General features: G+C 31.0%; 39 protein-coding genes. 17 read left to right on the forward strand and 22 right to left on the reverse strand.

Annotation, left to right across the window (positions count from 1 at the left end; all coding sequences use genetic code 11):
- Positions 1-432: 432 nt before the first annotated feature.
- Positions 433-903 carry a DUF695 domain-containing protein gene (locus HXZ74_RS05550; protein WP_114999784.1) on the forward strand — a complete coding sequence of 157 codons (471 nt, stop codon included), beginning with the start codon at positions 433-435 and terminating at the stop codon, positions 901-903.
- 154 nt (positions 904-1057) lie between these two features.
- On the opposite strand, the gene HXZ74_RS05555 is transcribed toward HXZ74_RS05550, so the two are convergent.
- The 4 genes from HXZ74_RS05555 to HXZ74_RS05570 are packed head-to-tail and all read right to left on the reverse strand — an operon-like array spanning position 1058 to position 7243.
- On the reverse strand, positions 1058-4234 hold the full coding sequence (locus HXZ74_RS05555) for an efflux RND transporter permease subunit (RefSeq protein ID WP_038336582.1): 3177 nt from the start codon (positions 4232-4234) through the stop codon (positions 1058-1060).
- A gap of 13 nt (positions 4235-4247) precedes the next feature.
- The gene (locus HXZ74_RS05560; protein WP_038336583.1) at positions 4248-5318 is read right to left on the reverse strand and encodes an efflux RND transporter periplasmic adaptor subunit; all 1071 of its coding nucleotides are present in this window, start codon (positions 5316-5318) and stop codon (positions 4248-4250) included.
- Positions 5319-5331: 13 nt separating this feature from the next.
- The gene (locus tag HXZ74_RS05565) at positions 5332-6645 is read right to left on the reverse strand and encodes a TolC family protein (protein WP_038336584.1); all 1314 of its coding nucleotides are present in this window, start codon (positions 6643-6645) and stop codon (positions 5332-5334) included.
- A gap of 7 nt (positions 6646-6652) precedes the next feature.
- Entirely contained in the window at positions 6653-7243 is a 591-nt protein-coding gene (locus HXZ74_RS05570) for a TetR/AcrR family transcriptional regulator (RefSeq protein ID WP_286474234.1), read from the reverse strand.
- Between the two features lie 143 nt (positions 7244-7386).
- Here HXZ74_RS05570 and HXZ74_RS05575 point away from each other — a divergent pair, with 143 nt between their 5' ends.
- From HXZ74_RS05575 to dinB, 6 genes are all read left to right on the forward strand, one after another.
- The gene (locus tag HXZ74_RS05575; RefSeq protein ID WP_038336586.1) at positions 7387-8364 is read left to right on the forward strand and encodes a YpdA family putative bacillithiol disulfide reductase; all 978 of its coding nucleotides are present in this window, start codon (positions 7387-7389) and stop codon (positions 8362-8364) included.
- A gap of 39 nt (positions 8365-8403) precedes the next feature.
- Entirely contained in the window at positions 8404-9108 is a 705-nt protein-coding gene (locus HXZ74_RS05580; protein WP_114999779.1) for a class I SAM-dependent methyltransferase, read from the forward strand.
- Between the two features lie 152 nt (positions 9109-9260).
- Positions 9261-9698, forward strand: coding sequence for a hypothetical protein (locus HXZ74_RS05585; protein ID WP_180904758.1), 438 nt, complete (start codon positions 9261-9263; stop codon positions 9696-9698).
- A gap of 21 nt (positions 9699-9719) precedes the next feature.
- Positions 9720-14753, forward strand: coding sequence for a DUF4132 domain-containing protein (locus HXZ74_RS05590; protein ID WP_286474237.1), 5034 nt, complete (start codon positions 9720-9722; stop codon positions 14751-14753).
- A gap of 136 nt (positions 14754-14889) precedes the next feature.
- Positions 14890-17157, forward strand: coding sequence for a cation:proton antiporter domain-containing protein (locus HXZ74_RS05595; RefSeq protein ID WP_180904760.1), 2268 nt, complete (start codon positions 14890-14892; stop codon positions 17155-17157).
- Positions 17158-17176: 19 nt separating this feature from the next.
- The gene (gene dinB, locus HXZ74_RS05600; RefSeq protein WP_180904761.1) at positions 17177-18256 is read left to right on the forward strand and encodes a DNA polymerase IV; all 1080 of its coding nucleotides are present in this window, start codon (positions 17177-17179) and stop codon (positions 18254-18256) included.
- Positions 18257-18624: 368 nt separating this feature from the next.
- On the opposite strand, the gene HXZ74_RS05605 is transcribed toward dinB, so the two are convergent.
- The 6 genes from HXZ74_RS05605 to HXZ74_RS05630 all read right to left on the reverse strand — a co-directional run bounded on the left by HXZ74_RS05605 (position 18625) and on the right by HXZ74_RS05630 (position 26338).
- Entirely contained in the window at positions 18625-21213 is a 2589-nt protein-coding gene (locus tag HXZ74_RS05605; protein ID WP_038336590.1) for a T9SS-dependent M36 family metallopeptidase, read from the reverse strand.
- A gap of 117 nt (positions 21214-21330) precedes the next feature.
- The gene (locus HXZ74_RS05610; protein WP_286474241.1) at positions 21331-22218 is read right to left on the reverse strand and encodes a Ppx/GppA phosphatase family protein; all 888 of its coding nucleotides are present in this window, start codon (positions 22216-22218) and stop codon (positions 21331-21333) included.
- The gene (ppk1, locus tag HXZ74_RS05615; protein WP_286474244.1) at positions 22208-24274 is read right to left on the reverse strand and encodes a polyphosphate kinase 1; all 2067 of its coding nucleotides are present in this window, start codon (positions 24272-24274) and stop codon (positions 22208-22210) included. The genes HXZ74_RS05610 and ppk1 overlap by 11 nt, the downstream gene beginning before the upstream one ends.
- The gene (locus tag HXZ74_RS05620) at positions 24271-24756 is read right to left on the reverse strand and encodes a SixA phosphatase family protein (protein ID WP_286474246.1); all 486 of its coding nucleotides are present in this window, start codon (positions 24754-24756) and stop codon (positions 24271-24273) included. The genes ppk1 and HXZ74_RS05620 overlap by 4 nt, the downstream gene beginning before the upstream one ends.
- 92 nt (positions 24757-24848) lie before the next feature.
- Positions 24849-25280 (reverse strand): acyl-CoA thioesterase, encoded by a 432-nt coding sequence (locus tag HXZ74_RS05625; protein WP_286474249.1) that lies wholly within the window; start codon positions 25278-25280, stop codon positions 24849-24851.
- Positions 25281-25303: 23 nt separating this feature from the next.
- The gene (locus tag HXZ74_RS05630) at positions 25304-26338 is read right to left on the reverse strand and encodes an AI-2E family transporter (RefSeq protein ID WP_114999770.1); all 1035 of its coding nucleotides are present in this window, start codon (positions 26336-26338) and stop codon (positions 25304-25306) included.
- A gap of 113 nt (positions 26339-26451) precedes the next feature.
- Between HXZ74_RS05630 and HXZ74_RS05635 the strand changes: the two genes are divergently transcribed.
- The 4 genes from HXZ74_RS05635 (at position 26452) to HXZ74_RS05650 (ending at position 30346) form a co-directional block, all read left to right on the forward strand.
- Positions 26452-27471 carry an isoaspartyl peptidase/L-asparaginase family protein gene (locus HXZ74_RS05635; RefSeq protein WP_114999768.1) on the forward strand — a complete coding sequence of 340 codons (1020 nt, stop codon included), beginning with the start codon at positions 26452-26454 and terminating at the stop codon, positions 27469-27471.
- Positions 27472-27508: 37 nt separating this feature from the next.
- A complete protein-coding gene (locus tag HXZ74_RS05640; RefSeq protein WP_114999766.1) occupies positions 27509-28291 on the forward strand; it encodes a hypothetical protein in 783 nt (260 codons plus the stop codon).
- 84 nt (positions 28292-28375) lie between these two features.
- Entirely contained in the window at positions 28376-28951 is a 576-nt protein-coding gene (locus HXZ74_RS05645) for a hypothetical protein (RefSeq protein WP_114999765.1), read from the forward strand.
- Between the two features lie 129 nt (positions 28952-29080).
- A complete protein-coding gene (locus HXZ74_RS05650; protein WP_286474252.1) occupies positions 29081-30346 on the forward strand; it encodes an acetyl-CoA hydrolase/transferase family protein in 1266 nt (421 codons plus the stop codon).
- 70 nt (positions 30347-30416) lie between these two features.
- Here the strand turns inward: HXZ74_RS05650 and HXZ74_RS05655 are convergent, their stop codons facing one another.
- From HXZ74_RS05655 to HXZ74_RS05680, 6 genes are all read right to left on the reverse strand, one after another.
- Positions 30417-31034: an N-acetylmuramoyl-L-alanine amidase family protein gene (locus HXZ74_RS05655; RefSeq protein ID WP_114999761.1), complete on the reverse strand. Its 618-nt coding sequence runs from the start codon at positions 31032-31034 to the stop codon at positions 30417-30419.
- Positions 31035-31114: 80 nt separating this feature from the next.
- The gene (locus HXZ74_RS05660; protein WP_280061706.1) at positions 31115-32443 is read right to left on the reverse strand and encodes a DUF58 domain-containing protein; all 1329 of its coding nucleotides are present in this window, start codon (positions 32441-32443) and stop codon (positions 31115-31117) included.
- Positions 32443-33429 carry an AAA family ATPase gene (locus HXZ74_RS05665; protein ID WP_114999758.1) on the reverse strand — a complete coding sequence of 329 codons (987 nt, stop codon included), beginning with the start codon at positions 33427-33429 and terminating at the stop codon, positions 32443-32445. The genes HXZ74_RS05660 and HXZ74_RS05665 overlap by 1 nt, the downstream gene beginning before the upstream one ends.
- On the reverse strand, positions 33429-34673 hold the full coding sequence (locus HXZ74_RS05670) for a DUF4350 family protein (protein ID WP_286474255.1): 1245 nt from the start codon (positions 34671-34673) through the stop codon (positions 33429-33431). The genes HXZ74_RS05665 and HXZ74_RS05670 overlap by 1 nt, the downstream gene beginning before the upstream one ends.
- Positions 34670-35332: a hypothetical protein gene (locus tag HXZ74_RS05675; protein ID WP_286474258.1), complete on the reverse strand. Its 663-nt coding sequence runs from the start codon at positions 35330-35332 to the stop codon at positions 34670-34672. The genes HXZ74_RS05670 and HXZ74_RS05675 overlap by 4 nt, the downstream gene beginning before the upstream one ends.
- Positions 35319-36314 carry a stage II sporulation protein M gene (locus HXZ74_RS05680; RefSeq protein ID WP_286474261.1) on the reverse strand — a complete coding sequence of 332 codons (996 nt, stop codon included), beginning with the start codon at positions 36312-36314 and terminating at the stop codon, positions 35319-35321. The genes HXZ74_RS05675 and HXZ74_RS05680 overlap by 14 nt, the downstream gene beginning before the upstream one ends.
- A 29-nt stretch (positions 36315-36343) precedes the next feature.
- Between HXZ74_RS05680 and HXZ74_RS05685 the strand changes: the two genes are divergently transcribed.
- Both HXZ74_RS05685 and HXZ74_RS05690 read left to right on the forward strand, forming a co-directional pair.
- Positions 36344-37066: an RDD family protein gene (locus tag HXZ74_RS05685; RefSeq protein WP_114999751.1), complete on the forward strand. Its 723-nt coding sequence runs from the start codon at positions 36344-36346 to the stop codon at positions 37064-37066.
- Between the two features lie 20 nt (positions 37067-37086).
- On the forward strand, positions 37087-37467 hold the full coding sequence (locus HXZ74_RS05690) for a YchJ family protein (protein ID WP_114999750.1): 381 nt from the start codon (positions 37087-37089) through the stop codon (positions 37465-37467).
- Positions 37468-37487: 20 nt separating this feature from the next.
- On the opposite strand, the gene HXZ74_RS05695 is transcribed toward HXZ74_RS05690, so the two are convergent.
- The 6 genes from HXZ74_RS05695 to HXZ74_RS05720 form a co-directional block, all read right to left on the reverse strand.
- A complete protein-coding gene (locus tag HXZ74_RS05695; protein ID WP_125349091.1) occupies positions 37488-38324 on the reverse strand; it encodes a tetratricopeptide repeat protein in 837 nt (278 codons plus the stop codon).
- Complete coding sequence (locus tag HXZ74_RS05700; protein WP_286474263.1) at positions 38299-38781, reverse strand: hypothetical protein; 483 nt, start codon at positions 38779-38781, stop codon at positions 38299-38301. The genes HXZ74_RS05695 and HXZ74_RS05700 overlap by 26 nt, the downstream gene beginning before the upstream one ends.
- Positions 38782-38844: 63 nt before the next feature.
- Entirely contained in the window at positions 38845-39558 is a 714-nt protein-coding gene (locus tag HXZ74_RS05705; protein ID WP_286474266.1) for a nucleotidyltransferase family protein, read from the reverse strand.
- A gap of 1 nt (position 39559) precedes the next feature.
- On the reverse strand, positions 39560-39982 hold the full coding sequence (locus HXZ74_RS05710) for a RapZ C-terminal domain-containing protein (RefSeq protein ID WP_125349094.1): 423 nt from the start codon (positions 39980-39982) through the stop codon (positions 39560-39562).
- On the reverse strand, positions 39975-41012 hold the full coding sequence (locus HXZ74_RS05715; protein ID WP_286474269.1) for an aminoglycoside phosphotransferase family protein: 1038 nt from the start codon (positions 41010-41012) through the stop codon (positions 39975-39977). The genes HXZ74_RS05710 and HXZ74_RS05715 overlap by 8 nt, the downstream gene beginning before the upstream one ends.
- On the reverse strand, positions 40999-41859 hold the full coding sequence (locus HXZ74_RS05720) for a hypothetical protein (RefSeq protein WP_114999740.1): 861 nt from the start codon (positions 41857-41859) through the stop codon (positions 40999-41001). The genes HXZ74_RS05715 and HXZ74_RS05720 overlap by 14 nt, the downstream gene beginning before the upstream one ends.
- A gap of 121 nt (positions 41860-41980) precedes the next feature.
- Between HXZ74_RS05720 and HXZ74_RS05725 the strand changes: the two genes are divergently transcribed.
- The 4 genes from HXZ74_RS05725 (at position 41981) to bshB1 (ending at position 44581) form a co-directional block, all read left to right on the forward strand.
- On the forward strand, positions 41981-42445 hold the full coding sequence (locus HXZ74_RS05725; RefSeq protein WP_152606167.1) for a hypothetical protein: 465 nt from the start codon (positions 41981-41983) through the stop codon (positions 42443-42445).
- A 76-nt stretch (positions 42446-42521) separates the two neighbouring features.
- Complete coding sequence (locus HXZ74_RS05730; protein ID WP_286474272.1) at positions 42522-43157, forward strand: NAD(P)H-dependent oxidoreductase; 636 nt, start codon at positions 42522-42524, stop codon at positions 43155-43157.
- Between the two features lie 125 nt (positions 43158-43282).
- On the forward strand, positions 43283-43876 hold the full coding sequence (locus HXZ74_RS05735; protein ID WP_181816287.1) for a glutathione peroxidase: 594 nt from the start codon (positions 43283-43285) through the stop codon (positions 43874-43876).
- A 3-nt stretch (positions 43877-43879) separates the two neighbouring features.
- Positions 43880-44581 carry a bacillithiol biosynthesis deacetylase BshB1 gene (bshB1, locus tag HXZ74_RS05740; RefSeq protein ID WP_114999735.1) on the forward strand — a complete coding sequence of 234 codons (702 nt, stop codon included), beginning with the start codon at positions 43880-43882 and terminating at the stop codon, positions 44579-44581.
- Positions 44582-44698: the final 117 nt, after the last annotated feature.

A 44698-nucleotide genomic window follows, 5' to 3' on the forward strand; every position in this document is an offset into this window, starting at 1 on the left:
ACCGAAGACTTGAGTAAGGTAAAACACATCTGTTTGTAATAAACTGAGGACACAGGAAAGGCAAAAAACATCTGTTTGTAATCAACCGAAGACTTGAGTAAGGTAAAACACATCTGTTTGTAATAAACTGAGGACACAGGAAAGGCAAAAAACATCTGTTTATAATCAACCGAAGACTCTGGAAAGGTAAAACACACCTGTTTGTAATCAACCGAGGACTCGGGTAAGGTGAAATATACCTGTTTGTAATCAAATCTTTTTAGCGGATAATAGAAAAAACTAAGTAATACTTTAACTCTTATTGCGAATGTTTATATTTGTGGAAAATTAACGAAAAACTGATATAATGTTTTTTTCATGAAACTTGACTATGTTTAACTTCGTGAAAAAAAATAATGTTAGCTGTAATGTTACCAAATAAAACTGCTACAAATGAAAAAATCAGATGATATTGAAGTTTTTATTCCCGAGGAAATTTATAAAGTTTTGGAATTTAAACAGGAACAACTTCCTGGAATTGCCATTGTAAATGATAACTTGAAAAGCAAAAATTTGAAAAAAGTATTTTCTTGGAATTGCTCAATATTAATTGATTTTGATAAAACTATTGAAAATGGAATGCCTTCGGAAGAAGAATTAAAAATCATTGAAAAATTTGAAGAGTTTTTGGATAAAAAAATTAAAGGTAATAATAAGGAGAAACCAAATGCACTTTTCTTTGCGAGAATAACTTGGAATTCAACTAGACAATTAATCTATAAAATTTATTCACCAGAACTTGCAAATGATTTTCTTACTAAATTAATTGACTCAGAAAATTATCCTCGTGAATTTAATTATAGAATCGAGAAAGATGAAACTTGGGAATTAACAGAATGGTATTCAAGAAATATTGAAGATTAAAAACACTATAGCTAACATCGCATTAGCAAAATAACTAGTTTCAACTAAATAAAAAATCCTTGTCAAGGTTCAGAACTTTGACAAGGATTTTTTTTATATCTCAATTAAACGAATAAAACTGAGCGGTTTTGATTAAATATCTAAAAACGAAAGATTACTCTTCCCATTCTTCTTTTATTTGTCTTGCTTCATAATCTGCAACCATTTCTGCTTCATAATCTACTTTTTCTCCTTTTGAGAAACGACGAATTGCACTATCGAATAATGAATAAACCACAGGAACGATAATTAAGGTTAGGAATAATGATGACACTAAACCACCAATAATTACCCATGCTAAACCATTGTTCATCTCCGCTCCTGCTCCTTTTGCTAAGGCAATTGGAATCATCCCGAAAACCATCGCAATTGTTGTCATCAAAATTGGACGAAGACGCGCATGATTGGCTTGTACCAAAGCATTGTGAGTAGTTTCGCCAGCTTCTTTTCGGTGATTGGTAAAGTCGACCAATAAAATCGCATTTTTACACACCAAACCAATCAACATAATCATTCCGAGAATCGTGAAGATATTCAATGAATTATTTGTTAATGCTAAAACTACGAAAACTCCGATTAAAGATAATGGAATCGAAAACAAAACCACGAAAGGATAAATAAACGAGTCGTACAAAGCAACCATTACCAAATAAACCAAGATAATAGCAGCTAATAATGCATAACCTAATGTACCAAAACCTTCGGATTGATTTTCTTCATCTCCACCCCAAACATAAGAAACACCAGTTGGTTTCTTATTGTCAATTTTCTTCAAACTTTCCTTGAAGTCAGTTACAATATCACCTGTTGTACGACCAACCGATTGTGCTTGAACCGTTACAGAAGGCGTTTTATCACGACGCTCTAAGAAACTTGGACCTGAACTTTGCATAACCGTTGCAAATTGATCTAATCGAATTTGTTGTCCTTTATCATTTACAAAAATTAAGCTACGAACATCATCAATATTAGAACGATTGAAATCATTGTATTGAATATTAATATCATATTCGTATTCACCAGCACGGAATTTACCATCTGTATTTCCAGAGAAAGCCGTTTGCATGGTTAAACCAACCGTTTGAAGATTCAATCCTAAAGAAGACATTTTATCACGATCAACTTGCACATTAATTTCAGGATTACCTGCTTCTGTTGTTAATTTCACTTCCGAAGAACCTTTGATTTGTTCTAATTCGTGCTTCGCTAACTCAGCAAATTTCATCGCGCTTTCTAAATTTGGACCAGTCACAACCAACGCAATTGGCGCTTGCTCTGCTCCGATCAAACCAACTGGAACAGTTTTCACTTTTACTCCAACCAATTCTTTTTCTAATTCGCGTTTTACTTTCGCTGCATAAATAAACGAATTGTCTTCACGCTCTGATTTATCATTTAGAATAACATCAATCTCCGACTTATAAGCTGTTGCTTGCGCCGCTCCAAAACCTTCGGAACTTTGACCAACCGTCGTAATCATATCAACAACTTCTTTTTTACCACGTAAAAATTTCTCTGCTTTTTGTGTTACAAAGTTTGACTCTTCTATTGTTGCGTCTTTTGGTAATTCCATCTGAACCAAGAATTCTCCTTTATCTGTTTTTGGGAAAAATTCTCCACCAATGTATTTTCCTCCCATTAAGATGGCAATTGTTCCAAATAAAAGAATGAAAACGCCAATAAAAACACCAATTCTTCGAACAGTTGATTTTAAACACCATTCTAACATATCAGAAATGAAATGCGTGAATTTTGTTAATTGTTTTTCGAACCAAAGAATAAATTTTTCGAAAATATTTTTCCCTGTGATATGCTCTAATTTCCCAAAACGAGATGATAACCAAGGTACAATTGTAAACGATGACAATAAGGATAATAAAGTTGCAATAACTACGGTAACACAGAATTGAGAAATAACGTTAGAAACCAAACCTGTACTCATTGCAATTGGTAAGAAAACCACTACAATTACCAATGTAATCGCAGTTACAGTAAATCCAATTTCTTTTGCTCCGTCATACGATGCTCTAATTTTCGATTTTCCCATCTCCATATGACGGTAAATATTCTCCAAAACTACAATCGCATCATCCACCAAAATTCCCACAACAAGTGATAAACCAAGTAACGACATCAAGTTTAACGTATAACCCATCAAATACATTCCGATAAACGTTGCGATTAACGAAGCTGGAATAGAAACCATTACAATAAAGGCATTACGAATACTATGTAAAAACAAAAGCATCACAATTGCAACCAACACAACGGCTAAAACTAAATCGAAAATAACGTGATCTGCAGCTGCTAAAGTAAAATCAGACGTATCATTTACAATCTGAATTTTAAGTCCTTCTTTGCTATAATCAGCTTCAACTTTTTTGATGGTTTCTTTCATCAATTCAGAAACAGCCACCGCATTTGCATCAGATTGTTTTACAACCTGAACAATAATCGCTGAACTCTGATTAACACGTGCTATTTTTTCTACTTCTTTTTGAGAATCTTGCACAAAAGCAACTTCTGACAAACGAACTTGAATGCCATTATTCGAAGAAATCACTAAATTATTTAATTCATCAACCGATTTATATTTTCCCGAAAGACGAATAATTGTCGAATTTTCACGCGTTTTTACACTTCCTGTTGGGAAATCTAAATTCGATGTCAAAATTGCTTGTTGAACTTGAGGCACAGATAATCCGTAACCTTTCAATTTCAAAGGATCTAAACTTACCTGAATTTCACGTTCTTGTCCTCCAATCAAATTTACTTGCGCAACACCTGTTACACGTGATAAAACTGGTTCTACTTTTTTATCCAATAAATCATACAAATCTTTTTCTGTCAACTTATCAGACGTTACACCAGCTGTAATAATCGGTAAATCACTCAACGAGAATTTCGTCAACGAAGGCGGGTCGACATCATCTGGTAAATCTTTTTCGATTGCGTTAATCTTACGTTGCGCATCATTCAGCGCTAAATCTGCATTTGCATCAGAATTTAACGTCACCATCACAACCGATAAACTTTCGTATGATTTCGATTCTACTTTCTTTACATTTTCTAAGGCTGCAACCGCATCCTCTATCTTTTTGGTTACAGAATTTTCAACTTCGTTTGGAGAAGCTCCAGGATAAACTGTTGAAATCGTAACGACATTCGTTTCAAATTTTGGGATTAATTCGTATCCCATTTGCGTATAACTAAACAATCCTCCCAAAGTCAAAATCGTGAATAACACGATAATCATTGTAGGTCGTTTAATTGATATTTCTGCTATTTTCATGGAAAAACTACTCTTATTTTACAACTTTCACTTTCGTTCCATCTTTCAGATTAATCTGACCACTTGTTACGATTTCAGCTCCATCTTTTAATCCGCTGATAATTTCAACTTCAGTTCCAACCGTTTTCCCAATCACAACTTTCGTTAATTTTGCTGTATTATTTTCAACCACGAAAACTTGTCCAGAACTAATTCCGTTCACAAACGCATTCGCAGGAACAACTAATACATTTTTGCCTGCATTCACATCATCTTTTGTCGAGAAAACTGCCGTTCCATACATACCAGCTTTTAAACCAGAATTATTTGAAACTTGAATTTCCACAGGAAAATTTAATGAAGCATCTGCTTTAGGTGCGATAAAAGAAATTTTTCCTGCAAATTCTTGATCTGGAAAAACACTCGCCAACACTTTGATGGTTTGACCAACTTTAAGATTGACAACCTCAGCTTCTGTTACTGTAACTTGTAATTTTAATTTTGATACATTTACAATATCAAACATTTGAGAACCTGGTGCTACTACAGATCCTGGCTCGATATAACGTTTGTTGATTACACCAGAAATCGTTGCTTTTACATTCGTATCACGCACACGCAAATTTTGCGCAGAAACCGCTGCTCTTGCATTTTTTAATTGCAAACGCGAATTATCTAATTGTTGCTTTGTTACACCTCCCGTTTTATAAGCATTTTCGTAACGTTGATTGTCAATAATTGCATTTTGAAGATTATTTTGCGCTTGCGTAACATCAACTTCAATTGCATCTTTTTTGATTGTTGCCAATGTTTGACCAACAGAAACATAACTCCCTTCATCAACCAAAACACGGACAATTCGACCAGAAATTTCCGAAGGAAAACTCATTTCCTGAAATGGCGCAAATGTACCATTTGACGTATAATCTGTATTTAAACTTTGAAAATTAGCTTTAATCGTTTTTACCACAACATCGTCATTAGCCGCATTTACGATTGCTACCTCTTCTTCTTGTTTCGCTTTATTATTTTTGATAATGTAAATTGCACCACCAATCAAACCGGCTGCAATTAATATATAAAGTAAAGTTTTTACTGATTTCATAAAATCGGTTCTATTATTGAATTAATGTTTTTAAATCTCCTTTTGCTTTGATTAATGCGATTTCGGCAATTTTATATTCTAACAAAGCATTTGAGTAATTATTTCGAGCATCTGTCAACGCATTTTCAGCATCTAAAATCTCTGTCAAATTTGCCAAACCTTGTTGGTAATTATTTTGAGTATTTGATAAAACTTTCTCCGCCAAACTCACGTTTTCTTCTTGAATATCGACACTTTTCAATGCATTTTCAATTTGCGCTTTTGCATTTTGATATTCTAAACTCAAACCAAGTTTTGTGTCATTCATTTGTTCTTCGATATCCAACAAATCAATTTCTGCTTGATTAATTTTTGCTTTTGTAGCTCCACCAGAAAAAATCGGAACTTTAACACTCAAACCAATCGAAGCCAAATCTGACCAGATGTAACTTTTCGAAGTAATAAATTTTTCACCAAAACCTTGCAATCCATAATTTCCAGCTAAACCAACAGTTGGATATAAATTTGCTCGCTCCGCTTCTTTCGCAAAACCTAACAATTCTTTTTGTTTCGATAAAACTTTAAATTCGGTTCTATTTTCAACATCTATTTGATCTTCCAACAAAACTAAATTTGGCGTAATTGTTTCTTCTGTTAAGCTAATTGGTTGCTCAATTGGATAACCCATATAGAATTTCAACGCATTTTTGTTGATTTCAACTGCATTTACCAACTGTTGACGCGAAGAAGAAATATTATTTAATTGCACAACAATTCGGTCTAAATCAATTGGTTTTGCCAAACCATTATCCACTAAACTTTTGATTACATTTCGAACTTTATTTGTGTTTTCGTAACTTTTTTCAATCGTTTTTAATTTTTCTTCTTGAATAAAAACTTGATAATACGCATTTGCTACACGCTCAATAATTTGTTCGTCTGTTAAATCTGCATTCACCTGATAGAATTCGCGTGTTGTTTTCGCCGCTTTCAAACCTGTAAAAACACGTTGATCGAACAATGTTTGATTTACCGTAACACCTAAACTCGAATTCCATGGTTGTCCCATTTTAATCACAGTTGTTTGTCCTCCCATTGTCAACGCCATTTCTTGTACAATTGGGTTATACTGCAAACCTGCATTCGCATTCACTTGCGGCAAAGCTCCTGCTCTGGCTTCATCAATTTTGTATTCGGCTTTTTTGATTGCCAAATCTGCACGTTTTGCATCTGCTTTGTTTTCTAACGCAAAATTTACTGCATCTTTAAGTGCTATAATTTCTTGCGCATTTGCAGAACTCATCAACGCTACAATCGCTATAGAAAGTAATTGTTTTAACCTTTTCATTGATATATTAATTATTAAAAAGTGTATTGAGAATAATTTCTTTTCGATCAGAAAGAATACGTTTGAAATCTTCGTCGCTCAATTTCAAATCCAATTGAAGAAGTGGACGAATTGTAAACGGATAATTGACCAACGAAATCATGTTTAACAAAAACTGAAGTGGTTCCATCTTTTTTATCGTTCCTTTTTCCATTTCTTCCTCTAATCTTTCGTAAAAAACATTTACAACGACATCCAAATCATCTTTCATTAACTTAGAACACATTGTATTATTTTTATTCATTTCGGTAACGATGTAGGTTTCCAAATATGGATATTTGATTGATGTTGCAATAGAATCCTCTATAAATTCGCCAATCATTTCTTTGATATCACGATTTCTATCAAAAATAGCGCGCGATTTTTCATTACTTACACGCGTAGCTTCCTCGTAAATAATACTAATTAAATTGTTTAGCGATCTGAAATAATAATTAATCAATGTTCTATTCACTTTCGCTTCATCAGCTATTTCTTGCGTAGTTGCATGAAATCTACCTTCGGCAAAAAACATTCTTTTCGCTGTTTCTTTGATTAATTCTTCTGTATCGTCTTTCATATCTGTGCGGCTTTTTTATTTTGACAAAATTGTCAAACAAAATTATTAATATATTTCGTTAATCCAAATAGTTAAACATTATTTTTATAAAAATTGGTGAAAATCATAAAGATTACCGAACTGATTATCCGTAAATTTGCTTGATGAAAGAACAATATGATTTGATAATTGTAGGTGCTGGACCAATTGGTTTGGCTTGTGCAATAGAAGCGAAAAGAAACAATCTTTCTTATTTAATTATTGAAAAAGGTGCTTTGACAAATAGTTTGTACAACTATCCTTTGTATATGACATTTTTTTCGACTGCCGAACGATTAGAAATTGGAGAAATTCCATTCAATTGTATTGCGCCAAAACCTGGTCGACAAGAGGCGTTAGAATATTATCGAAACATTCATAAATATTTTAAATTTAATCTTAATCTTTACGAAGAAGTTGAAGCAATTAATAAAGTTGAAACAAATCATTTTGAGATTAAAACGTCAAAAAATAATTATTCAGCTAAAAATGTAGTCCTTGCAACTGGTTTTTATGATATTCCAAATTTGATGAATATCGAAGGAGAAGATTTACAAAAAGTTCATCATTATTATAAAGAAGCGCATCCGTATTCTTTTCAGAATGTAGTGGTTGTTGGAGCGAATAATTCTTCTGTTGATGCAGCTTTAGAATGTTATCGAAAAGGTGCTAATGTAACAATGGTGATTCGTGGAGAAAGCTTTACGCATCGACTAAAATATTGGGTTCGTCCAGATATCGAAAATAGAATTAGTGAAGGAAGTATCAAGGCTTATTTCAACTCAAATATCACATCGATTGACGAAAATCAAGTTCATGTCCAAACGCCAGAAGGTGATATTTCAATTGAAAATGATACTGTTTTAGCCTTGACTGGTTATCATCCAAATTTCAAATTTTTGGAGAATTGTGGAATAACCTTCAGTGATGATGAATTGAAAACGCCAACTTACAATCCCGAAACAATGGAAACAAATGTAGATGGATTATATTTGGCAGGCGTTGTTTGTGGAGGAATGTTGACGAATATTTGGTTCATCGAAAATTCGCGCGTACATGCAGAGCAAATTGTTGAGGCTATTTTAGCAAAAAATAATAAATAAAAGTTTCTGTATCAATCAGAACATAAAAATAAAAATAACATGAAAGACCTTTTCGGACAGGCAATTTTAGATTATCAAACCAATCATTCGCCCGAAGATCTCTATACCGAAACATCAATTTCAGAATTAGATGTGATGCCAATTGATTATCTTTTTCGAGAATATGATGATATGCCAATTTTAGAGCAAAAAGCATTGGATTTATCAAAAGGAAAAATCTTGGATGTTGGTTGTGGAGCGGGTTCTCATTCACTTTATTTACAAGAAAAAGGGTTGGATGCTTTAGCAATTGATATTTCTCCGAAAGCGATTGAAGCTTGTTTATTGAGAGGAATCAACAATGCAAAAGTTCAGAATTTCCTTGAAATCAATGATGCTGAGAAATATGACACGATTCTATTTTTGATGAACGGAACTGGAATTTTTCAGAATTTAGTTTTAATCAATGTTTTCTTGGATAAAATCAAAAATTTATTAGCCGAGAATGGTCAAGTTTTGATTGATGGAACCGACATTATTTATATGTTTGATGAAGACGAAGATGGTGGAAAATGGATTCCAAGTAATGGAAATTATTATGGTGAATTAGATTTTACGGTTCATTATAAAGGCGAGCAAGAAGAACCTATTCAATGGTTGTATTTGGATTTTGATACATTAAAAAATGCGTGCGAATATCATCAACTAAAATGTACAAAAATAAAAACCGAAGGAGATTCTTATTTAGCAAAAATCACTTTGTAAAAAATCTTTTCGATAAGAAAATACAAACTCATTAATTCATCAGAATTAGTGAGTTTTTTTGTGTTAAACATTAACTAATTTTAGCAAAAGTTTAATCTTTCTAAAAGGTTATTTTTATTAATTTTAGAAAACTCATACTAACACAAACTTATATGAAAACTATTCACGTCAATGTGAAACAATTGGGCAAAAAACATCCAATTCTTGCCGAATTACCTATACAACTTAATACAACAAAAGATACAATTTCTGTTCATGAGCTTCTTGATTTTATAGTTCAACAACAAGTTGAAGAATACAATCAAAAACCGATAGAAAAAGAAGATATTGATACAGAAAAACTTCCTAAAGAAAACTATTTACCACTTCTAATTGAATCAGGTAAAGTAAGTTTTTCTAGTATTTATAACGAAAACAAAGCTGATTTATCCAAAGCACAAGAAACAGCAAAACAAGCTTTTGAAGACGGAATGTTTGCGATTTTCTTAGGAGAAGAACAAATAGAAGATTTAGCTGAAGAAGTTTCATTAACAACTAATCAATCTTTTACATTTATACGACTTACTTTCCTTGCTGGAAGCTACTGGTAGAACGAACAAAACTCAAAACATATGCCTACACTTATTGAAATTTTGACTCCATTTGAGACAAAAAACAAAACGAAAGAGCTAGAAAAAAAATTAAAAAAATCCTCAGAACTTTCTCTTTTACCTAAATCTATCAAAAAAGAAGTTGCCGAATTAGGATTATTAATTCTAAAAGGTAACACGGATTATTACTCAGAAATTGATTACGGAACCAAACAATTTTTCAAATTAAAAGAATTAATTTCTGACAATATCTGGGAAGATAAAAAATACTATAAATTATTAGAACTTTTTTATGGTGAAGAATTGGCTCCTTATGTAAAAAATAGTTGGAACAAAATGTCTCAACATATTTACCAATCGGGATATTACAGACGATCTTTTCGAGCACCTAATCAAAAAGATTACATTCTTGTCAAGCAGATCAATTTTCTACGAAATTTATTGACAAAACCTTCTCAATACACTTCCGAAGGCTATAAATACTATGATTTACCAATTGTTGAGCAAATTAGATATTCTTCTGACATCGGTATTAATGATAGTTACACATTGATTTGGTCTGAAATGATTGACCAAGGAAATCAACAGATTTATCAATTAATGGAAGATATTATTTACGGAAAAGATCCTACAGGAAAAGTTTCACGAAATATTATCAAAGCTTTATTAAATTCTCATAAACCTGAAGCTTGGGAATTGGTTGAAAAACTTTTGCTTTCTGCACAACGACAAGAAGGTTTGCGACAAACAATTCTCGAAACCTTAGACGAAACAAGTGTTGGCGCATTACAATCGTTGATAAAAGTTATTATTAATGAAAAATTAGCTCGCTTTTCTTCTGTTGTTCGCGCTGTAGATACGTGGACAGGATTAGGTTGGGAAGCTGAAAAAGAAACAACAATTCGTAATATCTTAGCTTTTGCTGATCAATTTTTGACTCATCCTGAAACCATAGAAAAAGGAATAGAAAGTAAAAACAACAACGAAGTTTATATGGCGCTTTGGTCGCAAGGTGTAACAGATATTGATATTTCATTAAACTATCTAGATAAATTACTTGAAAAAGGAACAATAGAAAAAAAATGTTTGGCTTTAAAATTTGCAAGCGAAACTTCTATTTACGAAAAAGAAATAAGGCTTTATAATAAAGCTTTAGACGAAGTTAATTTACAAGTTTTCTCTTTCTTTTTACCACGAATGATTTCTGTAACTTCATCATTCAAATTTCCTAACGATGATACTTTAATCGGTCTTTTTGATAAAGTTTTACATCTTGCAGAAACAATTCAAGAAAAGGAAAAAACATTCGAAGGAAAAGTATTTTCTTGGTTAAATACAAAATTCTCGAAAGACGATTTATATTCAGTTGCGATTAATTTAATTGGAGAAGACCAAACAAAACTTGAACGAATTCTAGCTCTATTTGATCAATTAAGTCTTTCGTTACGCGAATCTTTAACGCGTTTGGTTTTAAAAGATTTTTACAGTTATTCATATTATTATATGGATCAGAAAAAATCGACAACTAAAGTTTCTGATTTTCAGCGAGAATTTGCATTAAAAGTAATTAAAGATCGAGGCGAAAGTATTGTTGCTTCTGCTTTAAATACATTAAAACATTCAGAATTAAATCAACAAGAAATTGAATCGATTCAAGATTTATTTAAAAGAAAAAGTGCCAATCTTCGCAAACATTTAATTCAATTAATTCTTCTTCAAAATGATGAAATCATTTCAACTTTTACGCAAAATTTAATTGAAAAAGGTGATGCTGAACAGCGTTTGGCGGGATTAGACATTTTATTACAATTAAACAAAGAGAAACGTGCTACTGATTTTATAAAACAAACTGTCAGTTCTTTTAACGAGCGCAAAAAAATCACTGAAAAAGAAACTATTCTTTTAAAACAATTAGATCCAAAAAGTTCTAACGATATTTTATCTATAGAAAATGGTTATGGAATTTACAATCCAGCTAATATTACGCCATTCGAATTACCGAAATTGGATAAAGATTCGGTTTATTTGAAATATACAAAGAAGAATAAATACGGTTTTTCTAAGTCTGAAAACGAAATTGTTAAGAATTTAGAACAATTGAAAGATCTTTATCTTCAAAATAAAGATTACGAATATGAGTATGAAGATTGGAACAATAGCGTAATTACAGATTTGTTGGGAAATAGTTTTAATCCTTTGAAACGAAATACTCAAAACTTAACTGCTGACGAAAAATTTGCAAATTATCCGTTACATGAAACGTGGGAAAAATGGTATTTAGACAGCAAGTTAACACCTATCGATCTTTATTTATTGACGATGGAAGAAGAATGTGATCGAAAAGTTTGGCGAACTATTTTAGAAAATTATGTGTTCTATAACAAAGGAAAAATTCCAAATCCTTTAAAAACTGATTATTATTGGAACAATCCTTTAAAATCAATTTTGTTTATTCTTCAAGAAAAATTCCCGTTTGAAGATGCAAATAATTTCGTTATTGATGCAACAATTCAATTGTTTTCTGCCTTACCAAAAGACGTTATTAATTATCAAAGTAAAAGAGATAAAAACAATTATTATTACAACGAAGAATTTGGAAATGGTTGGCAAAACGAACGCTTTTTTGATGTTTTTCTGAACAAAATAAACCTTATCAATCTAGAAAAAGATGATGTCCAAAAAGTATGGAATATCTACAGATGGCGTCAATACAATGGTTTAGAAGAAAATATAAAATTTAATAAACCACCGCTTTATATTTATTGTTTAGCTTATCAAAATAAATTCATCACAAAAGATGAAATGTACGAAGGAATTCTAGATCCTGATTGTATCAATGAAATCACAAGTGATCGAAAAAATTATCGTTACCAAGGAAGTAAAACCATGCAAGAAGATTTTCCTTTCTTAACTGAAATGATTGAAAATATTCGAGAAAAATTTTTAGATGTTGAATTAAAACGTGGAGATTCTAATACAAATGTCACGCAATTTGTTCAAAGTTTTGAGCATATTTATGGAATAAATCGTTTTGTTGAAATTTTAGATAAACTTGGAAAAGCTAAACTTTTCAAAGGATACATTTATTCTTGGCGTTATACGGATGTTACAAAACAAAAGTTATTTAGTTTCTTAATTAAACGATGTTTACCACTAGAAACTGATACGCAAGAAGAATTCAATCAATTAGTAAAGAAAGCTAAAATTTCAGAAAGTCGTTTAATAGAAGCTTCTGTTTATGCACCTCAATGGCAAAAATTAGTTAATAATTATTTAGATTGGAAAGGTTTAGACGCCGCGATTTGGTGGATGCATGCACATACAAAAACATCTGGCTATCAAGCTGAAAATGCTGAATTAGAAAGTGAAGTTGCAAAATATTCCTCAATTGATATTCAAGATTTCAAAGATGGGGCGGTTGACAAAGACTGGTTTACAAAAGCATATAAAGAATTAGGAAAATCGCGTTGGGAAATTTTGTACGAAGCTGCGAAATATATTTCTGACGGAAATGGACATCGTAGAGCAAGACTTTATGCAGATACTTTGACAGGAGATTTAAAAATTAGAGAAGTTACAGCCAAAGTAAAAGATAAACGAGATCAAGATTATTTGCGTGTTTACGGTTTGGTTCCATTGAGCAAAACAAATGCAGAAAAAGATGTTTTATCGCGCTATGAATATTTACAACAATTCAAAAAAGAAAGTAGAGAGTTCGGATCGATGAAACAAACAAGCGAAGCTTTAGCTTTGCGAGTTGCTTTAGAAAACTTGGCAAGAAATGCAGGTTATCCAGATCCTATTCGTTTAACTTGGGCAATGGAATCTCAACAGGTTCAGCAAATTTTATCAAAAGATACACAAGTCGAAATTGATGGTACAACAATAGGTTTGATTATTGATGAAGACGGAAAAGCAGATTTGGTAACTTTTAAAGGAGATAAACAATTAAAATCTATTCCACCAAAACTAAAGAAGGACAAAGCAGTTGTAGAACTTACCAATTATCGTAAAACATTGCGAGAACAATTTACTCGTTCGAGAAAAGGTTTAGAAGAAGCGATGATTCGTGGAGATGATTTTTTATTTTCAGAAATTGAAAATCTTTTTTCACATCCAATCATTTCAAAACATTTAGAGAAATTAGTCTTTATTTCAAGCAAAAATACAATTGGTTTTTATGTAAATGGACAATTAAAGGACGCAAAAGGGAATTTACAATCTATTGATTCTACAGAAATGTTCAGAATTGCTCATTGTTATGATTTACATCAAAATTCTGTTTGGATTGATTATCAACATTATTGTTTTGATCAAAAATTAAAGCAACCTTTTAAACAAATTTTTAGAGAATTATATATTCCTACAGCAGATGAACTAAAGGAAAAATCTATTTCTCGTCGATATGCTGGACATCAAGTTCAACCAAAACAAACATTGGCTTTATTGAAAACACGTGATTGGAAAGTTGATTACGAAGAAGGTTTGCAAAAGGTTTTTCACAAAGAAGGTTATCAAGTTAAGCTATATGCTTTGGCAGATTGGTTTTCTCTTGCTGATGTCGAAAGTCCAACTTTAGAAACTATCGAATTTCACTCATTAAAAACACATAAAAATATTCCTTTCGAAGAAATTAATCCTAGAATTTTCTCGGAAGTAATGCGTGATATTGATTTGGTTGTTAGTGTAGCTCATGTTGGCGGTGTTGATCCTGAAGCAAGTCATTCTACAATTGAAATGCGAACAGTTTTATTAAATGAAACGACTCGATTATTCAAACTGAAAAATGTCGAAACAAAAGGAAGTCATGCTTACATAAAAGGAGAAATGGCAGAATATAGTGTACATTTAGGAAGCGCTGTTGTGCATCAAGTACCAGGTTTGTATTTATCTATTTTACCTGTACAATCGCAACATAGAGGTCGAATATTTTTACCTTTTGCTGATGATGATCCTAAATCTGCAGAAGTCATCTCAAAAGTTTTATTATTAGCAAAAGATAGTGAAATAAAAGATCCAACTATTTTAAGTCAAATAAAACGAGAAATAAACTAAATAAAAAAAGCGAAGAGTTTTTATCTCTTCGCTTTTCTTTTTACAAAAAATTGATAATGATATAAAGTTAATCAATAGTTGAACAATTAATTATCTTTTAAAAAATTCATAAATTAGTGGAGATTAAACGCAATTTATGGAAGAACACCTGCCAAAACTCATTACCGATCTTGGATTAATTCTATGTGTAGGCGCTGTGACGACGCTTATTTTCAAACGCATCAACCAACCTCTTGTTTTAGGTTATATTATTGCTGGTTTTTTAGTTGGACCACATTTCGAATATATTCCATCTGTTGCAGAAGAACATAATGTGGAGATTTGGGCAAAAATTGGTGTTATATTTCTACTTTTTAGTCTTGGATTAGAATTTAGTTTCAAAAAATTGCTCAATGTTGGTGGCTCTGCCTCCATCACTGCAATTGTTGAAATTATTTGCATCGTAACCGTTGGTTATTTTGTTGGTCGATTTATGAATTGGTCTACAATGGACAGTATTTTCCTCGGCGGTTTATTAGCCAGTTCTTCTACAACCATTATTATTAGGGCGTTTGATGAATTAGGTTTAAAACGAAAAAAATTCGCGAATGTCGTTTTCGGAATTTTAATTGTAGAAGATATTGTGGTCATTTTATTGATGGTTATGCTTTCTACAATGGCTGTTAGCCAGCATTTTAACGGAGCAGAAATGATTAATTCTTTCGTTAAATTAGGTTTCTTTTTAGCGGTTTGGTTTATTGGAGGAATCTTTATTATTCCAACTTTTCTACGTTCAATTAAGAATTATTTAGATGATGAAACTTTACTAATTATCTCAATTGGGTTATGTCTTGGAATGGTTTACATTGCTGATAGCGTAGGTTTTTCAATAGAATTAGGTGCATTTGTAATGGGTTCTATTCTCGCTGAAACTGTTTATGCAGAAAAAATCGAACATAATTTTCAATCTGTAAAAAATCTATTCGCAACAATTTTCTTTATTTCTATTGGAATGATGATTGATCCCGTTTCGATGTACGAACACAAATGGGCAATTTTGATTGTGACCTTGTTGACGATTTTCGGAAAGTTAATTTTTACCACTTTAGGTGCTATAATTTCAGGACAACCGCTAAAACAATCTGTACAAGTAGGAATGAGCATGGCACAAATTGGTGAATTTGCTTTCATCGTTGCTGGTTTAGGACTTTCTCTTGGTGTAACAAGCGACTTCTTATTTCCTGTTGCAGTTGGTGTTTCGGCAATTACAACATTTACAACACCTTATTTAATAAAATCATCTGACAAAGTTTATACTTTATTGGAAAAAATTCTTCCGCAAAAATTCATTCAAGGTGTTGAAAATTATTCATCTGATACACAACATATTCAAAACGAAAATAAATGGAATAAAATCATCAAACAAACGGTTTCAACAATTTTCATCAATGGAATAATCATTATCGCAATCACATTAATCATAAAAAGCTACGTTTTATTCTTATTAACCGATTGGTTTACCTATTTTGGCGCAAGTTTGGTCAGCCTTACATTGACATTTGTATTGTGTATTCCATTTATTTGGGCAATTATTGGAAATCGTCCAAAAAGAGAAATTATCCGAGAGTTTTGGGATGAATCTAATTACAATCGTGCACCAATTATTGCAATTATTTCTATACGTTTAACTTTAGTTGTTGTTGCTGTAATTTTTATTTATAACCAATTTTTTTCAAGCACAATTGCCTCAATTATTTTGGTTATTGGATTATTGATTACTATGTATTTTCTTTCGAAATATTTCAATCAATTTTACAATTATATTCAAACAAAATTCATTTATAACTTAAATGAACGTGAAATTTTGACTAAAAAAATTGAAGAGAAAAAGAAACAAGATAAATTTCAATATACTTGGGATAACACACACATTTCGGATATGATTGTTCCACAAAATGCGAATTTTATTGGTGTTCCTTTGGGTGAATTGGATTGGCGAACAAAATTTCAGATCAATATTGCCTATATCAAACGTGGGGACCGAATCATTCAGACTCCAAATTCTGAATCAGTTTTATATCCTTTCGATAAAATTGGAATTATTGGAACGGATGAACATATTCAACGATTTGAGAAGTATTTGCAAATTATTGGTGAAACTCCTCCAGAAAATAATGATCTTAAAAATACAGATAATTTTACGTTGGATAAAGTAGTTATTCCGAATGATTTTTGTGTTTTGGAGCATAAATCGATTGGTTGGGTAAAAGATACGGCGAAAGGAATTGTGGTTTCGATAGAGCGCGATGGTAAAATGATTCATAATCCTGATCGAAATGTACCGATTGAACTGGGCGATTATTTGACAATTGTTGCCGATAAGAAAAACTTAAAAAACTTTATTCAGGAGTATCATTTAAAATAAAAGCGAGTAATTTTGCAAGATGCAGCGTAAGATTATTCACATCGATATGGACGCTTTTTTTGCTTCTGTTGAACAACGAGATTTTCCCGAATTAAGAGGAAAATGCATTGCTGTTGGCGGAAATGAAGAGCGAGGTGTGATTGCTACCGCTAGTTACGAAGCTAGAAAATATGGAGTTGGCTCTGCAATGTCCTCTGTTGTTGCAAAGCGCAAATGTCCGCAATTAATATTTGTAAAACCTCGATTTCAAGTTTATAAAGAAGTTTCGAATCAAATTCGTGAAATATTTCTTGAATATACTGATTTGGTCGAACCTTTATCTTTGGATGAAGCTTTTTTGGATGTAACAATTAACCATAAAAACATCGAAATTGCAACGGATATAGCAAACGAAATCAAACAAAAAATAAAAGAACGAACAAATTTGACTGCTTCAGCAGGTGTTTCGTTCAATAAATTTTTAGCTAAAATTGCTTCGGACTATAACAAACCTGATGGACTTTATGTTATTACACCTAAAATGTCTGAAAGTTTTATTGATCAATTACCAATCAAAAAATTTCATGGAATTGGAAAAGTAACTGCCGAACGTATGCAAATGATGGGTATTCATACAGGTTTGGACTTGAAGAATCTAGAATTAGAAAAACTCTTACGCGAATTCGGAAAATCTGGTAAATACTATTACAATATTGTTAGAGGATTAGATTTTAGAGAGGTCAATCCTACTCGATTGCGAAAATCATCTGGTTCAGAAACAACTTTTAGCAAAGATTTAGAAACATTAGAAGAAATGCAAATCGCTTTATTTCCACTAATGGAAGATGTTTGGAACTTTTCCTTGAAAACATCAATTTATGGAAGAACAATAACTGTAAAAATAAAACACAATGATTTTTCGGTTACTACAAAAAGTAAATCAGCTTCATTTCCAATTAAAAATAGAGACCTTTTTGATCAAATTTGTTATGATTTATTAACCGAAGGTTACTCTTCAGAAAAACCTGTTCGACTATTAGGTGTTGCTATTTCAAATTTATCCAATAATCAAAAAAAATTCGGAACTCAACTTGAAATTCCTTTTAGAGAAATTATATAAATTCTTTAAACAATTTTATAAATTCCGAAATAATAAAATTTAAACAACTGATTTAAAATAAATTAACAATGTTTTAAATCAATACATTTTATTTACTACTTAGATTTATTTTTTACTACCTGTAGACACTTTGATGATAGTCTACATTTTTTAGTTTAGTATTTATTCAAGACATTTGTATCAACAAACAACATCGTTTGTAATGCTTTTAAGATTACTAACCAACAACCAAACTAAAAAGCTATTTTGATAAATCTAACCAGTTTATCAAAACAACCTAAACCAATATCAATTATCTAAACCAAATTAAAAAATCCATCTCAAAAATTGAGATGGATTTTTAGTTTTATTTATTTTGAAACTAAAATTTAGTTTTTAATCAATTTTTTTGTAATAGTTCCATTACCTGTTTCAAATTTTAAGATGTAAATACCTTTTGGTAGATTATCAGTGGAAACTGTTCCTTTTTGACCATCAAATTTTACATTAGAAGTTGAAACAACTTTACCTGTCATATCAACAATATCAACTTTGATATCATTTTTAATAGATTTATCAACAATGTAAACTACATCCTTAGCTGGATTAGGATACATTTGGAAAGTAGATTGTTTAACATCAGAAGTAGCTAGTTTACATTCTAACTCTTCAACTGGTGGCATATCAAAAGCTTCTGTTCCATCTGTTCTACTGTTAGAACTTCCTTGTTTAGCGCTATAACCTAAACCACGAGCTGAAAATGCTTCCCAAATCTCACACTTATTAACTCCATTATTTAATTGTTCGTCAGCTTTAAGAATAGCATCACGTCCATCTACAAATCCTGGAGAACAAGGTTGTAATTTAAGACCTGTCATTACTAATTGTATAGCCATATTATTACCAGCTTTACCATTATATAAATCTGGAGAGAAACCATATTTATTAACCATTTTCCAGTTTAAATCCCAAAGCATAGAAGCCCATACGTAACCAGTATTGTGAGGAGAATCTGAATTACCATAAGTTTTTAAGAACCCATATCTAGCAGGATTAACTGTCATATCAGTCGAATAAACTGTAGGACGAATTCCAACACCTTCTTTCTTTTCACCTACAGCAAATGTTCCTATTCCTCTTTTAGTAGTACTTATATCAGATGGCAATTGAGTAATCATCAATCCAAAGAAATCAGACCAACCTTCACCCATTTGTTCAAGATTATTCAAACAGTTAGCATTTGTGATTGGACCAGTCAAGCGATTAGAAATTCCATGTCCATATTCATGTGCAATAATTCCGTTGTCTAAACTTCCATCAATAAATGATTCATCTGGTTTTAATAAAGATCCATTAACGACTACTTTATTTTGCAATTCTTGCATAATTGCATCTCCATCTGCTTTACTAATAGAAATTGCTGGAATTGTAATTGTTGTATCATCTCCAGACATATTAATCATCCCATCTACATTATTTACAATAATAGCAGCTTTAGCTCCAGCATTCTGAGCATTTTTTACTTTTATAGCAAAAGAACAATCTCCACGGTATATAATTGCTATCTTATCATTTACTTCTGCAGCATTTGTGATTGTCCCACAACCATCATAAGGCGTACCTGTCGTTTCACTTTTTACAATTAAGGCAAGATCTCCAGTTAAAGCAGTAGAAGTTAATGTACCTCCCCAAGTAGGAACAGTAGCTTGATAACTACCAGCTATGTTAGCAGGACTATTAATAATTAGTGGTTCTGGAGTTTTATTCCATAAGTACATTGCCATTCTTGGAGATCTTCCGTCTGCAGGTGTAGCAAAAGTAGCATTGTTAGTGTACCCTAACGACACTCCTGTTTGTGCCAAGGCTACAACATCATCATTACCTGTTCCTCCTTTATCAAAATTAACTTTTTGAAAATTTCCATTAGCCTCTGTAAAACCATAATTATAGAAAATATCATGCATCATATTGTTCATATAGAACAAATTAGTGGTTGCACCTTCCCAATTAGTATAAGGATGGTTAGACAAATTCATTGGAAAATCAAAATTCAGATCATTTCCTCCATCAGCATAATCAGTATCTTTGATTGTTACTGTATTTGATATAGAATTATAAGTCTGATACCCTTTAGAATCATGATCCCTAACAGCTCTTACATTGTTTCCTTCTGTTCTTGTTTTTACAGTTGATTCTGCTGTGTTATGCCAACCATTCGGTGATGCAGTTGCATTTGAAACAGAAAGATCAGCAAATGATCTTCCTCCACGATTAGGAGCCTCTAAAGGTAATTGGTAAACATTGTATTGTGGTGATGCTACATTTTTAACATCTGCATATAACCAATCCCAATCAGCTTTATTAAATGTAGCTAAATTCTCATTATGAAAAGCTCCATGATCAAAACCACAGCTTAATGTGTTGTTATGTTTTTCTAAAATTGCACCATTCATTGCGTTAACAATAACATGAATGATATCATTATGGTTATCTTTTACCAATTGATAACTAAATGCATAACTTAAAATTGCTTGGTTTTGGTCATTAATATAATAAACCAATTCTGAAGAATCATCTTTCGAAAAATATACGCCATTTTGGTCTATTTTTGAATCTGAAAAAGATTTTAATCCTTCTGATTGAGCTACTTTATTTAAAGCATCGTTAAAATTTAAAGATGGAGAAATATCTGCATTCTTTAATGATATATTAAAATTTTCTGATGAAGTTTTAGAAATAACCTGTTTATCCTTTATTATATATGTTGAATAACTGTTATAAATTGGAATACCTTGGAAAGTTCTTTGTGTGTAAACCCTTTGATTAAGATCATCATTGATTGTTTGAGCAAATTTGTACTCAACATTACCTGCTATTGCCTTTGCTTCATAATTATCTACAATTTGCTCTGCCGTTTGGGCATAAGCAGACATAGATAAAAGAAACGCAGAAAATATCAGCGTTAAATTTTTCTTCATTATATATTGTGTTAATTAATTGAGAAACTAAATTAAGTAATACATTTTAAAGAAAAAATTTGGAAATTAAAATCGATTTAACTAATATAAAAGGCCAGACTAATCTGACCTCATCGTTTATTTTTCTAAATCTTTATATACTTTTCGAATAATTCCGTCCGAAAGTCCAATTTTAGGAACATGAATTTTCTTTGCATGCGACCATTTTAGTACATTGTTGTAAATTTCCATGGCATAAACCACTACATCGGCGCGATCGGGCTTCATATTGAAATTCTGCATACGTTCTTCCGCAGTCATTGTTTGTAAAATTTGATAATGTTTTTTCACATAAATGCTACTCAAAGGCATTCCTAATTTTACGCCAGAATATTTGTACACATGGTTGATGTTTCCTCCAGAACCAATTAATTCTACTTCATCATGACCAATGTTTTCATGAATCCATTCTTTCATTTCGTTAAAAGTATTTGGCGAAACTTTATTTTCTAACAAACGTACAGTTCCTACTTCAAAAGATTTTGACGTAAAAACCTTATTATCTTTTAATAACGTTAATTCGGTACTACCACCACCAACATCTACATACAAATAGATTTTTTCGTCTTGTATAAAATCACCTAATTCAGTATTAAAAAGTAATTCAGCTTCGGTTTTTCCATCAATAATTTCGATGTTAATTCCAGATTTTTTCATCACTTTTTTTACAACATCTTTTCCGTTTTTGGCTTCGCGCATGGCAGAAGTTGCATAAGCTTTATAAATTTCAACATCATAAACCTTCATCATCAATGCATAAGACAACATAGCATCACAGATACGATTTATATTTGTTTCGGAAATTTGTCCATCAATAAAAACGTCGTGTCCCAAACGAATTGGCATTCTCACAATACTGGTTTTATTAAAAATTGGCGCACGACCTTCTTCTTCGTAAACATAATTAATCAACAATCGCATGGCGTTAGATCCAATATCTATTGCTCCTAATTTTCTAATCTTCATTTTCTTGTTCGTTTAATTTTTTAAAATATTCGTAGGTCGTTAACTGAGAGCGGTTTGGTTTTTTATTATTTCGTTTGTATTCCAAAGAAGATTCAGCCGTTATTTGGCGACCTTTTACGTTATCTTCAAAACTCAAATTAAACGTATCCATAACAATTTTTTTGAATTTATGATCGTAAATCGGACACGCAACTTCCACACGATTATCCAAATTACGTTCCATCATATCTGCCGATGAAATATAAACTTTGTCATCGCCCGCATTCTTAAACCAATACACACGTGGATGTTCCAAAAATTTATCAATAACGCTGACACATTCAATATTTTCGGAAAGATTTTTAACTCCAGGAATCAAACAATTTATTCCACGCACAACCAAGCGAACTTTTACTCCTTTTTGAGAAGCTTTGTACAATAAATCAATGATTTGTTTATCGCTTAAACTGTTCAGTTTCATATTGATTTCTGCAGGTAAACCAGCTTGATGATTTTTGATTTCTCGTTTAATCATCTTGACAATTTTTTTACGCGTTCCATAAGGTGAAACCAATAAATGATTGTACGTTAAGTTTAAATAATTAGCTCCGAAAAATTTAAAAATCTGTTCAACATCCTTTGTTATTCCCGGATTGGTTGTGAAATACGTATAATCTGTATAAATTTTTGCTGTTCCTGCATGAAAATTTCCTGTACTGATAAACACATATTTCTGTGCCAACATTCCTTCTGGTTTACGCTCGATATAACCAATTTTCGAATGTACTTTCAGTCCCGGAACCCCAAAAATAACATTCACACCAGCTTCTTGCAATTTTTTCGACCACATCGCATTATTCGATTCATCAAATCGCGCGCGAAGTTCCAAAACAGCAGTTACTTCTTTTCCGTTCATAGCTGCATTTATCAACGAATGCATCACTTGCGAATCTTTTGCTACACGATAAATAGTAATTTTTATTTTGGTTACTTTCGGATCAATTGCGGCTTCACGAAGAAATTTTAACAACAAAGAATAATCATGATAAGGCGCCATCATCATTTCCTCATTTTCCGTAAAAGCTTGAAAATAACTGTTATATTCAAAAGGTTTTTTCTGAATAATTGGCTTTATTTTTTCGTACGTTAAATTTGGAATATCAAAGCTTGGAAAGCTCATCAAATCTCGTTTGTTGTGATATTTTCCACCCGGATTGATACTATCATATTCGTCTAATCGTAATTTTTTTAAGAAAAATTTCAACGTATCTGGTGCAATTTCAGCATCATAAACTAATCGGACAGGAACACCTTTTTTACGATTTTCTAAACTATTAATGACTTTTTCTAATAAACTATGTTCCAAATCATTATCAAAATCAAGTTCGCTATCTCGTGTAATTTTGATGGAATGAGCTTCAATTGTTTCGAAATCAAACATTTTGAAAATATCTTTCAAATGAAAACGAATAATATCTTCCAAATACATGACATAAGTATTTTGATCATACTTTGGAAGCACAATAAAACGCGAAAATAAATGCGTTGGAACAATCAAAAGTGCATATTGAACTTTGTCTTTTAATTGCATTTTTACCGCTAAATAGAACGATCCATCGCGTAAAGGCGGCGCTTTTTTGATATCATCTAAAATAAAAACTCCAACTGTATGAATAAATTCGTTGTAAAAATATTCGGAAATAAATTCTAAATAATTCTCTGGAATCGACGTATCATCAATCACAAAAATATTGTAATTCTCTAATTCTTTAAACAATTTATTATGCAAATCATCATACTGAACTCTCTGTTGACGTACGATTTCATTGATTTCATCGATCAATTCTTCGTCCGTTTGATCTGGCACAATATTTTGATAAACGATTTCTACATCTTTGAACTGTATCGAACGCAAAATTGTAGAATATCGAACCGAATAAAATTCGTCTAAATTGTTAGAATAAATTCCTAAAAAACGAATTCGTTCTAACAACGGAACTGTTTCGTCAGAAGCCTCTTGCAACACGCGCGCATTGAAAGAAAGCCAACTGATTTCGCGGTTTATATATTTTTTCATTTAATTTCTTTAGGTAAAATTATTTTTATAGTTTTTCCTTTTTCTATTGATTTCCAATTATCCGAATCAAACTGTATCCAGACAAATCCAGAAGTCGAAAGATTGTAAATCATTTCATTTCCTAACTGATTGGTAATATCTGTAAACGCAGGATTATGTCCAAAAATAAGAACATTTTGCAATTCATTATCCAAATTTCTAATCCATTTATCCAATAAATAATGCGAAAACGTATACAAATCATCTTCGATATGAATGGTTTGATTAGGAAATAAAATAGGTTTGACAAGTAGAGAAGTTTCTTTTGCTCGAACTGCTTTACTCGAAAATATTTTATCAAATTTCAATTCAAAATTTTGATGAATATAATTCACTATTTTCTTCGTTTTGAATTCACCAATCTCTGTGATAGAACTAAATTGATCCGAGACATTTTCGTTCCATTTACTTTTTGCATGACGCATTAAAAACAAATTTTTCATAACGCAACGAGTTTAAAAAGAAACAGTAGTTAAATCTAATCATTATCTAACGAAAAGACTTAACTACTGTTGTATTTTTTTAGGATTATTTTCTAAAGATTACCTTCGTAATTCTTAAAATCATTTTTTACCCAATCTGGCAATTCCATTGATTTTTTCTCTTCCATATCGTACATCACTTGCGTACTTTTTCCGATACAATGAATAACATCTTCGCCATTTTCGCTTTTACTTGTGACAATATATTCGAAATCGAAACTCTTGTTTCCTAATTTTGATACACGCACACCAATACGAGGTTCTATCGCATTTGGACGTAATTCTTTTTGGTAACTTGCTTCTATATGCGCAATAACAAACATGTGACGCGTCCACTGCCATTTTTTGCTCGAAGCCATCATATAATAAGCTCTACCAGTCTGAAAATATTCGAAATAAAATACGTTATTTACATGACCAATTGGATCAAAATCGCTCCAACGTTGTTCTAAAGGCTTAAAGAATTTAAAGTTTTCTATACTCATTTTTAATTGGTTTTTAATAATAATTAATCTTCTGGATTTGGATCAATAAATTCGTATTTGTACAATTTGACTAACCAAAAGAATACTGAAAATAAGATTGGTCCGAAAATAATTCCAATAAATCCGAATAAATTTATTCCAACGATTACTCCAAAAATAGTAATTAATGGATGAACATCCGCCATTTTTTTCTGTAAAACTAAACGAATCAAATTGTCTGATAATCCAACAATAACAAAACAATAAATCAATAATCCGATCGCTTGTCCTGTATCACCGCTTGCTAATAAAAATAATGCCAAAGGAACGTAAATTAAGGCTGCTCCAACTACTGGTAACATCGCCGCAAAAATCGTTAGAATAAACCATGTAAAGGCATCATCAACTCCAAAAATAAGATATCCAATGTAGGCAATAATTGCTTGTAGAAAGGCTGTTAACGGCATACCTACTGCATTAGAAATGACCAAATCTTTCAAATCTTTGTTCATCTTCACTAAATTACTTGTTTTAAGCGGAATAGTTCTGTAAAACCAATTTTCAAGTTTTTGATGATTCATCAACATAAAATACAAAATAAGGAAAGCAACCCCCAACTGAACTGTCATATCCATTGAAGCATTCAGTGTTTTTTCTAATAATTTCCCTCCAACTTGAGTTATTTTTTCAATGTTAGTCGCACTAAAAACATCAATATGAAATTTGGTTTGCAACATTTCAATAATTTTATTGACATCTTTTTTAATTTGAGCTGTGTCATTTAATAGCACCATAACCTTATTCGTTAACATTTGAATTAATAAATAAAGAGGTCCTATAATTAGAATTGCACTACTAATCATTAAAAAGATTACACTTCCTAATTTGTTCCATTTTTTTACTTTAACTAACCATTGCAAAGGATTCAGGAGCAAAACGTACAAACACAAAGCACCAAGAAAACCTGGAAAAAAAGCCAATAAATTTTTGGTAATTAATCCAAAAACTAAAAGTATAATTGCAATAAAAGCTAATTGCAATAAAATGTTATTAGAGAGATAGTGTTTATTAGAGTTCATAGGTATTTATTTGTTTAATAACAGTTGTTGATATTTCGTTATCAAATTCAATGCTAAAAATAGTTAATTTCTATAAACTTTTCTATTTTTAGGCGTTGAATAAAATTTTACACATGAAAAAAATAGTTGGTTTAATCTTATCCGTTTTGACGATGACGACATATGCACAAACGAAACAAGACAAAGTTGTTTTGGTAATTCATGGTGGTGCTGGTACAATTTTGAAAAAAAATATGACACCCGAAAAGGAAAAAGCGTACCGAGATGCTTTAGCTGAATCTTTGACAAAAGGCTATGAAGTCATCAAACAAGGTGGCGAAAGTGAAAATGCGGTGATAGAGGCTATAAAAGTAATGGAAAATTCGCCTTTGTTTAATGCTGGAAAAGGAGCAGTTTTTACACATGAAGGTAAAAATGAATTAGACGCTTCGTTGATGATCGGAAATACAATGCAAGCTGGAGCTGTGGCTGGAGTTACCACGATTAAAAACCCTATTTTAGCAGCAAAAGCTGTTTTACAAAATTCTGCTCATGTGATGATGGTTGGAAAAGGAGCAGAAGAATTTGCTCAAACTCAAGGTTTAGAAATTGTTGATCCAAGTTATTTCAAAACAGAGGAACGTTGGAATTCTCTTCAAAAAGTTTTAGAAAAAGACAAAGAAAAAATGGAATTAGACCACGATGCTAAAACACAAGCGTATGTTCCATTCAATTTTGTTGACGAAAAATTTGGTACAGTTGGCGCAGTTGCTTTGGATAATAAAGGTCATATCTCGGCAGGAACTTCGACGGGCGGAATGACAAACAAACGTTTTGGGCGTGTTGGTGATTCGCCAATTATCGGAGCTGGAACCTATGCAAATAGCGAAGTTGGTGTTTCGAGTACAGGTTGGGGTGAATATTTTATAAAAGCTGTTGCGGCATATGATGTTGCGGCTTTGATGAATTACAAAAAACTTTCTTCGAAAAAAGCTGGTGAAGAGGTTATCAAAAAAATTGGTGATTTAGGTGGCGATGGCGGAATGATTATTTTAGATAAAAATGGTCAAGCAAGTTTTCCTTTTAACACTGCCGGAATGTATCGCGGAAGTATTACGCAATCAGGTAAGATAACTATCGAAATTTATCAATAAATTTGGAACACATTATTAAAATAAAGATATACAATACATGATAAAACAAATTTTACTTACAGCCACTGTTGTTCTTGCAAATTTTGCAACAGCGCAAGTAACCTCTATGATTAATGATAAAAATGTAGATGCTTCGACAAAAGTATATGGAATGGCTCCTTTAAGCGATGAAACAAAGGCTTATGAGAAGTTTAATTTTATGTTAGAAAATGCTGCGGCTATACAATTAGGAAAACCAATTTTGGAGTACGGATATCAATCGTCTACTTTTCAAGCACAAGATAATGGAGTGATGATTTATATGGTAAAAGATAAGAAAATTGTCGATCAATGGTTGGTGAATCCTGCGTTGTACAATGTTTTTCACGATGGAATTCCATATTCTTATGATGCCGATAAATTAGCTGTTCTTGCTGATAAATATCCGTTGATTTATAAAGAAGAAAAACGTCAATATAAAACCGAAAAAGAATATCAAAAACAGCGTCCTGCTTTGTTTGCTGATCCTTATAATTTGATTATTACAGAGCCAGATTTTACATACGAAGGATATTTTGATGTGCAATTTCCACAAAACGAACAATTCAAAAGTTCTGAAGCTGCGATTGCTTATTTAAAACCAATTGTGGAGAAATTGACAAAAAAGAAATTTGATATTAATTATACAATTACTGAAAAAAATATTTTAGATCGTACACAATTTACAATAACAGTTGCGGGAGAAGAAAATATCTACAAAAAAATAAAATTAGATAATCTGCAAAAAGGAGATTGGCAATCATTAAGTTATGAAGCTTCGATTTTCCGAAAAGCAAATTAATAGTAAGAAAAGGTTTTTGAAATAATCAAGAACCTTTTTTTTATCCACAAAGATTCGTAATTTGAGTCTTTAACCCAAAGAAATATGAATTCTAACTTCTATAAAATATTACAACATTCAAAAGAAAATCAATCAATTATTGCCGTTTACAATGATCCCGAAGGAGACAATTTTTGGGCTGGATATATTTTAGATTTTAATGACGAATTTTTTACGATGCAACACATTTCGAAATATGGTAAAAAAGATGGAATTTTAATCGAACCTTATTTCAAAATTAGTCGAATAGATGTTGATGATTACTGCAAATGTCTCAATTATTTGAAAGAACATCACACCGATTTGGATCAAGAAAATCCAATTACATTTAATGCAACAGCAGAAGAAAATTGGGTTCGTCAAATTTTAGGCGAAATAAATGATCAAACCGAATATGTCACACGTATTCAATTAAATAACAATAGTCGTTTTGCAGGTTTTATTCGAAATTTAACTGAAGATGATTTCGAGTTGAAATGTATTGGTTCGGAAGGAACAGACGAAGGTTCTTTATATTTTCAGATTGATGATGTTTCGTCGATTCGTGTCAATGATTTAGAAGCTCGCAGAAGATTATTTTTTTATAATTATCGCCGTTCTATCGACTTTTTTGATGAATAATTTTTATCAAGAAAAACGCAAACTACAATTCCAATTATTAGGAATAAAATTTGATTAGATTTTGATGAAAAATATCGTTTTTTATAAAGCATCAAAGCCTTTATTTTGCACGATTATTAAAATCTACTTATGAAATATACTTCTGCAACAGAAGCTGTAAAAGAAATCAAATCTGGCGATCGTGTTTACGTTCATGCAGCTGCGGCTACGCCTACATTTTTGGTGTCAGAATTATCGAAGAGAGCGCATGAATTGAGAGATGTAGAATTTTGTCATATTCATACAAGTGGAAATGCAGAATATGCAAATCCTGCTTATAAAGACTCATTTTTTGTCAATTCTTTTTTCTTGGGAGCTAATGTTCGTCACACGATAAAAGAAGGAAATGGTTCGTATTTACCGATTTTCTTTAGCGAAATGGGAAAAGTGATTCGAACTGAATTGAATGTTGATGTTGTTTTAATTCAGATTTCTGAGCCAGATTCTCATGGTTATTGTTCTTTAGGGACTTCTGTGGAGAATATTAGAGCGGCAATTGAGACTTCTCGTGTGGTTATTGCGCAAGTGAACAAATATATGCCACGCACATTTGGTGACGGAATTTTACATATTTCGACTATCACGCATTTAGTAGAACATCATCAACCGTTAGATATCTTGGATAATGGAAATATTACGGAGGAAGAAGCTAAAATTGGGAATTATATTGCTGAATTAATTGAAGATAAAAGTTGTTTACAATTAGGGATTGGTTCTATTCCAAATGCTGTTTTGAATAATTTGAAGAATCATAAAGGTTTAGGAATTCATACTGAATTATTTTCAGATGGAATTGTTCCATTGGTTAAATCTGGCGTGATTACAGGCGAACACAAAAAATTATTGAAAGGTAAAATTGTTTCAACTTTAGCGCATGGTTCTCAATTGTTATATGATTTCATTGATGATAATCCTGGCGTAGAAATGCGCGATGCTTCTTTTACAAATGATCCTGTGAAGATTAGTCAGAACAATAGAATGGTTTCGATTAATTCGGCTATTGAGGTAGATGTTACGGGGCAAGTAAGTGCAGATTCAATTGGTTCGCGAATATTTTCTGGTGTTGGAGGGCAAGTTGATTTTATATACGGATCATCTTTAAGTAAAGGTGGAAAATCGATCATTGCATTAACGTCAACAACAGCAAAAGGTGCAAATAAAATAGTACCTTTCCTAAAACAAGGTGCGGGAATTGTGACGACAAGAGCGCATGTAAATTATATTGTAACGGAATATGGTGTAGCAAATTTATTCGGAAAAAATATTAGACAACGTGTAAAAGCAATGGCTGAAATTGCGCATCCAGATTTTAGAGAACAAATCGAAAAAGAATATTTTGAAGCGATTTCTTCTTAAAAATATGATATTGATAATTTAATGAAAATACAAAAGCCTTCTAATTTAGAAGGCTTTCTTTATTGCATTATTAATTCTTCAATGCTTCAAAAATTTTATCTGCTATTTTGGGGTAATTACTTTCGTTTGTTAAGATTTTTCGGTCATCGTCATTTGTCAAATAACCGATTTCAATCATAATAATTGGAACTTGTGAATCTCGTAATATTTTAGAATTTGTTTCAACAATTCCTAAGTTTTCAAAACCTAAAGAACTTATACTTTTTCCAATTTTTTCGCCAAGTATTTTACATTCTTCGAAAGTAGGATTCAATGGAGAAAGGTGAATTTCTGTTCCTTTTTTCGAATCTTTTACATTATAATTTGCGTGGATTGATAAAACCAAATCAGGTTTTATTTCATTAATCATTTTCGCACGACTTGTATTGATGATTTGTTCGTCACCTTTTCTCAATAATACAAAGTCAACATCTGTAAAAGGATTTTTTTGTTGAATAATTTCTGCAATTTTCAGCGCAATATCTTTTTCCTGAAATTCATCTTTTTTTACACCAGTATCTGTTCCTCCGTGTCCAGCGTCCAAAAGGATTACGCGCTTTGTAGAAGATGTTTTATTTTTGATAAAATTTGTTTGCGCAAAAAGACCTGTTGTTAATATTAAACAAAAGATCTGAAATAGTTTTTTCATGGGTTGTTCAGATTAAATTGACCAACTTTAAGCAATAATTGTGCTTTTTTTTCTAAATAATTGGTTAAATAAATCTTTTTTTAAAATAAACCTCGCGCTTTTATCTCTAAATATTTATTGATTAAGTTAATAGACAATTCTTGTGGTTCGCAATAAATGGTTAAAATCCCAAATTGATGCAAACGATTTATGATTAATTCTTTGTCGTAATTAAACTTTTCGGCAATTGTTTGATCATAAATGTCAGTTGTAGTCTTTGCTTTCTGATAATTTAATTTCTTCAATTCTGAATTTTTAAAAAGAATCAAAACGACAACATGCGATTTTTTAATCAATTTCAGATAAGGTAATTGACGTTCCAAACCATCAATCGTTTCAAAATTGGTATAAATAAATAAAAGCGATCGTTGCGTTAATTTTCGTTTGATATAGGCATACAATTGCCCAAAATCACTTTCCAAAAAATCAGTTTGTACATTGTATAATTTCTCCAAAATCAATTGCATTTGATGATTTTTTCTGTCAGCAACAACGTGATCTTGAATTCTTTTATTAAATGTAATTAAACCTGCTTTTTCATTTTTTTGAAGTGAAATATTTGCGACAACTAAACTCGAATTGATCGAGTAATCCAACAATTTTAAACCATCGAAAGGCATTCGCATCGTTCTTCCCAAATCAATTAACGAATAAACAGGCTGCGATTTTTCTTCCTGAAATTGATTGACCATCAATCGATTTGCTTTCGCTGTTGCTTTCCAATTGATTAAACGATATTCGTCACCAATCGTATAATTTTTTATATTTTCAAATTCTGTATTTGTTCCAATTTTTCGAATCCTTTTCATTCCAAATTGATTCTGTAACTGAGCGGTAGAATACAATTGAAATTGTTTTAATTGCAAATAAGAAGGATAGCACGCAATTGAAATAGGTTCGTTTATTTTGATTTTTTTCTCAATCAATCCAAAAACAGAAATAAATACATTTGTTAATCCAAATTTATACGAACCGCGCTCTGTTGGTCGAATTTTGAAATCAAATTTAGTATTTTGACCACTTTTAAATCGTTTTCTAAACTGAAAATCTCTTAATTGTAATTGAACAGGAAATTCTTCTATAATCCTTACATTCAGCGGAAATTGATAATGATTTGTTACGAAAAGTTCCAATTCATTTTCATCACCATTTGATAATCGTTCTGGATAATTTCGAATAACTTCAATGGAAGTTTTAGGAATATAAATCAAAAATATTTCGACAATAACACTAACGATAAATACAAGTGTCAAAATCTTTGCAATAATGTAAATAGAAGGTAGAAAAAATGCGATCACATAACAAAATGCAATCAATAATCCCGCATAAAAAAAGCGATTGGTAAGAAATAAGCTTCTGAAAAATTTCATTAACGAGGAATTTCTACGCGATCAATAATTTGCTGAATAATATGTTGTGTTGTAAAACCTTCCATCTCTTTTTCTGGAACCATCACAACGCGGTGTCCCAAAATTGTATGCGCAATTTGTTTGATATCTTCTGGAATCACAAAATCGCGTCTATTCACGGCTGCATTAGATTTTGCTGCATCTAAAATCGCGATAGAAGCACGTGGCGATGCGCCCATATATAAGGTTTGATCGATTCTGGTTTGATGAACAATTGTCGCAATATATGTAATTAGAGCTTCATGCACGAAAACCGATTTTATGCGATCTTGGAACTCAATAATTTCATTTCCTGAAATTACTTTTTCTACCAACGATTCTTTGTCGATATTTTTGCGTTCTTGTTGTTCTTTCAATAATTCAATTTCACTTTCTAACGAAGGATATTTAACATAAATCTTGAACATAAAACGATCTAATTGCGCTTCTGGTAAGCGATACGTACCTTCTTGCTCAATTGGATTTTGAGTTGCAAAAACCAAAAAAGGTGCTTGTAAAGGATAAGTTGTTCCATCAACTGTCACTTGTCTTTCTGACATCGATTCGAATAAAGCCGCTTGAGTTTTTGCAGGCGAACGGTTAATCTCATCAATCAAAATAATATTCGAAAAAATTGGTCCTTTTTTGAACTCAAATTCATTGATTTTAGAATTTAAAATAGACGTTCCAATCACGTCAGAAGGCATTAAATCTGGCGTAAACTGAATTCTACTAAAACCAGAATCTATCGTTTTTGCCAACAATTTTGCCATCATTGTTTTGGCAACTCCAGGTAAACCTTCAATTAGAGAATGACCGTTAGAAAGCAAAGCTAAAATCAATTGATCAATAATATCATCCTGTCCGACAATTACCTTTTTCAATTCATTTTTTACAGCTTGCATTTTATGTTGTACATCCGAAAAATCGACTCTATTTTCGAATGGTTGATATGTATTTTCGCTCATTAGATATTTGCTTTTTGTTTATAGTTTTCGATGATTTGATACACAATCTTTAGATCGTGTTCATTTGGTTGATTTTTTTGATAAATATTTTTAAGAATCGTGAATTTTTCAAGACATTCTTCTTGGCTCAAATTTGCTTTTTGTGCAACAATTTCAATGAATTGTTTATTCGTAATATCGTCTGTTTCGATTAAAAATGTTTTTCTCAATTTGTATAAAAAATAATCGATTTTCTTTGAAACAATGTCTTTTACTTCGCCATTTTCTTGGTATAAAGAAGAAATTGTTTTGGCAAATTCGACGGTATGATTTTCTTCTTTGGTATAAATTGGAATGATGCGTTGTTCGCGTTTACTTCTAAAAAGTAAAAAGAAGAAAAGTAAAACCAATAGTGTTATCCAAGCAGCTTTTAGAGCTGGTTCACCCATTATGAAACGCATCATTGACGAACTTCCTGCATAAGTTTTCGAGGTATTGTACCAAAAAATAGTTTTCCCTTTTAATGGTTCTAAAACTGATTTAGCATAGAAATAACTGTCTTCATTTAATAAATAATAATTCGTAAAATAAAGCGGTTCTGCATGATACAAATAATAACCTTTGTAATCTTTTGGTTTGATTTTTAAATAATTTGGATAAGCTTTATCTTTATAAGTAAGTGTTCCAAGAATTTCAGAATCACTTGTGATGTCGCTAAAATAATGATGTTCAACTTCTTTTTTCTTCTTTATTTTAAAAGATTTATTTGTTCGAAGTTCGAAATTATCATTAATATTTATTGTCTGATTATACAACATATTTTCCTCAACTACTGTAGAGTCAGCTGTTATTGTATCCGTAGAATACGTTTCTTCGTAAATATCTTCTTTTCCATTTGAATCATCACCAAAATTGTCATGATAATCTGCAACCATCACAACTCCACCGTTTTTGACAATTTTGCTTAATAGATTTTTAGAAACTGTATCAAAATAAATCTCAGAACCAAGCACAACAACTGCATAATCTTTTGCTTTTTTAGGATCAATTTTTAATTCAGAAAGTTTTTCCAAATCTTTCATTTTTCCATTGGACAAATTTCCAAGTTCTTCGTGCATAATAAATAATCCGTACGGATCTTTACTATTTTGATAAAGGCTTACATCCCATGATTTAGGAAGTTTATAACGAAGTTTTGAGAAAGAAAATACAAAAATTCCGACCAATAAAACCGCGCCTAATAGAATACCTAATTTCTTTTTCATGAGGCTAAATATTGATTAAAATGATTGAAATTTGTCTTGAATTCGTGGTATTTATTTGCATCAATTTTAAATTCTCCAAACCAAACTTGATTAAAAATTTTAGTATTTTGATTGAATAAAATTTTTGATTTTTCGTCTTTTATTTGATTGATAAATTGCTGATTTGTTTTCTTCGGATCCCATTCAATCCAACCTTTTTTATCTAAATTTTGTAGATTTTGATAATGCAAATAACGAATTGCTAAAGCAAAATTCTGTTCTGTTTCAGCTTTATTGATTAATGAATTCAAATTAACTTCAGCTAAATTTTCTTCGATAAAATCAAAATCAGATTCATCATATAATTTTTTCGAATTTCGTTTGAGAATTCCTCCATTTTTATAAATACGTGTGGCAAGAAAAATTAAGAATAATCCAATCACAAAATAGAAAATGATTTCCCAAGGTAAATAAGAAAGAAATCTAAAAATACCTTCGATTAATTTTGAGAAAAAGCCTGGTTCGAATTCTTTTTTAGGTTTTGGAACATCTTCGTAATTAAATTCTTTTCCAGCATATTTTTCTTTGAATGCTTTAAATTCTACTGTTTTTTCTTGCGCAAAAACAACGAATTGAATCAATAATAATGTAAATGTAAAAAATAGTCTAAATTGTTTCATTCGATTCTAAAGTTTGATTGAACGAAAAAGTTTTTTGTCTATTTTTTTGAATCGGATAAATGATATAATACCAAACAATTAAGATTAATGAAAGGATTATAACCGATAAACTCAATACAATATTTACATCATATAAACGCGTAATAAAACCTTCGATAAATCCAGCTATAATAAACATTGGAACAGTGCTTAATAAAATCATTACTGCTTCTTTTGCTTTGATTATGAGTGATTTTTTTCGCGATAAAGTTTTCGGGAACATAAAGCCATTTCCTAACATCAAACCGCAAGCTCCTGCAATAATAATCACCGAAATTTCGATTGTTCCATGCATCCAAATTGCTGACATCGCCTTTCCCAAAACACCTTCTTTGAAAAAAATATAATGAAATGCACCTAACATAATCCCGTTCGAAAATAAAATATATCCTGATCCAATACTGAAAAATAAGCCCAATGTAAAAGCCAAAAACGCAACTCGAATATTATTGATTGTAATCGCTAATGTACTTCCTGTCTGGCTTCCTGATTTGTAAATTGCCGCAGGATCACCTTTTTTGATATTCATTAACGTTTCGTCTACATATTGATTTCCTAAAATTAATCGTGTGAAATCTGGATCGAAATGCGATGATAAAACGCCAATTAAAACCGCTAAAGCAAAAATTAGGAATGAATACAACAACATTTTGTGATTTTTGTAGACTACATTTGGCACATCTTCTTTGAAAAACTGTACAAATTGATTTCCAGAAGTTCGTTGATCTTTGTAAATTGACTGATGCGCAAATAAAGCCAACTCGTTCAAATAATCTTTTGTCTTACTTTTTGGGTAATAAGTTTGAGCAAACGCCAAATCATTTGTAATTTCGATGTAGTTTTTTGCTAAAATATCTAGATGAACATCAATTTTATTTTTCAAATTATGTTCAATATCAGACCATTTCGCCTTATTTTTATCAATAAAATGCGCTTCTCTCATAGTAGAGTAGTTGTTAGTGAACCAAATATATGAATAAACTTTTAGTCAATACACCACAAAACGTGCAAATTGCTTATAATATTGCGCCACTCGGAAAACGTTTACTTGCTTATATTATTGATATGATTATCCGGATCGTATTAGTTTACGGCATGTCTTATTTTTCGGAGTTTATTCCGAATAGAGACGAATGGTTTCGAATGGGAATTTATAGTATAATAGGTTTTATATTTTTACTTTATCCATTGATTTTAGAGATTTTGATGAAAGGGCAAACTGTTGGAAAATGGATCATGAAGATTCGTGTAATAAGAATGGATGGAAACCGTGCCAATAATTTCGATTATTTCTTACGTTGGGTGATTGGAATTGTAGAATTATTTTTATTTACTGGACTTATCGCGTTGATTACAATGATTATTAATAAAAATGGTCAACGTTTAGGCGATATTGTGGCAAATACATGTTTGATTGATTTGAATCCGAAATTAGATTTATCACAAACCATTTTTGCTGAAGTTTCTGAAACTTATAAAATTCGTTTTCCTGAAGTTTATCGCTTGTCTGATCGTGATATTAATATTGTAAAAGAGAATTTTACGTCTGCATTGCACAATAATAATTATGATATTTTATTAAAATTAACGCGAAAACTAGAGGAAATAATGGAGGTGAAAAGTGATGGTTTAGGAAATATTGATTTTATTCAAGTGGTGATTCAAGATCATTATCATTACCACAAAGACAAGTAAATAGTATCTTTGCAAAAAATATGAATAAAATGAATTGTCCTTGTTGTTCTGGAAAAGAATATGAAAATTGTTGCGAACTTTTTCATTTGAATAAAGAATTGCCAAAAACTACCGAAGAGTTGATGCGTTCTCGTTATGCTGCTTTTGCAATGGTTTTGCCTGAATATTTAGTTGATACAACACATTCTTCTACACAAAAAGATAATGATTTTAGCGATATCGAAGATTGGGCAAAATCGAATAAATGGTTGAAGTTAGAAATTGTTTTTGCAAAAGCTAATAAAGTTCGATTTAGAGCTTATTACCAAGACAAACAAGGTGAGATCTACGAACATGACGAACTTTCTACATTTGTGCAAGAGAATGGCAAATGGTTTTATGTAGATGGAGAGTTTTATTGATTTTTTTTGAGTAATTACATTTACAATTCCTTCAATTTATCCTGAATTTCTGTATCATAAATTTCTAAAAATACTTCATCATAAGCATCTTGATTTTTATAATTATTTCTGATTAAATCTAAACTTTTATTATAATTTACTTTAGCTGAATCTTTTTGATTGATAAGTCTATATGTTTCGGCTTTATAATAATAGGCTTCCGCAATATTTTTATCCAAACCGATTGTTTTGTTGTAAAAATCTAAAGCTTTTGGATAATTTTTTCGATCCGCTTCAATTTTTCCACGATAAGTGTACATTCTTGGATAAATATTATCGGGATTTTTTTCGGACGCAATAAATTTATCATAATAAACAATCGCGGAATCATAATTTCCTAAACCTTGATAACAAATTCCCATTTGAAAATAAATATTCTCGCCCCAAGGATATTCCACAACGTTTGACAATTTATCTAATCGATGAAAATCTTTTAAGGCATTTTCGTAATCTTTTAGTTTTGTATATTTAATCCAACCTGTATAACCTAAATGATCTGTAGCGTTTAAAGAATTTGCCTTATTTAAGCGACGCATTCCTTCTTCAAAATCTCCTCTTTTATTGTATGCAACTGATGATTCCCACCAAAATTTAGAATTCTTAGGTTCTGATTTTAATAAACGATCAAACATAAATTCAGAATAAAAAGAGCCTTGTGTGTCACCAGCAAATACAAACAATTTATTGTTAGAAGAAAATAAGAATTTGTTAATGTAAAAAACACTTACACAAAAGATTGGAATAGAAATAAATAATTTCAATGTTCCCCAAATAATTCGCCACGTTTTTGACTTAAAAAATGTCTTCAACTTTTCCATTCTTTAACTTTATTTGTATTTGATAATATGAATCTTCATTTTTCCCGTTCCAATCATTTAATTGCTGAATAATCGCAACAATTTTCTTTTGCAAATCATCAGAAATTTCAACCTTTTTATAATTTTGGTCAACTGCTTTAATTCTGAAATAGCCAATTTCATTTTTACAATTAATCACAAAACGTACATTTATATTTCCAGAAAAATTAGGGAAGTTTAATTGATGAATTGGTTCAGAAATTACTTTACGAATTCCATAACGTTCAGTTTTATAGCCGAAACCATCATTATAATATTCATAAATAGTAGAAGAACAAGGCTCAAATGAAGTTCCTTGATCGATGATTTCTTTTTTATCAATTTTCCCAACTTTAGTTTTGAAAGAAAAGTAAATTATTGAAGTGAGAATTATCACTACAACAATAGTTAAATAGACAAAATAATTGATGTATTTCATTCGTTCTAAGATATATAAACTTTTTGCATAAAAAAACTCAATTCGATGAATTGAGTTTTTGATTTATTTAAAATAGTTTTCAGCTTCTAATACACTTTCTGGTCGACCAACATCTATTAAAATTCCGCCAGAATGGTCAAAACCAATGATAGATTCAGTTTGCATTAAATCCATATAGACTTTCATGATCGAAAATTTACCTTTCTCCGTAATTTTATCAAAAAGAGAAGGAGAAATAACATGAATTCCGCTAAAAGCCAAATCTTTGCAATTGTCTAAAGAATCTATAGCTTTTATTTCTTCTTCGGTTTTCAGATTTCGCCAACCTTTCAATTCATTTTGCTTATTAAAAAATAGTTTGCGAGACGAATTTCTATCCGAAACTGCCAACGTTACCAATGCTTTATTTTCTTGATGTGCTTTGATAAAATCAGCAAGGTTTAGATCTGTTAAAATGTCTACATTCATCACCAAAAAATCTTCCTCAAAATTAGCTTTTGCTTTCACTAAACCACCACCAGTTTCAAGAACCTGATCCGTTTCATCTGAAATAGTAATCTCAATTCCGAAATAATTATTTTCTTCTAAAAATTCAATGATTTGATCTGCAAAATGATGCACATTAATCACGATTTCTTCAATTCCAAAAGATTTCAAATATTCGATATTTCGCTGCAAAAGAGGTTTTTCATTTACAACGGCTAAAGCTTTGGGATGGTTATCAGTAAATGGTTTTAAACGAGTCCCAAGACCCGCTGCAAAAATCATTGCTTTCATATTAATACGCCTCGTTTATCCAATTTTTTTCTTCTTGCACAACATGATGTAATGTAACTTGCGCTTCTGGAAATTTCTCTTGAATATGTTTTGCAGTCGCATCAGCAGAATAAACCGAACGATGTTGCCCGCCTGTACAACCAAAATTAATCTCTAAATTTTCAAAATCGCGTTGCAAATAATCTTCGATTGTGATGTCGATTACTTGAAAAACACCTTCTAAGAAAACTGCAATTTTAGTTTCTGTTTCCAAGTATTTTTTCACGTCTTCGTCGCGCCCTGTTTGCGTTTTATATTCCTTGATACGCCCTGGATTTAAGATTCCGCGACAATCAAAAACAAAACCTCCACCATTTCCAGTAGGATCGGTTGGAATTCCTTTTTTGTATGAAAAACTACGAACGTTGATATTTAATTTAGCCATTTATTTTATGATTTATGCGTTCTAACGTTTCTGGTAGAACAAGGATTTTTATAATATGTTTTAATTCTGGATAATTTTGTAATATAGGATAATCGATTATAGATTCTAAGTTTTTAAGCCCAAACGAAATACTTTCTAAAAAGTGTTTTTTTCGTTCAATAATTCCTCTCAACCCATAGGTTCCTAAAACTTGTAAAAGTCGAGCAACTACACAATATTCGTACGATTGTCGAAAATCTATCGGAACTAAAGTCGGAATTTGTTTGGTTAATTCTTGGTAATAAAATTCATACAATTCTTTCTTAAATTCAAACGGTAAATTGGCTTTTGCTTGCCAAATTAACGAAACCAAATCATAGACAACAGGTCCATACAAACCGCCTTGATAATCGATAAAATAAGGTTCGTTTTGATGAATCATGATGTTGCGCGTTTGGAAATCTCTGAACACAAAACCTTGTGGCGAAAGTTTATCAAATTGAGACGCAAAACGATCAAAATCTTTGATTAATTTTCCTGCATTGTAATCAATTCCTAAGACATCTAAAAAATAAAAGTTAAACTGAAATAAATCTCTTAAAATTAATGTTTTATCTAATTTAGGATATGAAAAAGTATGATTAAAATCGATTTTAGTTGCACCTTGAATTTGAGCAATTGCTAATTTTTCTAAAGTCTTAAAATAATAAGGTTTTGCTTTTTCGAAATCATTCAAGACAATATTCATCAAAGTTTCGTCGCCTAAATCTGTTTGAACATAGGTTATGAAATCTTCTGAAACTGAAACAATTTCTGGAATATTATTGATGACTTTTTTTAAATCTAATGAAAACTGAATAAACACTTTATTTTCTTCAATATTAGAGCTTTCAGCCAAAATATACGATTGATTTTGATCAAAAAATCTCGAATAAACTCGAGCCGAACCTCCTCCTGAAAGTTGAGTTAAACTTTCAATTGCTTTTTGAGTAAAGTTTTCTTGCAGAAATTGAGCTGTAGTATCGTTCATCAGAATATTAATTATATCCATATTTAAAAGACATTAAATAAGATCTTTCAACAGCTGTATTATCAATTAATTTAGCAGGAACACTATTACTTTCAATATCTTTTCGAATTTTATTGAATTGTTCAATTAAATATTTTTCAAAAACCTTATTTCCTTCTTGAACATTTTCGATTTTAATTACTTTACCTTTTTCATCCAATGTAAAATAAACATGGGCATAAGCTTTATCTATATTATTTTTTTTAGCTAAAGGAGCAAAATCAGCATTAAAAGTATTTTCTATTTTTTTATAGACATATGAATAAAACTTCTTTGTTTCATCCTCATTCTTATAATTGTTAAGATCTAAATATTTATAATGTATATTTTTATATCCAAAATAAACATCATTATTTAGAGTTTTTATTCCAATTGTTAGAGGTATTTTGCTTTGAATATCTTTATTATCAAAATCTATTGCAGGAATAACATTTTCATAATTTTTTAAAACATGATTTTTGAAACCTACCAAATAAACATCTGTTTTACTTTTAAATGAATTAATTAAATTTTGATTAAAGCCACTATATTCTTTAAATTGTAAATCCAGATTTCCATTTTCATTATAAATCATTTCAAATCTAGCTTCAAAATATGTATTTCTATTAGATTTTATTGAGTCATAATTTATTGAATTTTTATTACTAAAATAAGCGTCAAAATCATTAGTAAAAACTGTATCTAAACATTTAATATTTTCATTTTTATTTGAAATATTTTTACAAGATTCTACTTTTATAATATTCTTAGGTGATTTAAAATATTTGTATAAATCTTGAGCATTTGATATTTGGCTTATAATGAGAAAAATAAAAAAGAAGTGTTTCATTATATAGTATATAAAAAATTAATTTTTGCGAAAGTTACGCATATCAAAAATGATTTAAAAATATTTGTTTGCTGTAACTTTTTTCAAAATGCTGCATCTATTTAGTAAAACAGAAACTAATATGAAAAAAATAGCACTTATTATCGCAATGATTTCGTTACAATCATGTATTACAGTAAAAGTTAATGCAGATGTTGACTCGAATAATTTTTATAGAAAAGTGGATAATCCAAATATCAAATCGCAAGGAACTTTTTTTGACAAAGGAGTTGGAGATTCGAAATGGTCGAATTCGAATGGTGATAATTGGACAAAAGCGAAATTTGAAGATGCTTCTGGAACGAGTTATATTAAGTTAAATATATCGAAAAGCTTAACTGCTAATTTTCATTCGAATATCAAATTAGAAGGCGAAATGATGTTTGAAATTGTCGATCAAAATAATGAAGTTGTGTTTAATCGTCAACTTACAAATTCGAAAGAAGAAAATTTTACAGTTGATTTAGCAAAAGGTGATTATCAAGTTCGTTGGAATTCTACGAATGCAACTGGAAGTTATTTTTTGGAATGGAAACAAGATAAATAACATAAATTTTAGCATATTTTTTGGTCGGTCGATTACTTTTTTGATGTATTTTTAGAAAGATTTTAAATAAGTAATTATGTCTTTAATAGATGATTTGAAATGGCGTTACGCCACAAAAAAATATGATCCGTCTTTGATTGTTGAAGAAGAAGACGTTAAAAAAATTGTTGAAGCCGCTCGTTTAGCGCCAACTTCATCAGGTTTGCAACAGTTCAGAATTTTGGTTATTAAAAACAAAGAATTGCAACAAAAAATTGTTCCAATTGCCTATGATCAGCAAGCGATTGTAGATTGTTCGCATTTATTGGTTTTTGTAGCTTGGGATCGTTACACAGAAGATCGTATTGATGCAATTTACGATTATACAACGGATGAGAGAGATTTGCCAAGAGGTCGTTTTGGTTCATATACAGATAAATTGAAAGGAATTTATTTGCCTCAAACTTCTGAAGAAAATTTTGCACATACTGCTCGTCAAGCCTACATTGGATTAGGTTTTGCGCTTGCTCAAGCTGCAGAATTGAAAATTTATAGTACGCCAATGGAAGGTTTTGATAATGCTGAATTAGATGATTTGCTTGATTTGAAAGAAAAAGGAATGCGAAGTGTTTTGATGCTTCCTTTGGGATACCGAGATAGTGAAGATTGGTTAGCGCCAATGAAAAAAGTTAGAAATCCGATGAAGGATTTTGCAACGAAATTATATGAATAACAAAAAAGCTTTCTCAGATCTGAGAAAGCTTTTTTGTTCAACAATATTTTGAGCTTTTTTATTTTAACCTACTTTAACTTACAAATCGTAACATTTTTTTTTAAATTTGTTTAAAATAGTACGCAATGAAATATTTATTCATCGGATTTTTAGGGCTATTTATAGCTTGTAATGCGCAAGAAACTAAGAAAGTTTCTAAAAAGCAAACCATTCATCAAACAACAAAAACACCTCAAAAAGTGAACAAAATTTACGATTATACATTCAAGGATATCAATGATGACGATTTTAATTTCGCTGATTTGAAAGGAAAGAAAATCTTAATCCTTAACACAGCTTCAAAATGTGGTTACACACCTCAATATGATGCTTTAGAAAAATTGTATCAAGAATATAAAGATCAAGGATTAGTAATTGTTGGATTTCCTTCAGACAATTTTGGAGGTCAAGAATTTGACAACAACGAAGAAATTGCAAGTTTTTGTAAATTAAATTATGGCGTAACTTTTCCTTTGATGTCAAAAAGTGATGTAATCGGAAAAAATCAAAATGAAATTTTCAAATTCTTAACAAAAAAATCATTGAACGGAAAATCTGACAATGATGTAAAATGGAATTTTACAAAATTTTTGATTAACGAAGACGGAACTTTAGAGGCTTCATATCCATCAAAAGTAACTCCAGATTCAAAAGAAATAATAGATTGGTTAAATAAATAGTAAATGAAGTTAGATATTCTTGCAATTGGAGCGCATCCTGATGACGTAGAATTGGGATGTGGAGGAACACTTGCAAAAGAAATTAAAAACGGTAAAACGGTTGGTATTCTCGATTTAACAAAGGGAGAATTGGGAACTCGTGGTACCGATGAAACGCGCCGTGTAGAAGCAAATGATGCCAAAAATATTTTGGGCGTTGCTGTAAGAGAAAATCTTGGAATTCCTGATGGTTTTTTCTTGAATGATAAAGAAAATCAATTGAAAATTGTCGAAATTATTCGCAAATATCAACCTGATATTATTTTGAGTAATGCACCTCACGATCGCCATCCAGATCATGGAAAAGGTTCGGATTTAGTGAATACTGCTATTTTCTTATCAGGTTTACCAAAAATTGAAAATGGATTACCAGCTTGGCGTCCCAAAAAACACTTCCACTACATTCAATGGTTACCTTTAGAACCTCATTTTGTGGTTGATATTTCTGGTTTTGTTGATACAAAAGTAGAAGCTTGCATGGCTTATAAAACGCAATTTTTTGATCCAAATTCGAGCGAACCTCAAACGCCAATTTCATCGAAAAACTTTACTGATTCTATCCGATATCGTGCGTATGATTTAGGAAGATTAATCGGAACTGAAGGTGGAGAAGGATTTATTTCGCGAAGTTACATTGGCGTAAATAATTTAGATTCTTTAATTTAGAAATAAAGGTGTAAAAAACCTTTATTTTTTTGTCAAAATTATTTGCAAGTACCGATTAATAGGCTATATTTGCAGTCCAATTGAGAGATTAAATAAAAGTTAATTTCGCAATAAAAA

This window comes from Empedobacter sp. R750 (genome assembly GCF_030324345.1).
Classification (GTDB): Bacteria; Bacteroidota; Bacteroidia; order Flavobacteriales; family Weeksellaceae; genus Empedobacter; species Empedobacter falsenii_C.

Excerpts from the sequence above, each read along its gene's own strand:
- HXZ74_RS05550 (WP_114999784.1), top strand. The coding sequence starts at position 433 with ATGAAAAAATCAGATGATATTGAAGTTTTTATTCCCGAGGAAATTTAT.
- HXZ74_RS05555 (WP_038336582.1), bottom strand. The coding sequence starts at position 4,234 with ATGAAAATAGCAGAAATATCAATTAAACGACCTACAATGATTATCGTG.
- HXZ74_RS05560 (WP_038336583.1), bottom strand. The coding sequence starts at position 5,318 with ATGAAATCAGTAAAAACTTTACTTTATATATTAATTGCAGCCGGTTTG.
- HXZ74_RS05565 (WP_038336584.1), bottom strand. The coding sequence starts at position 6,645 with ATGAAAAGGTTAAAACAATTACTTTCTATAGCGATTGTAGCGTTGATG.
- HXZ74_RS05570 (WP_286474234.1), bottom strand. The coding sequence starts at position 7,243 with ATGAAAGACGATACAGAAGAATTAATCAAAGAAACAGCGAAAAGAATG.
- HXZ74_RS05575 (WP_038336586.1), top strand. The coding sequence starts at position 7,387 with ATGAAAGAACAATATGATTTGATAATTGTAGGTGCTGGACCAATTGGT.
- HXZ74_RS05580 (WP_114999779.1), top strand. The coding sequence starts at position 8,404 with ATGAAAGACCTTTTCGGACAGGCAATTTTAGATTATCAAACCAATCAT.
- HXZ74_RS05585 (WP_180904758.1), top strand. The coding sequence starts at position 9,261 with ATGAAAACTATTCACGTCAATGTGAAACAATTGGGCAAAAAACATCCA.
- HXZ74_RS05590 (WP_286474237.1), top strand. The coding sequence starts at position 9,720 with ATGCCTACACTTATTGAAATTTTGACTCCATTTGAGACAAAAAACAAA.
- HXZ74_RS05595 (WP_180904760.1), top strand. The coding sequence starts at position 14,890 with ATGGAAGAACACCTGCCAAAACTCATTACCGATCTTGGATTAATTCTA.
- dinB (WP_180904761.1), top strand. The coding sequence starts at position 17,177 with ATGCAGCGTAAGATTATTCACATCGATATGGACGCTTTTTTTGCTTCT.
- HXZ74_RS05605 (WP_038336590.1), bottom strand. The coding sequence starts at position 21,213 with ATGAAGAAAAATTTAACGCTGATATTTTCTGCGTTTCTTTTATCTATG.
- HXZ74_RS05610 (WP_286474241.1), bottom strand. The coding sequence starts at position 22,218 with ATGAAGATTAGAAAATTAGGAGCAATAGATATTGGATCTAACGCCATG.
- ppk1 (WP_286474244.1), bottom strand. The coding sequence starts at position 24,274 with ATGAAAAAATATATAAACCGCGAAATCAGTTGGCTTTCTTTCAATGCG.
- HXZ74_RS05620 (WP_286474246.1), bottom strand. The coding sequence starts at position 24,756 with ATGAAAAATTTGTTTTTAATGCGTCATGCAAAAAGTAAATGGAACGAA.
- HXZ74_RS05625 (WP_286474249.1), bottom strand. The coding sequence starts at position 25,280 with ATGAGTATAGAAAACTTTAAATTCTTTAAGCCTTTAGAACAACGTTGG.
- HXZ74_RS05630 (WP_114999770.1), bottom strand. The coding sequence starts at position 26,338 with ATGAACTCTAATAAACACTATCTCTCTAATAACATTTTATTGCAATTA.
- HXZ74_RS05635 (WP_114999768.1), top strand. The coding sequence starts at position 26,452 with ATGAAAAAAATAGTTGGTTTAATCTTATCCGTTTTGACGATGACGACA.
- HXZ74_RS05640 (WP_114999766.1), top strand. The coding sequence starts at position 27,509 with ATGATAAAACAAATTTTACTTACAGCCACTGTTGTTCTTGCAAATTTT.
- HXZ74_RS05645 (WP_114999765.1), top strand. The coding sequence starts at position 28,376 with ATGAATTCTAACTTCTATAAAATATTACAACATTCAAAAGAAAATCAA.
- HXZ74_RS05650 (WP_286474252.1), top strand. The coding sequence starts at position 29,081 with ATGAAATATACTTCTGCAACAGAAGCTGTAAAAGAAATCAAATCTGGC.
- HXZ74_RS05655 (WP_114999761.1), bottom strand. The coding sequence starts at position 31,034 with ATGAAAAAACTATTTCAGATCTTTTGTTTAATATTAACAACAGGTCTT.
- HXZ74_RS05660 (WP_280061706.1), bottom strand. The coding sequence starts at position 32,443 with ATGAAATTTTTCAGAAGCTTATTTCTTACCAATCGCTTTTTTTATGCG.
- HXZ74_RS05665 (WP_114999758.1), bottom strand. The coding sequence starts at position 33,429 with ATGAGCGAAAATACATATCAACCATTCGAAAATAGAGTCGATTTTTCG.
- HXZ74_RS05670 (WP_286474255.1), bottom strand. The coding sequence starts at position 34,673 with ATGAAAAAGAAATTAGGTATTCTATTAGGCGCGGTTTTATTGGTCGGA.
- HXZ74_RS05675 (WP_286474258.1), bottom strand. The coding sequence starts at position 35,332 with ATGAAACAATTTAGACTATTTTTTACATTTACATTATTATTGATTCAA.
- HXZ74_RS05680 (WP_286474261.1), bottom strand. The coding sequence starts at position 36,314 with ATGAGAGAAGCGCATTTTATTGATAAAAATAAGGCGAAATGGTCTGAT.
- HXZ74_RS05685 (WP_114999751.1), top strand. The coding sequence starts at position 36,344 with ATGAATAAACTTTTAGTCAATACACCACAAAACGTGCAAATTGCTTAT.
- HXZ74_RS05690 (WP_114999750.1), top strand. The coding sequence starts at position 37,087 with ATGAATAAAATGAATTGTCCTTGTTGTTCTGGAAAAGAATATGAAAAT.
- HXZ74_RS05695 (WP_125349091.1), bottom strand. The coding sequence starts at position 38,324 with ATGGAAAAGTTGAAGACATTTTTTAAGTCAAAAACGTGGCGAATTATT.
- HXZ74_RS05700 (WP_286474263.1), bottom strand. The coding sequence starts at position 38,781 with ATGAAATACATCAATTATTTTGTCTATTTAACTATTGTTGTAGTGATA.
- HXZ74_RS05705 (WP_286474266.1), bottom strand. The coding sequence starts at position 39,558 with ATGAAAGCAATGATTTTTGCAGCGGGTCTTGGGACTCGTTTAAAACCA.
- HXZ74_RS05710 (WP_125349094.1), bottom strand. The coding sequence starts at position 39,982 with ATGGCTAAATTAAATATCAACGTTCGTAGTTTTTCATACAAAAAAGGA.
- HXZ74_RS05715 (WP_286474269.1), bottom strand. The coding sequence starts at position 41,012 with ATGGATATAATTAATATTCTGATGAACGATACTACAGCTCAATTTCTG.
- HXZ74_RS05720 (WP_114999740.1), bottom strand. The coding sequence starts at position 41,859 with ATGAAACACTTCTTTTTTATTTTTCTCATTATAAGCCAAATATCAAAT.
- HXZ74_RS05725 (WP_152606167.1), top strand. The coding sequence starts at position 41,981 with ATGAAAAAAATAGCACTTATTATCGCAATGATTTCGTTACAATCATGT.
- HXZ74_RS05730 (WP_286474272.1), top strand. The coding sequence starts at position 42,522 with ATGTCTTTAATAGATGATTTGAAATGGCGTTACGCCACAAAAAAATAT.
- HXZ74_RS05735 (WP_181816287.1), top strand. The coding sequence starts at position 43,283 with ATGAAATATTTATTCATCGGATTTTTAGGGCTATTTATAGCTTGTAAT.
- bshB1 (WP_114999735.1), top strand. The coding sequence starts at position 43,880 with ATGAAGTTAGATATTCTTGCAATTGGAGCGCATCCTGATGACGTAGAA.